The organism is Acinetobacter johnsonii CIP 64.6, from assembly GCF_000368045.1.
GTDB lineage: Bacteria > Pseudomonadota > Gammaproteobacteria > Pseudomonadales > Moraxellaceae > Acinetobacter > Acinetobacter johnsonii.
On sequence record NZ_KB849238.1, the window covers coordinates 1 to 57,671 of the forward strand.

General features: G+C 42.9%; 55 protein-coding genes and 2 rRNA genes. 32 read left to right on the top strand and 25 right to left on the bottom strand.

The features are described 5' to 3' along the window. Nucleotides 1-19 precede the first annotated feature (19 nt). A 23S ribosomal RNA gene (locus F986_RS16975) occupies nucleotides 20-2,913 on the top strand. A 218-nt stretch (nucleotides 2,914-3,131) separates the two neighbouring features. After that, nucleotides 3,132-3,246 (top strand): 5S ribosomal RNA (gene rrf / locus F986_RS16980). Between the two features lie 628 nt (nucleotides 3,247-3,874). Here the strand turns inward: rrf and F986_RS16985 are convergent. From F986_RS16985 to F986_RS16995, 3 genes are all read right to left on the bottom strand, one after another. Continuing rightward, nucleotides 3,875-5,251: a dihydrolipoyl dehydrogenase gene (locus F986_RS16985; RefSeq protein ID WP_026056435.1), complete on the bottom strand. Its 1,377-nt coding sequence runs from the start codon at nucleotides 5,249-5,251 to the stop codon at nucleotides 3,875-3,877. 213 nt (nucleotides 5,252-5,464) lie between these two features. Continuing rightward, on the bottom strand, nucleotides 5,465-5,890 hold the full coding sequence (locus tag F986_RS16990; protein ID WP_004697610.1) for a protein tyrosine phosphatase family protein: 426 nt from the start codon (nucleotides 5,888-5,890) through the stop codon (nucleotides 5,465-5,467). Then, on the bottom strand, nucleotides 5,883-6,218 hold the full coding sequence (locus tag F986_RS16995; protein ID WP_004697611.1) for a protein tyrosine phosphatase family protein: 336 nt from the start codon (nucleotides 6,216-6,218) through the stop codon (nucleotides 5,883-5,885). Before F986_RS16995 ends, F986_RS16990 begins: the two co-directional genes overlap by 8 nt. A gap of 124 nt (nucleotides 6,219-6,342) precedes the next feature. Between F986_RS16995 and F986_RS17000 the strand changes: the two genes are divergently transcribed. Genes F986_RS17000 through F986_RS17010 form a run of 3 tightly spaced genes read left to right on the top strand, consistent with a single transcriptional unit; the run spans nucleotide 6,343 to nucleotide 8,111 of the window. Then, nucleotides 6,343-7,239 carry an alpha/beta hydrolase gene (locus F986_RS17000; RefSeq protein ID WP_004697613.1) on the top strand — a complete coding sequence of 299 codons (897 nt, stop codon included), beginning with the start codon at nucleotides 6,343-6,345 and terminating at the stop codon, nucleotides 7,237-7,239. Further along, complete coding sequence (gene trxC / locus F986_RS17005) at nucleotides 7,240-7,671, top strand: thioredoxin TrxC (protein WP_004697614.1); 432 nt, start codon at nucleotides 7,240-7,242, stop codon at nucleotides 7,669-7,671. A gap of 17 nt (nucleotides 7,672-7,688) precedes the next feature. Then, a complete protein-coding gene (locus F986_RS17010; protein ID WP_004697616.1) occupies nucleotides 7,689-8,111 on the top strand; it encodes an acyl-CoA thioesterase in 423 nt (140 codons plus the stop codon). 74 nt (nucleotides 8,112-8,185) lie between these two features. On the opposite strand, the gene F986_RS17015 is transcribed toward F986_RS17010, so the two are convergent. The 3 genes from F986_RS17015 to F986_RS17025 all read right to left on the bottom strand — a co-directional run bounded on the left by F986_RS17015 (nucleotide 8,186) and on the right by F986_RS17025 (nucleotide 9,838). Continuing rightward, a complete protein-coding gene (locus F986_RS17015; RefSeq protein ID WP_004697617.1) occupies nucleotides 8,186-8,683 on the bottom strand; it encodes a nuclear transport factor 2 family protein in 498 nt (165 codons plus the stop codon). Nucleotides 8,684-8,820: 137 nt separating this feature from the next. Then, complete coding sequence (locus F986_RS17020; RefSeq protein WP_004697618.1) at nucleotides 8,821-9,321, bottom strand: DUF4442 domain-containing protein; 501 nt, start codon at nucleotides 9,319-9,321, stop codon at nucleotides 8,821-8,823. Nucleotides 9,322-9,349: 28 nt separating this feature from the next. Beyond that, nucleotides 9,350-9,838: a YajQ family cyclic di-GMP-binding protein gene (locus tag F986_RS17025; protein WP_004697619.1), complete on the bottom strand. Its 489-nt coding sequence runs from the start codon at nucleotides 9,836-9,838 to the stop codon at nucleotides 9,350-9,352. Between the two features lie 91 nt (nucleotides 9,839-9,929). Between F986_RS17025 and F986_RS17030 the strand changes: the two genes are divergently transcribed. Next, on the top strand, nucleotides 9,930-10,244 hold the full coding sequence (locus F986_RS17030; RefSeq protein WP_004697620.1) for a rhodanese-like domain-containing protein: 315 nt from the start codon (nucleotides 9,930-9,932) through the stop codon (nucleotides 10,242-10,244). Between the two features lie 100 nt (nucleotides 10,245-10,344). Here the strand turns inward: F986_RS17030 and mnmC are convergent, their stop codons facing one another. From mnmC to F986_RS17050, 4 genes are read right to left on the bottom strand one after another with little or no spacing between them, the layout of a single operon-like run. Beyond that, nucleotides 10,345-12,258, bottom strand: coding sequence for a bifunctional tRNA (5-methylaminomethyl-2-thiouridine)(34)-methyltransferase MnmC2/FAD-dependent 5-carboxymethylaminomethyl-2-thiouridine(34) oxidoreductase MnmC1 (gene mnmC, locus F986_RS17035; protein ID WP_004697621.1), 1,914 nt, complete (start codon nucleotides 12,256-12,258; stop codon nucleotides 10,345-10,347). A gap of 30 nt (nucleotides 12,259-12,288) precedes the next feature. Then, nucleotides 12,289-12,792 (bottom strand): SH3 domain-containing protein, encoded by a 504-nt coding sequence (locus tag F986_RS17040; RefSeq protein WP_004697622.1) that lies wholly within the window; start codon nucleotides 12,790-12,792, stop codon nucleotides 12,289-12,291. A 4-nt stretch (nucleotides 12,793-12,796) separates the two neighbouring features. Continuing rightward, on the bottom strand, nucleotides 12,797-13,099 hold the full coding sequence (locus F986_RS17045) for a YciI family protein (RefSeq protein WP_004697623.1): 303 nt from the start codon (nucleotides 13,097-13,099) through the stop codon (nucleotides 12,797-12,799). Between the two features lie 29 nt (nucleotides 13,100-13,128). After that, nucleotides 13,129-13,743: a septation protein IspZ gene (locus F986_RS17050; RefSeq protein ID WP_004697624.1), complete on the bottom strand. Its 615-nt coding sequence runs from the start codon at nucleotides 13,741-13,743 to the stop codon at nucleotides 13,129-13,131. A 44-nt stretch (nucleotides 13,744-13,787) separates the two neighbouring features. Between F986_RS17050 and F986_RS17055 the strand changes: the two genes are divergently transcribed. Then, a complete protein-coding gene (locus F986_RS17055) occupies nucleotides 13,788-14,639 on the top strand; it encodes a PHP domain-containing protein (protein ID WP_004697626.1) in 852 nt (283 codons plus the stop codon). Nucleotides 14,640-14,706: 67 nt separating this feature from the next. On the opposite strand, the gene F986_RS17060 is transcribed toward F986_RS17055, so the two are convergent. Both F986_RS17060 and radC read right to left on the bottom strand, forming a co-directional pair. Next, on the bottom strand, nucleotides 14,707-15,618 hold the full coding sequence (locus F986_RS17060) for a bestrophin family protein (RefSeq protein ID WP_004697627.1): 912 nt from the start codon (nucleotides 15,616-15,618) through the stop codon (nucleotides 14,707-14,709). A gap of 75 nt (nucleotides 15,619-15,693) precedes the next feature. Further along, nucleotides 15,694-16,386 (bottom strand): RadC family protein, encoded by a 693-nt coding sequence (gene radC, locus F986_RS17065; protein WP_004697628.1) that lies wholly within the window; start codon nucleotides 16,384-16,386, stop codon nucleotides 15,694-15,696. A 111-nt stretch (nucleotides 16,387-16,497) separates the two neighbouring features. Here radC and coaBC point away from each other — a divergent pair, with 111 nt between their 5' ends. Together coaBC and F986_RS17075 are read left to right on the top strand one after the other, a co-directional pair. Then, entirely contained in the window at nucleotides 16,498-17,772 is a 1,275-nt protein-coding gene (gene coaBC, locus F986_RS17070) for a bifunctional phosphopantothenoylcysteine decarboxylase/phosphopantothenate--cysteine ligase CoaBC (protein WP_004697629.1), read from the top strand. Nucleotides 17,773-17,849: 77 nt separating this feature from the next. Further along, nucleotides 17,850-18,239, top strand: a complete 390-nt coding sequence (locus tag F986_RS17075) for a cytochrome b562 (protein ID WP_004697630.1) — start codon at nucleotides 17,850-17,852, stop codon at nucleotides 18,237-18,239. Nucleotides 18,240-18,299: 60 nt separating this feature from the next. Here the strand turns inward: F986_RS17075 and secB are convergent, their stop codons facing one another. From secB to rsgA, 4 genes are all read right to left on the bottom strand, one after another. After that, nucleotides 18,300-18,749 (bottom strand): protein-export chaperone SecB, encoded by a 450-nt coding sequence (gene secB, locus F986_RS17080; RefSeq protein ID WP_004697631.1) that lies wholly within the window; start codon nucleotides 18,747-18,749, stop codon nucleotides 18,300-18,302. Between the two features lie 27 nt (nucleotides 18,750-18,776). Continuing rightward, complete coding sequence (grxC, locus tag F986_RS17085; RefSeq protein WP_004697632.1) at nucleotides 18,777-19,031, bottom strand: glutaredoxin 3; 255 nt, start codon at nucleotides 19,029-19,031, stop codon at nucleotides 18,777-18,779. 19 nt (nucleotides 19,032-19,050) lie between these two features. Then, a complete protein-coding gene (locus tag F986_RS17090) occupies nucleotides 19,051-19,458 on the bottom strand; it encodes a rhodanese-like domain-containing protein (RefSeq protein WP_004697633.1) in 408 nt (135 codons plus the stop codon). A 97-nt stretch (nucleotides 19,459-19,555) separates the two neighbouring features. After that, nucleotides 19,556-20,614, bottom strand: coding sequence for a ribosome small subunit-dependent GTPase A (gene rsgA, locus F986_RS17095; RefSeq protein ID WP_004697634.1), 1,059 nt, complete (start codon nucleotides 20,612-20,614; stop codon nucleotides 19,556-19,558). Between the two features lie 124 nt (nucleotides 20,615-20,738). Here rsgA and orn point away from each other — a divergent pair, with 124 nt between their 5' ends. The 3 genes from orn (at nucleotide 20,739) to F986_RS17110 (ending at nucleotide 23,134) form a co-directional block, all read left to right on the top strand. Continuing rightward, nucleotides 20,739-21,293, top strand: a complete 555-nt coding sequence (gene orn / locus F986_RS17100; protein ID WP_004697635.1) for an oligoribonuclease — start codon at nucleotides 20,739-20,741, stop codon at nucleotides 21,291-21,293. Nucleotides 21,294-21,451: 158 nt separating this feature from the next. Continuing rightward, the gene (locus tag F986_RS17105; protein ID WP_004697636.1) at nucleotides 21,452-22,186 is read left to right on the top strand and encodes a Bax inhibitor-1/YccA family protein; all 735 of its coding nucleotides are present in this window, start codon (nucleotides 21,452-21,454) and stop codon (nucleotides 22,184-22,186) included. Nucleotides 22,187-22,330: 144 nt separating this feature from the next. Beyond that, nucleotides 22,331-23,134, top strand: coding sequence for an enoyl-ACP reductase FabI (locus F986_RS17110; protein WP_004697637.1), 804 nt, complete (start codon nucleotides 22,331-22,333; stop codon nucleotides 23,132-23,134). A 58-nt stretch (nucleotides 23,135-23,192) separates the two neighbouring features. Here the strand turns inward: F986_RS17110 and F986_RS17115 are convergent, their stop codons facing one another. The 7 genes from F986_RS17115 to F986_RS17145 form a co-directional block, all read right to left on the bottom strand. Next, the gene (locus F986_RS17115; RefSeq protein WP_162182428.1) at nucleotides 23,193-24,593 is read right to left on the bottom strand and encodes an efflux transporter outer membrane subunit; all 1,401 of its coding nucleotides are present in this window, start codon (nucleotides 24,591-24,593) and stop codon (nucleotides 23,193-23,195) included. A gap of 21 nt (nucleotides 24,594-24,614) precedes the next feature. Beyond that, the gene (locus F986_RS17120) at nucleotides 24,615-26,606 is read right to left on the bottom strand and encodes a MacB family efflux pump subunit (RefSeq protein WP_004697639.1); all 1,992 of its coding nucleotides are present in this window, start codon (nucleotides 26,604-26,606) and stop codon (nucleotides 24,615-24,617) included. A gap of 2 nt (nucleotides 26,607-26,608) precedes the next feature. Beyond that, nucleotides 26,609-27,943, bottom strand: coding sequence for a MacA family efflux pump subunit (locus F986_RS17125; RefSeq protein ID WP_004697640.1), 1,335 nt, complete (start codon nucleotides 27,941-27,943; stop codon nucleotides 26,609-26,611). Nucleotides 27,944-28,058: 115 nt separating this feature from the next. Further along, the gene (holA, locus tag F986_RS17130; protein ID WP_004697641.1) at nucleotides 28,059-29,048 is read right to left on the bottom strand and encodes a DNA polymerase III subunit delta; all 990 of its coding nucleotides are present in this window, start codon (nucleotides 29,046-29,048) and stop codon (nucleotides 28,059-28,061) included. A gap of 12 nt (nucleotides 29,049-29,060) precedes the next feature. Further along, on the bottom strand, nucleotides 29,061-29,570 hold the full coding sequence (locus F986_RS17135; protein WP_004697644.1) for an LPS-assembly lipoprotein LptE: 510 nt from the start codon (nucleotides 29,568-29,570) through the stop codon (nucleotides 29,061-29,063). 170 nt (nucleotides 29,571-29,740) lie between these two features. Continuing rightward, a complete protein-coding gene (gene leuS, locus F986_RS17140; protein ID WP_004697645.1) occupies nucleotides 29,741-32,362 on the bottom strand; it encodes a leucine--tRNA ligase in 2,622 nt (873 codons plus the stop codon). A 134-nt stretch (nucleotides 32,363-32,496) separates the two neighbouring features. Then, nucleotides 32,497-32,841, bottom strand: a complete 345-nt coding sequence (locus tag F986_RS17145) for a DUF4124 domain-containing protein (protein WP_406935412.1) — start codon at nucleotides 32,839-32,841, stop codon at nucleotides 32,497-32,499. Between the two features lie 790 nt (nucleotides 32,842-33,631). On the opposite strand from F986_RS17145, the gene F986_RS17150 reads away from it, so the two are divergent. The 20 genes from F986_RS17150 (at nucleotide 33,632) to F986_RS17245 (ending at nucleotide 54,750) form a co-directional block, all read left to right on the top strand. Beyond that, nucleotides 33,632-35,359, top strand: coding sequence for an acetolactate synthase 3 large subunit (locus F986_RS17150; protein ID WP_004697652.1), 1,728 nt, complete (start codon nucleotides 33,632-33,634; stop codon nucleotides 35,357-35,359). Then, nucleotides 35,356-35,847 carry an acetolactate synthase small subunit gene (ilvN, locus tag F986_RS17155; protein ID WP_004697653.1) on the top strand — a complete coding sequence of 164 codons (492 nt, stop codon included), beginning with the start codon at nucleotides 35,356-35,358 and terminating at the stop codon, nucleotides 35,845-35,847. Before F986_RS17150 ends, ilvN begins: the two co-directional genes overlap by 4 nt. Before the next feature lie 105 nt (nucleotides 35,848-35,952). Beyond that, nucleotides 35,953-36,969, top strand: a complete 1,017-nt coding sequence (ilvC, locus tag F986_RS17160; RefSeq protein ID WP_004697656.1) for a ketol-acid reductoisomerase — start codon at nucleotides 35,953-35,955, stop codon at nucleotides 36,967-36,969. 1,177 nt (nucleotides 36,970-38,146) lie between these two features. Next, on the top strand, nucleotides 38,147-38,638 hold the full coding sequence (locus F986_RS17165; protein ID WP_004697657.1) for a hypothetical protein: 492 nt from the start codon (nucleotides 38,147-38,149) through the stop codon (nucleotides 38,636-38,638). 89 nt (nucleotides 38,639-38,727) lie between these two features. Further along, nucleotides 38,728-39,456 carry a fimbrial biogenesis chaperone gene (locus tag F986_RS17170; RefSeq protein WP_004697659.1) on the top strand — a complete coding sequence of 243 codons (729 nt, stop codon included), beginning with the start codon at nucleotides 38,728-38,730 and terminating at the stop codon, nucleotides 39,454-39,456. A 5-nt stretch (nucleotides 39,457-39,461) separates the two neighbouring features. Then, the gene (locus tag F986_RS17175) at nucleotides 39,462-41,771 is read left to right on the top strand and encodes a fimbria/pilus outer membrane usher protein (protein WP_004697662.1); all 2,310 of its coding nucleotides are present in this window, start codon (nucleotides 39,462-39,464) and stop codon (nucleotides 41,769-41,771) included. A gap of 14 nt (nucleotides 41,772-41,785) precedes the next feature. Continuing rightward, nucleotides 41,786-42,196, top strand: coding sequence for a hypothetical protein (locus F986_RS17180; RefSeq protein WP_004697663.1), 411 nt, complete (start codon nucleotides 41,786-41,788; stop codon nucleotides 42,194-42,196). A 118-nt stretch (nucleotides 42,197-42,314) separates the two neighbouring features. Next, on the top strand, nucleotides 42,315-43,595 hold the full coding sequence (locus F986_RS17185) for a glycosyltransferase family 4 protein (RefSeq protein ID WP_004697665.1): 1,281 nt from the start codon (nucleotides 42,315-42,317) through the stop codon (nucleotides 43,593-43,595). A gap of 192 nt (nucleotides 43,596-43,787) precedes the next feature. Beyond that, on the top strand, nucleotides 43,788-44,339 hold the full coding sequence (locus F986_RS17190; RefSeq protein ID WP_004697666.1) for a phosphatase PAP2 family protein: 552 nt from the start codon (nucleotides 43,788-43,790) through the stop codon (nucleotides 44,337-44,339). A 90-nt stretch (nucleotides 44,340-44,429) separates the two neighbouring features. Next, a complete protein-coding gene (gene iscX / locus F986_RS17195) occupies nucleotides 44,430-44,630 on the top strand; it encodes a Fe-S cluster assembly protein IscX (RefSeq protein WP_004697668.1) in 201 nt (66 codons plus the stop codon). Between the two features lie 110 nt (nucleotides 44,631-44,740). Beyond that, nucleotides 44,741-45,172, top strand: a complete 432-nt coding sequence (gene ndk / locus F986_RS17200; protein ID WP_004697669.1) for a nucleoside-diphosphate kinase — start codon at nucleotides 44,741-44,743, stop codon at nucleotides 45,170-45,172. Nucleotides 45,173-45,294: 122 nt separating this feature from the next. After that, nucleotides 45,295-46,530, top strand: coding sequence for a dual-specificity RNA methyltransferase RlmN (gene rlmN / locus F986_RS17205; protein ID WP_004697671.1), 1,236 nt, complete (start codon nucleotides 45,295-45,297; stop codon nucleotides 46,528-46,530). 16 nt (nucleotides 46,531-46,546) lie between these two features. Further along, the gene (gene pilW / locus F986_RS17210) at nucleotides 46,547-47,347 is read left to right on the top strand and encodes a type IV pilus biogenesis/stability protein PilW (protein WP_004697674.1); all 801 of its coding nucleotides are present in this window, start codon (nucleotides 46,547-46,549) and stop codon (nucleotides 47,345-47,347) included. After that, nucleotides 47,338-48,114 carry a helix-turn-helix domain-containing protein gene (locus F986_RS17215; protein ID WP_004697676.1) on the top strand — a complete coding sequence of 259 codons (777 nt, stop codon included), beginning with the start codon at nucleotides 47,338-47,340 and terminating at the stop codon, nucleotides 48,112-48,114. The genes pilW and F986_RS17215 overlap by 10 nt, the downstream gene beginning before the upstream one ends. Nucleotides 48,115-48,132: 18 nt before the next feature. Further along, a complete protein-coding gene (ispG, locus tag F986_RS17220) occupies nucleotides 48,133-49,248 on the top strand; it encodes a flavodoxin-dependent (E)-4-hydroxy-3-methylbut-2-enyl-diphosphate synthase (protein WP_004697677.1) in 1,116 nt (371 codons plus the stop codon). Next, nucleotides 49,245-50,540 carry a histidine--tRNA ligase gene (hisS, locus tag F986_RS17225; protein ID WP_004697679.1) on the top strand — a complete coding sequence of 432 codons (1,296 nt, stop codon included), beginning with the start codon at nucleotides 49,245-49,247 and terminating at the stop codon, nucleotides 50,538-50,540. Before ispG ends, hisS begins: the two co-directional genes overlap by 4 nt. A gap of 27 nt (nucleotides 50,541-50,567) precedes the next feature. After that, nucleotides 50,568-51,266: a YfgM family protein gene (locus F986_RS17230; protein ID WP_004697681.1), complete on the top strand. Its 699-nt coding sequence runs from the start codon at nucleotides 50,568-50,570 to the stop codon at nucleotides 51,264-51,266. Continuing rightward, the gene (bamB, locus tag F986_RS17235) at nucleotides 51,263-52,408 is read left to right on the top strand and encodes an outer membrane protein assembly factor BamB (protein ID WP_004697682.1); all 1,146 of its coding nucleotides are present in this window, start codon (nucleotides 51,263-51,265) and stop codon (nucleotides 52,406-52,408) included. Before F986_RS17230 ends, bamB begins: the two co-directional genes overlap by 4 nt. A 167-nt stretch (nucleotides 52,409-52,575) precedes the next feature. Further along, the gene (der, locus tag F986_RS17240; protein WP_004697684.1) at nucleotides 52,576-53,985 is read left to right on the top strand and encodes a ribosome biogenesis GTPase Der; all 1,410 of its coding nucleotides are present in this window, start codon (nucleotides 52,576-52,578) and stop codon (nucleotides 53,983-53,985) included. 90 nt (nucleotides 53,986-54,075) lie between these two features. Then, nucleotides 54,076-54,750: a 4'-phosphopantetheinyl transferase family protein gene (locus F986_RS17245; RefSeq protein WP_026056436.1), complete on the top strand. Its 675-nt coding sequence runs from the start codon at nucleotides 54,076-54,078 to the stop codon at nucleotides 54,748-54,750. A gap of 31 nt (nucleotides 54,751-54,781) precedes the next feature. Here F986_RS17245 and secF read toward each other — a convergent pair whose 3' ends face one another. Further along, nucleotides 54,782-55,756: a protein translocase subunit SecF gene (secF, locus tag F986_RS17250; protein WP_005401700.1), complete on the bottom strand. Its 975-nt coding sequence runs from the start codon at nucleotides 55,754-55,756 to the stop codon at nucleotides 54,782-54,784. Nucleotides 55,757-55,764: 8 nt separating this feature from the next. Next, complete coding sequence (secD, locus tag F986_RS17255) at nucleotides 55,765-57,666, bottom strand: protein translocase subunit SecD (RefSeq protein ID WP_004697691.1); 1,902 nt, start codon at nucleotides 57,664-57,666, stop codon at nucleotides 55,765-55,767. Nucleotides 57,667-57,671 lie beyond the last annotated feature (5 nt).

The window sequence follows — 57,671 nt, forward strand, 5'->3', positions numbered from 1 at the left end:
CGACTGTTTGGGGTTGTATAGTCAAGTAATTAAGTGCATGTGGTGGATGCCTTGGCAGTCAGAGGCGATGAAAGACGTAATAGCCTGCGATAAGCTCCGGGGAGGCGGCAAATATCCTGTGATCCGGAGATTTCTGAATGGGGAAACCCACCTGTCATAAGGCAGGTATCGTATGATGAATACATAGTCATACGAGGCGAACGAGGGGAAGTGAAACATCTCAGTACCCTTAGGAAAAGAAATCAATTGAGATTCCCTCAGTAGCGGCGAGCGAACGGGGAAAAGCCCATTAAGTCATATAAGTTCTAGTGGAATGCTCTGGGAAGTGCAACCATAGTGGGTGATAGTCCTGTACACGAAAGGGCTTATATGATGATGTCGAGTAGGGCGGGGCACGTGAAACCTTGTCTGAATATGGGGGGACCATCCTCCAAGGCTAAATACTCCTGACTGACCGATAGTGAACCAGTACCGTGAGGGAAAGGCGAAAAGAACCCCTGTGAGGGGAGTGAAATAGATCCTGAAACCGCATGCATACAAGCAGTGGGAGCCGACTTGTTCGGTGACTGCGTACCTTTTGTATAATGGGTCAGCGACTTACATTCAGTAGCAAGGTTAACCGCATAGGGGAGCCGTAGAGAAATCGAGTCTTAATAGGGCGTTTAGTTGCTGGGTGTAGACCCGAAACCGGGTGATCTATCCATGAGCAGGTTGAAGGTTGGGTAACACTAACTGGAGGACCGAACCCACTGTCGTTGAAAAGCCAGGGGATGACTTGTGGATAGGGGTGAAAGGCTAATCAAACTCGGTGATAGCTGGTTCTCCCCGAAAGCTATTTAGGTAGCGCCTCGGACGAATACCATTGGGGGTAGAGCACTGTTTCGGCTAGGGGGTCATCCCGACTTACCAAACCGATGCAAACTCCGAATACCAATGAGTACTATCCGGGAGACAGACTGCGGGTGCTAACGTCCGTAGTCAAGAGGAAAACAATCCAGACCGCCAGCTAAGGCCCCAAAATTATAGTTAAGTGGGAAACGATGTGGGAAGGCATAGACAGCTAGGAGGTTGGCTTAGAAGCAGCCACCCTTTAAAGAAAGCGTAATAGCTCACTAGTCGAGTCGGCCTGCGCGGAAGATGTAACGGGGCTAAAACTATATGCCGAAGCTGCGGATTTGCAATTTATTGCAAGTGGTAGGGGAGCGTTCTGTAAGCCGATGAAGGTGTATTGAGAAGTATGCTGGAGGTATCAGAAGTGCGAATGCTGACGTGAGTAACGACAATGCGAGTGAAAAACTCGCACGCTGAAAGACCAAGGGTTCCAGTCCAACGTTAATCGGGGCTGGGTGAGTCGACCCCTAAGGCGAGGCCGAGAGGCGTAGTCGATGGGAAATTGGTTAATATTCCAATACTTCTATGTAATGCGATGAGAGGACGGAGAAGGTTAAGTCAGCCTGGCGTTGGTTGTCCAGGTGGAAGGTTGTAGGCATGTATCTTAGGCAAATCCGGGGTACTCTATGCTGAGAACTGATAGCAAGCTGTACTTGTACAGTGAAGTGGCTGATACCATGCTTCCAGGAAAAGTCTCTAAGCTTCAGTTACATAGGAATCGTACCCGAAACCGACACAGGTGGTCAGGTCGAGTAGACCAAAGCGCTTGAGAGAACTCTGCTGAAGGAACTAGGCAAAATGGTACCGTAACTTCGGGAGAAGGTACGCTGCCGACGGTGATAGGATTTACTCCTTGAGCTATTGGCAGCCACAGAAACCAGGCCCCTGCAACTGTTTATTAAAAACATAGCACTCTGCAAACACGAAAGTGGACGTATAGGGTGTGATGCCTGCCCGGTGCTGGAAGGTTAATTGATGGGGTTAGCGTAAGCGAAGCTCTTGATCGAAGCCCCAGTAAACGGCGGCCGTAACTATAACGGTCCTAAGGTAGCGAAATTCCTTGTCGGGTAAGTTCCGACCTGCACGAATGGCATAATGATGGGGGCGCTGTCTCCAGCAGAGACTCAGTGAAATCGAATTCGCCGTGAAGATGCGGTGTACCCGCGGCTAGACGGAAAGACCCCGTGAACCTTTACTGCAGCTTGACATTGAACTTTGATCTTACTTGTGTAGGATAGGTGGGAGGCTTTGAAGCCGAGACGCTAGTTTCGGTGGAGCCAATCTTGAAATACCACCCTGGTAATATTGAGGTTCTAACTCTGTCCCGTTATCCGGGACGAGGACCATGTCTGGTGGGTAGTTTGACTGGGGCGGTCTCCTCCTAAAGAGTAACGGAGGAGTACGAAGGTGCGCTCAGCGTGGTCGGAAATCACGCGTAGAGTATAAAGGCAAAAGCGCGCTTAACTGCGAGACCCACAAGTCGAGCAGGTACGAAAGTAGGTCTTAGTGATCCGGTGGTTCTGTATGGAAGGGCCATCGCTCAACGGATAAAAGGTACTCTGGGGATAACAGGCTGATACCGCCCAAGAGTTCATATCGACGGCGGTGTTTGGCACCTCGATGTCGGCTCATCTCATCCTGGGGCTGAAGCAGGTCCCAAGGGTATGGCTGTTCGCCATTTAAAGAGGTACGCGAGCTGGGTTTAGAACGTCGTGAGACAGTTCGGTCCCTATCTACCGTGGGCGTTGGAAATTTGAGAGGATCTGCTCCTAGTACGAGAGGACCAGAGTGGACGAACCTCTGGTGTACCGGTTGTGACGCCAGTCGCATCGCCGGGTAGCTATGTTCGGAAGGGATAACCGCTGAAAGCATCTAAGCGGGAAGCCTACCTCAAGATAAGATTTCCCTAGGACTTTATGTCCTCTAAAGAGCCGTTGAAGACTACGACGTTGATAGGTTGGATGTGGAAGCATAGTGATATGTGAAGCTGACCAATACTAATTGCTCGTGAGGCTTGACTATACAACACCCAAACAGTTGGTGTTGTGGTTCAAATCACTGCAAACAACTTGATTTAGTTATAAAGCTAAGTACAATGCGCAATGAGATAAGATAAAGCACTGCTTTAGATTATCGCAAGAAACTCAGATATACCTGTTAATGTATTCTATTTGGAACGAAGTAAGGCATAGACTGTAAGTACAGTTGAAATAAGACCCGAACAAGTCCATAACAGTTGTGCTGGCGACAATAGCAAGAGTGAACCACCTGATCCCTTCCCGAACTCAGAAGTGAAACCTCTTAGCGCTGATGGTAGTGTGGAGTTATCCATGTGAGAGTAAGTCATCGCCAGCTCATTAATTCAAATCCCCCTCCGCTTAAGGCTGAGGGGGATTTTTTTATGCTGAAATACTAGGGAAGAATAAGAAGACGCGGCTAAAACATAGCCTTTAAAATTTAATAGGGAAAAATAAGAAGAAGTAAACAGATGAAAAGAGCCGAAAATAAGCTATCTATAAGGGTCTAAATGCTAAAAAGCCAGTATTTGCTGGCTTTTATGTCTTATTTACAAGAGATTATAGAGCATCTTTTAAGTTTTCTTGATGTGCTTTAACTTGTTTTGTTGGCATGCTTTCTATAATCTTAATAAATTTATTCTCTAAACAAAAGCAAGAATATGGTGGAATTATTTGCCAAGTAAACAATTATTTGAAGAGAATAGCCATTTATGAACCAAAATGGATCAGGAATGACTGACTTATGTATTACAACACATGGTTTATTACGGTTATTAATGTGTTTTAGATCAGTTAAGTTACGCACTAAAATAAGAACTTTACCGCTAATCTAATAAGGTGTGTGTCTTGTAATTAAATCAACGTATGCCGCGAATGATTTATAGTTCACTGCACAGTGTTGATGAAATCGTTTAATTGCACACAGCAAACCTTATTAAAAGAATATGAATCATAAATTTCGCTGTTTAGGTATCTAGCTGTCGACGTGCATGTTTTAATGCCGTTCTTAAACCTTCTTCAAGAGTTGGGTGATAAAATGGTTTTTCCAAAATTTCATCGACGGTCAGTTGTTCTGAAATCATCCACGCCAGTAAATGGGCCAAATGTTCAGTAGACTCTGTCAGTAATTCAGCACCTAGTATCTTACGGCTGCTTTTATCCACATAAACCTCGATGGCCCCATGGTTTTTACCTAAAACTAATGCACGTCCTTGTTTGACATAAGATACTTCGCCGATGACAAAATCGATAGGTGCACTTTGTAGTTGCTTAAAATTTTGTCCAACCATTGCCATTTCTGGGCTACTAAACACGATGCCTAAAGGCGTTAGAGTTTTGCAAGGTTCTATAGTAGGGAAGTTCAATGCATTTTTGACCGAAACTTTACCTTCGTGTGCTGCTTCATGTTGCAGAGGGGTGTCGGTATATGCATCGCCAATGATAAAAATTGGGTAATCGGCGAGTTGTTTGGTCTCAGAATCAACAGGTAAATGTTTTAAGTCTGTGAATGAGGTATCGATATTTTCAAGTTGAAGGGTATTTAAAAGGCTGCTGCGTCCAGTAGCGGCCAGTAAATAATCGACCTTGAGTGTTTTAGGCTGAGCATTTTCAATAAATCTAAGTTCGACTTGATCGTTTATATACTTAACGTCTGTAGGTAAAACTTCGAATTTGATCTCAAGTTCGGTGCTAATTTCTGTTTGTGCCAACTGCTGCAATTTAGGACTGGTCAAAACGCCGACTTTACGGCTACGAGCAAAGACCGTGGTATTGACGCCAAGTCGTTGCATGGCTTGCGCAAGTTCAATCGCGATGACGCCGCTCCCGATAACCGCTAAAGATTTGGGTAAAGCATTGAGTTCAAAGATTTGATCGGAGGTGATGAGTCGATCACCGAGCTCATTCTTCCATGCTGGGTCAAAGCTAGGTGCGGAGCCTACAGCTAAAATAAAGCTTTTGGCTTGGTAGTGTTGCCCATTAACTTCGACCGTTTTTGAATCGACAAAGCGAGCACGGCCCTCAATTTTATGAGACTCAGGCCAGCTCTCTACGGTTTTAAGGGTGCTATGAGTAAAGCGATCACGGAGTTTTTGTACGTGTTGCATGACCTGACTATTGTCTATTTTTGACTCTACTTGCAATCCGACACGATCCGCATGTTGAATATCATGCATACGATTTGCTGTAGAAATTAGGACTTTTGAGGGCATACAACCCACACGTGCACAAGTGGTGTCCCATGGCCCATCATTAATGATTAATAGATTTTGTGTGGACTTCACGGCTTGTTGGTAGGCTGCGATACCCGCAGTTCCAGCCCCAATAATAATCAGATCATACATAAGCAAACGTTTATCTAAGCGAGACATACTCTATAGTTAACATATTCAGGGCTGTAGATGATTATATTTTGTAAAAAACGGCACTAGATGCCGTCTTTACTTTACTTTCATTTGACTTATAAGCCAGTACCAACGCTTACCCCAACGGTAGGACGTACATTCATTGAACTACATGCTGTCATTAAGGTACAGCAGAGTAAAAGCAGCAACAGTCTATTCATGGAGTAATCCTCGTTGTTTTGCCTGATTGAACAGCAGACTAGAGCGAGTACCACTCTTACAGACCATTAAAATAGGCTTGGGCAATTCATTATAATATTTAGCAAATTCGACCACGTCTGTTTCAGAAATTTTACTGCTGGTAACCGGTTGGTAAATTACGCTGACTTTGGACTGTTCCGCAATATTACGCAGTTGATCAACGCGAACGGTATTACCTTGTTCTTGATCTGGTCGGTTGACAATGACCGATTTAAAACCTTGTTTTATCAACTGTTGAAACTTGTCTTGGGTCATTTCCCCTGAAACGCTGAGCTGCGAGCTGAGTGCTTGACTCAGATTATTCGTTGCCGCCCACAATGCACTGCTCGTTAAAATCAGAGCAGTGCAGATGACACTTTTAAACAACCGTTTAGTCATCTAACAGGTCCATTTGTTTGGCCAGTTGGTATAAGTTGTTTGAGCGATTGCCTGTACGGCAGAACATTAAAATAGGTTTTGGTAGCTCATTGAAATGATTGGCAAAAGTGCGTACATCCATTTCTGTGATTTGCCCTGCAACGACAGGTTGGTAGACGTAATCTAGGCCTGCAACACGTGCTGCTTCTTCAATTTGAGCGCTGGTTGGTTGTTCTGGGCCACCTTCCATATCTGGGCGGTTATTGATCACAGATTTAAACCCTTTTTCAACCACTTGAACCAAATGTTCTGGGCCAATTTGACCTGCAAAGCCTACATTTTCGCTCATGCTGTCACTCCAAAATTAAACTAATCGAGATATGCTTTATGATAGCATTAAGCTGAAAGTTCAGCCTATGCTGTTGAAATATTTATAAGCGATTACAACCATAAAATAACGCAATGGAGCAGGTATGCACGCCTATACCGTTGAACCGCTATATGTCAAAAGTGGCCAAGAGGTCATTGCTGCGGATTTCTATCGTCCGAAAACCGAAGAGAAACCAGCAGTGATTGTGATGGCCCATGGTTTGGCTGGGCTTCGCCAATTCAAACTGATCCAATTTGCACAACGTTTTGCACAAGCGGGTTATGCAGTCGTGTTATTTGACTACCGTTATTGGGGCGGTAGTACCGGACGTCCACGAGAGTTGGTCTCGATTAAGAAGCAGCTTGAAGACTGGCGGACCATGATTAACCACCTCAAAGAACGTAAGTCGATCGATAGTCGACGGATCGTGCTGTGGGGGACCGCGCTCAGTGGTGGTTATGTGCTCGATATTGCAGCAGAATTCAAGAATGTACAGGCCGTGATGGCGCAAGTGCCTTTTGTGGATGGGGCAGCCAGTGCTAAGTTATATCCTTTGCAACAGCTCCCTAAAGCCTTAAAACTATCCAGCCAAGATTATATGGGTGGAAAAGTGGGCATGTCCCCGACCACTTTACCTGTGGTTGATCCACGAGAGTTATGTTTTTTACCGACGCAAGATGCCTATTTGGGTTATCGTTCGATTATTAATCCTGATTATTATTGGAGTGGTGAAATACCTGCTCGATTATTTTTTAATTTAATTCGTTATCGTCCCATTCAGAATGTCAGACAAATTAATATTCCTGTACTTTTCATTGCGGCCAAGCATGATAGTTTAATTCCGATTGAATCCAGTCGTGAAGCCGCGACCAATATTGCCCCTTTTGTTCAATATCATGAATGGGAGATGCAGCATTTTGATATTTATCATGCCAGTTGGTTTGAAAAAGCCATTTCGACCCAATTAGAATTCTTACATCAACATATTGGAGTCAACTAAATGATTATCGTCTGTCCTACTTGTTTGGCCAAAAATCGTGTGCCTGAAGAGAAATTGAGTGCCAATCCGAGCTGTGGTCAATGCCACGCAGCGCTTTTACCTGCGGCACCGATTGAATTGAATGAGCAGAATTTTAGCCAGTTCATTAGCCATAGCGATTTGCCTGTGTTTATTGATTTATGGGCAGAGTGGTGTGGTCCATGTAAAATGATGGCTCCGCACTTTGCTGAAGTGGCCAAGCAAAATCCGCAGGTTATTTTTGCTAAAATTAATACCGAAGAGTCTCCGCGCTTGAGCAGTGCGTTTAACGTACGCAGCATTCCGACCCTAGTTTTAATGAATAAAACCACCGAAATTGCTAGAATAAGCGGTGCGCTTCGTGCGCCACAATTGCAACAATGGTTAGATCAACAGTTGCAAGCCCAGTCATAACGAAAATTGGAGTCAACGTGTCAGAGATTCATGTGAAACCAGAAGGGATGTTGTCTCTTCAGACAATTGCAATGCCAGCCGATACCAACTGGAGTGGAGATGTTTTTGGTGGTTGGATTGTGTCACAAATGGATTTGGCGGGTGCAATTCACGCAGAGCGTTTTAGTAAGGGACGCTGTGCAACGATTTCAATTAATCAGATGACGTTCTTAGTCCCAGTGAAAGTTGGTGATGTCATCAGTTGTTATACCAAACTGTTAAAAGTGGGCAATACGTCTATTCAGATGGAAATTGAAGTGTGGGATAGTCATGACAGTTCACGTCCACCTGTACGTGTGACTGAAGGTGTATTTACCTTTGTTGCGGTTGATGTCAAAGGCAATAAACGTCAGATTCCAGCGGATGTTAAAGAAAAGTTTTTGGCGAGCCAATCCAACTAAAGCTTGAGTTGGTCTGCAAAAAAAAGCCAGTGTAATCACTGGTTTTTTTTTGCTATTCCATGCAGTCCGATGGATTAAAACATAGTATTGCGGTTGGCGGACTCCGCGGGAATGCTTTGTATCACATCCCAATGTTCTACAATTTTGCCTTGTTCGACGCGGAAAATATCGACAACGGCCTCACCACGATCTTGTGCATTTTGAGTGGAATGTACATGGAGCACCACCAAATCACCTTCGGCTACGACACGCTTGATGGTGTTTCTTGCATCAGGATGTTCTTTAAAGTACTGGGTGAAGTAGTTTACAAAAGGCGCTTTGCCGTCTGCAACATAGGGATTATGTTGAATGTATTGTGTACCAATATAGCGGTCTGAATAGGTTTGAACCTGATGTTTGCTAAAAACGCCTTCATAAAAGTCCACTATAATTTTTTTATTTTGTTCAGTCAGGGCAGAGGCAGAATGGTGACTCGGCGTTGTTGAAACCGATGAGTTGGCTGGGTTGTGCTGTTGGCAGGCCACCAGCCCCAAAGAAAATAAGGCAGTCGCTAAAATTAGTCTTTTTTTCATCAAGTCAGCTCAAATATTCATGTTATGTAGCATGATTTTGAGCTGAGTCGAAACAAAGATATAGTAAGTTTTAGTCGCAGCTTTAGCGTATTGTTGTAAATTTTATACTTACCAAACAGTAAGTTATATTTACACTTTTACTTTTTCAATGATGCTTTGTCGAGCCATGCCCATAACATTTCACATTGAACAGGTGCTTCACCCGATTCATCCATCACTATCACAGAAACTAAAGTTTCACCCTTGGCGGTGGTTTGCATCAGTTGCTGTTGTTCTGGTGTTAAGGTGGCTGTCGCTGTCATGGCACCTTTACTCGGACGTTTAAAGTCAACGTGCATGCTTTTAATCAGAACGATGCAATGGTCAGGTACATTCATCCCTGTTACAAAACCCGTTGCCGTTTCAGCAATTAAGGCCATGGCACAGGCATGCAGTTGACCAATATGGTTTTGCATGGCACGGTGATTTTCGATTTTGACTACGACTTCGCTGTGACTGACTTGCAAATAACGAATATTGGCACTGCCGACCATGGGAACTATGCGACCAAAAGCTTGACTCCATAATCGCGTACGCAACGCTTTCGGCAAGCGTGACGTGGTTTTTACAAGTTTTGATAAGCGATTGGCCTTTGGCATAGTTACCTCAAATGATCAAACAAGAGTATTAGTCTTTAAAGTTATTGAATTGTAAAGGCAGACCAAATTGTTGTTCTTTTAAAAACGTCATTACTTGCTGTAATGTATCGCGCTTTTTATCAGTCACACGAATTTTGTCGCCTTGAATTGAAGATTGCACTTTAATGCCGCTTTCTTTAATGGCCTTGTTAATTTTTTTTGCGGTATCTGAGTCAAGTCCGTCTTTTAATTTCACCACTTGAAGTACATTTTTACCTGAAGCAGTCATTTTTTGTGGATCAAGCGCTTGAATATCGACTTTACGCTTAAAGAAATGGTTCTCTAACATGGTATACACTTGTTCACACTGGAAATCACTTTCAGTTGAGATTTTGATTTCTTTGTTTTTTTCATTGAGTTCAATTGAAACGTCCTGACCACGGAAGTCGAAACGGGTTGCGATTTCCTTTTGGGTGTTCTGAACCGCATGATTTACTTCAAAAATTTCTAATTCTGAAACAATATCAAAAGATGGCATGGATTAAACCTTTACAAATGGAAAGAATATCTGAGATGCTAGGGATGTTTTCTTCATTTGCCAAGTGTTGTTTACATCAAAGGAGTGCGCAATGATCCGTAAACAAGAAATTACAACATTTGAGTTCCCAGAGGATGCGATCATCTGGGATGTACGCGATTCAAGTGCTTATGCTGAAGCACACGTGAAAGGGGCGATTAATCAGCCAATCACAGAACTTTCAGCACAGAGCCTTACTCAAGTGTCGACGGATCAACCGATTTACATTTTATGTGGTGGCGGTAGTAAAGCGCCACGTGCTGCAGAGTTACTCGAAGGTTTTGACAGTGAGCGTGAGTATGTGATTTTAATGGGTGGTACCCGTGCTGCTCGTGATGCTGGTTTAGCTTTAGAACAAAGTAATTAAGCAGAAGCAAAAAAGCGCCGTAAGGCGCTTTTTTAATGTCTTGGAAATGTGATTTTTTCTCTATAACGCCATGCGCGCTGCACTTGAGTCATAGGCGGAACTAAGACTGTGCTTTAAAATAAGGCTTTTTGGCTTTGAGCTTTTTATGGAATCGGGTCGGACTGAGCTTTTGTAGCAATGACTCAGGAACGGGACAGGCCTCTTTCAGTATCTGCGCCGTTAAAATTTCACTACATAAAGGGGCAAACAAAAAGCCTTTAGAGCCCAAGCCCGCAAAGCTATAAATTTCAGCCTGTTCAGACATTTTTCCAAGGACTGGAAAATAGTCCAAACTTTGCGCGCGAACAGATGCACGGCCTTGCCAAGTCTTCACATCAGGAAGTGATTGTGCATAATGTGGAAAGACACTGTGGATAAGCTTGTAGTTATGCACATGGTCTTCAAGCAAAACATCGCTGTCGTCCCGATTTGGATAGAAGGATGCACCTAAAATGAACTGTTGAGCATCAAGCTGCATACAATAGCCGCCATAGCTATAGGCTTGATTGAGGGCTAAAGGTTGCGCAGTATTTTCCACCCAACTGACTTGTCCGCGAATGGGCTTCAGCACAGGGTAGTGCTCAAAGAAAGCAGCCGTGTGGCGCGCACAACAGACAATCACGTGATCAAATTGACCGAGAGATTGGGCTTGTTCATTGAAAAGTTCATTGTGCTCTGGATGGATTTGAGTAATGTTGGCTTGTACGAATCGAATCAGCGGATGCGCTAAGATTTGATCTTTGAGTTGATGTGGTGAGACAGCGCCGGCTTCAGTTAGATTCAGACTTGGATATTCAGTGATTAACGCAGAATCAGCAGCGGTTTCGGCTATCAAAAGATCCGCAGGGTATTGTTGTTCGAGATCGAGTAAGTCTTCGGCTTTTTTCAGCGCCAGTTGATGTACTTGAATGGGGCGAAAAGCCTGAAACTTGGGATAGTGCTGTAAAGCATGTTGCCAAGCCAAGGTCATTAAATGTTCATGACTTTGTTCAATCGGACAAAGTTTGGGGTTGAGTAAGGCCAGAGGATTGCCTGAACCTCCTGCAAGTGGCTCAGATTGGTCGTAGAGCGTGACTTGGTGCCCGCGCTTAGCAAAGGCCCATGCACTACTTAAACCTGCAATCCCTGCGCCAATGATAGCAATCTGGCGTTGTTTAAAAGTGTATGCTACTTGATCAGGTCGATTTTGATTCAAAATTGATTTGGTATCGACAGCGTTTGATATGTTTTCAGGCTCAGCAGCTAACCAGATGGCTTTGAGCATTTCGCGTTTATGCTTATAGCCACGCGGACGTGAAATAGAAATACCATGCTGTGTTAAACCACGTTTGAGCACGCCTGCGACACTAAATGAAGAAAATGTCGTTCCAATACCAGATAGGCGAACGATGTGATTCAGTACTTGCTCTTCCCATATGTCTGGGTTACAGGCAGGCGCGAAACCATCGAGGAACCATGCGTTAACGCTACTGGTTTTTGCCATACTGGGGAAAACATCGTGAGCATCGCCTAACCAAAGGTCAAGGCTGAAACGTTCCTCAGGGAAGCTCAGGCGATGACAACCTGCAATCGGGTGCGGGTACTGTGCGATCAGTTGATCGGCGATCGGTTTGAGTTCAGGCCAGACATTGAGTGCGCGTATTAGATCCGTTTTAGACAGCGGAAATTTTTCAACTGAAATGGCATGAAGATGGCTGTGGTTATTTGGGCGCACTTGTTGCCAAAGTTGCCAAAGTGCCAAGATGTTGAGCCCTGTACCAAAGCCTGTTTCACCAACACTAAAATATTCAAAAGGCTGAAGATTGGACAGACGCTCAGGTAAATCATTGCCATTTAAAAACACATGGCGAGTTTCGAGTAGACCATTGTCCTTGGAAAAATAGACATCGCCAAATTGTTTTGAGACTGGCACATCTATGCCATCAATCTGTTGCCACTCTAAATCGGCAGTTTGAATTGCACGCGACACAACCACAGCACCCTATTGTTTTCAATAGGGCTTAGCTTACCACTGACGACGACGTTTGGTATAAACGTAACTGGCAATTAAGAAGCCCAGTAATACACCAACAGCGATGGTTGCCGCACCGTAGAGGAACATTTGCGCACTACGTTCGCTTTGTAAGACCTGAACTTGTACACCGAGGCTATCATTTTTGAGTTGTAGCTCTTGGTTTTGCGCCAAAGCATCGAGATTGGCTTTTTCCAATTGTGCAAGACGTGAAGCTTGGTCTTTGACCAGTGCTTTGACTTTGGCATCTTGCAATGCTTTGTTTTTGGCAAGTTGTTCAGCGGTGAGTGGTTTGGCTTCTTGCGGTTGACCTGTTGGGCTAACTGTGGCCACCGCTGGAATGATTTTCGGTTGAGTCGTACTGCCTTGCACCAGAACAGGTGCGGCAGTCGTTGCTGGTACAGGAGAGGCTACACTCGGGGCAGGAGCGGTTTCAACGGCCCACGCCATAGAAGAAAGAAGAGATAAGCCCAATAAGCTTGTGACAACAACGCGCATGACCTTATCCTTGAGGGAATGCTTTATTAAATGGTTTAACATCAATCTGACGATAAACCCCTGCTTTTAAGAATGGCTCTTCCTGTAACCAGACATCGAGTGCTTCACGTGAGTCAAAGTCAACAATGATCGTACTGCCATAAAAGCCTGCTTGCGGATTGCTTGGATCTTTTGGCATCGCTCCTGCAACAATTAAACGACCTTCATCATTGAGCTTTTGCAAACGAGCAAGATGTTCTGGACGTGTAGCAAGACGTTTTTCGACTGTACCTTCTTGATCGGTACATGTGACGACGAATAGCGGCATAAGAGTTCTCGATGTATGTTCTGGCTAAATTACTCTTCAGAAGATTTAAAGTATTTACGCAATACAATAAACTGAATAATGATAAAGGAAAACATCACGATCATGTCACCAAAAGCCGTGAATTCTCCCCAATATTTTCCGTCCATAAATAAAAATGCGAAAAATACGTGTAAAAAAGACATGAGGGCAAACATAGCAGCCCATGCAAAGTTTAAATTTATCCAACCCGAGTCGGTTAAATTGAAGATTGGGCCGAACAAGCGTTTGATCAGCGGTTTGCGTTCTTTGCCAAAATAAGGAGAAAGTAAGAAAGCGCCTGAGAAAATAATATTCAGTAAGGCTGCTTTGAGTTTGATGTAAAAGTCATCCGACAGCATTAAGGTGACACCGCCGAAAATAACCGTCATAAACAACACAATCCACTGTTGTTTGTCTAAACGGAACTTTTGCATGAAGAACAGTGCGCCGTAAACTACTAGCATCGAAATAATCAAACCTGTGGTAGCTACAAGAATATTATTATTATCGACACCTCCAGCAGAACCAATCAATTGGAGCAATGGGTGATCAGTATTTTTAGGATCTACAGTTTTATATAAATAAAAGAAAATTATCAGCGGCACAAAGTCTAAAAGTGCTTTCATGTTAGAGTATCTAAATCTGTTCAAATAAATAGCTAGTATAAGTGATGGAAGGCTTAGATTTACATACTCACAGCAATATTTCTGATGGTACTTTCACACCGAAGCAATTGGTTGATGCTGCTGCGGAAAAAGGCATCCACACCTTGGCTTTGACAGACCATGACACCATGGATGGTCTTGCGTTGGCAGAGTTGGCTGCAAAGTCACATGCGATGCGTATTATTTCGGGGGTAGAAATTTCGAGTCAGTGGTCGAGACCCTCAACCCAGAAAAACTATGGTGTGCATGTGGTTGCATTGAATATGCAAGACTTAGAACCACTGCAAAAATGCCTTGAACAGCAAAAACAAATCCGTGCGCGACGTGCTAAGCAAATCTGTGATTTGTTGATTCCATTGATTGGTGAAGATATTTATCTCGATGTTTTAGCGAAAGTTGAACAGATGCCTGACCGTGTGACTCGAACGCATATTGCCAAGACCTTGGTTGAAAAAAAGTATGTGAGTCGTGCGCAACAAGCGTTTGATAAATATATTAAGGAAGGTAAGAAAGCCTACGTGAAATTTGATGGGCTGGGTTTAGAAGAAACCATTCAAGTGATTCATGCCAGTGGTGGTTTTGCCGTATTGGCGCATCCGACACGGTATGACTTATCTGCTACGAACATTCGTTATCTGATTGAAATATTTGCGCAGTTTGGTGGAGATGCAGTTGAATTACCGCCCAATGTCGAACCGACATCTACCCGTCAAATGGTGGATCGGATGATTGCCGAGCATGGTTTAAAAGTATCGGTCGGGAGTGACTTTCATGGCGACAATATGCCGTGGATTAAGTTGGGCAATATTCCCAGAGTCAAAGACGGACAAGTGGGGATTTGGGAAAGTTTTGTTTAAAGAGTACTGGTCATTCCCACCTTCTCCAAGAGCTATCTAGCCTAAGAGAAGGTAAGCGTGCGCTCGATTAGAGTAGATTATTGTCTTGTGCTTGAATGGGAGGGGGAGTCGGTTTACCTAAAGTGCCAAGCAGTTCAATTTCGATGGTACGTACCATCGAGTCCAGCGGCAAGTCATTACTTTGCGTTCCGAAAGGTTCTTCAATTTCCGAGCTCAAAGCATCGAGTCCTAAGAAAGTATAGGCTAACACACCAACTAATAGTGGGGTGAAAATACCCAAAGTTGAACCCAAGCTAAACGGTAAAATGAGACAGAAAAAATACACCGTACGATTGAGTAATACCGAGTACGCAAAAGGTAGCGGCGTTGTCGCAATACGGTCACAACCAGTTTGCACCACACTCAAGTCAGCAACGTGCTGGTTCAACTGCGCATAGACAATGTCACTAATTTCACCTTCTTTTAATGCCTGCATCAACTCCCATTGAATCAAGCTGAGCGTATACTGCGGGGCATTGGCTTGTTGATACAGTTGAGTCAGCGCATTTTGACTTAAGCCACTGGTCTGCACCAATTCTGTTGGATTGGCTGTTTGATGGCGTAAACGGTCACGTAAGACATTGGCAAAGACAATCACATGTTGAATTACACGTTCACGACGACCTTGGGTCAAGATACGACAGTCACGGTCAAAGTGACGCGAGTTAGCAATTAAAATGCCCCATAACTTTCGCGCTTCCCACCAACGGTCATAGCAGGCACTATTTTTAAAGCCGAGGAAAATAGAAAGTACCACCCCAATGAGGGTGAAGCCGACCAAGGGCAGTTCAGGGAAGTGGAAATAGCCGACATAGGACAAAATGCCAATAATGGCAGAGACCAACATGACCACACCCAAAGGGGGTAAAACTTTGGGAAGAATGGTGCCACGCCATGAAAAAAGCACCTTAAAAATACTTGGCTGATCACGCACAATCATGTGATTAGAATTCTTTTAAAATTTTGCTTGATCTTCATATTTGTCGCGGTATTTGTCAATCATTTGTCTGCATATTTAAACGGATTGGATCAGGCTGTGTTCAGCAAAAGAAAAAGCACCTTCGGGCGATAAAATGAAATGATCAATCAGTTGAATATCCACGAGCTGACTGGCTTGAAGAATGCGCTCGGTCAGTTCGATGTCCGCCGTGGAGGGCTGAGCTTTCCCAAGTGGATGATTATGGGCAATCACGATAAAGGTAGCATGTTGAGCAATACAATAACGTAGCAATTGATTGATCGAAATTTCACAAGAATTTACTGCACCAAAGAACAATTTTTTAAAGTTTATTTTTCTTAAATGTGCATCCAAGCAGAGCACCGCAAAGACTTCTTGGTTTTCGCCTGAAAACTCATACTGTAAAAATTTGAGCAGTTGAGCTGAATGATTGAGTTCCAACTTGTGTTGCTTGAGCTGCTGGCTACTGTAGCGTCGCCCCAATTCTTTGACGGCCATTAATTGTGAATACTTGGTCGGGCCAATGCCGTGAAATTGGCTGAGCTCGGGCAGTTCAGCATCAAAAACCGCATTCAGACTACCAAAATGTTGCAACAAAAGACGTGCCAATTCGACTGCAGAATGTTGTGTTGAACCCGAGCGGATGAAAATAGCCAGCAGTTCTGCATCGGAGAGGCTGGCTGGTCCTTGTTGTAATAAGCGTTCACGTGGCCGCTCTTGTTCGGGCCATTTTTTTATGGATAAGTGCATTATTTAATACTTTTTTATTCTTAATCTGAGAAACAGGGCCCAATCGATGATTGGGTACGAGACTATTTAATGCTATTGTGAGCGCCACTGCAACAGAAAGGTAGCCTGTTCGTGAGCTTTGATCTCAGTGTAATTCCAAATAAAAATATCCTTTTAGCTGTTACGGGTGGTATTGCTGCCTATAAAAGTGCCATTTTGGTTCGCCGTTTAAAAGATGCGGGTTTTCAAGTCCGTGTGGTGATGACCGAAGGTGCACAGGCTTTTATTACGCCGCTAACTTTTCAAGCTTTGTCGGGCAACCCCGTCCATACAGAACTTCTCAACCCTGAAGCCGAAGCGGGCATGGGGCATATTGAGCTAGCACGTTGGGCAGACTTACTCTTGGTTGCGCCTGCCAGTTGCAACACCATTGCAAAGTTTGCTGCGGGTTTAGCCGATGACCTGCTTTCTACTTTATATTTAGCCACCAAAGCCCCTGTATGGGTCGCACCAGCCATGAACCAACAAATGTGGGCAGCAAAAGCGACGCAGCGTAATTTAGCGACTTTGGTGGAGGATGGCGTGCATGTGATCATGCCAGATGCGGGTGCGCAAGCTTGTGGTGATGTCGGTTTAGGCCGTATGCCTGAGCCTGAGGATTTGGCCCATCAAGTGACAGAATACTTCCATAAAGCGCAGCGTGCCATGGCTGAAAAATTTGGGATGTTGGCGGGTAAAAAAGTCACCATTACTGCTGGGCCAACGCGTGAAGCGATTGATCCTGTGCGTTATATTTCCAACCACAGTACCGGAAAAATGGGTTTTGCCATTGCTGCTGCATGTTATGCGGCAGGAGCCAAAGTGACTTTAATTGCAGGTCCTGTCAGCTTAGACACACCGAACGGTGTACGCCGAATCAATGTTTCATCTGCCATGAAAATGCTGGATACCAGCATGCAAATGTTAGATGAAGGCTGTGATGTGTTTATCGCGACTGCCGCTGTTGCGGACTATCGTGTTGCAGAAGTCGCAGAACATAAGATTAAGAAAGCTGGGGATGAGCTCAATGTTTCCTTAATCAAAAACCCTGATATTGTGGCGACCATTGCACAGCAAGATAAACGCCCGTTCATGGTGGGTTTCGCAGCAGAAACACGCAATGTCGAGGAATATGCCGCAGGTAAATTGGTGGCGAAAAAGCTCGATATGATTGCCTGTAATGATGTGTCACGTCCTGATATTGGTTTTGCGTCTGATGAAAATGCGATGACGGTCTTTTTTGCAGAAAGCTATAAAATGGACAAGCGCGATTTGGAAAAAGCGTCGAAACAAGAAATTGCTTTGCAGTTGGTTGAAGCGATTCACGATGCTTTACATCGAGACCCTGAAAGTGATGATGATTTTTAATTTACATCGGTCTTAATTTTTGCGATATTCAATGCAGCCTTAGGCTGCATTTTTTTTGCAAACTCATAGGAATAAGAATGAAAACATTATTAAAGGTTGTGCTGTTGAGCAGTGGTTTATGTTTGGCAGGACTTGCACAAGCGTCGGAAGTGCTAGAAGGTGCGATGAAATCTTTGGCGAAAAACTCAAAAGCTTTTGCTCAAGCCAAGACTGCCACAGAGGCGAATACCGCATTAACTGAAATGCAAAAAGCCGCGGCAACTGCCAAGCAAAACAAGCCTGATACTTTGGTGAAACAACCAAAAGACAGTGTTAAAGTGAAACAATATGAACAAAAGTTTGATGCATTAACCCAAGAAATTGAACATGCTCAACATTTGGTACAGGCAGGGAAACTTGCGGAAGCTAAACAAAGTTCAGCCAAGTTTGAGGCCATTAAGCAGCAAGGCCATAAAGCATTTAAATAATTCAGTACAATAAAAAAGACCGCAAAAGCGGTCTTTTTTATGTTTGAAGGGCTTAAAGTTTTAAGCTTGACCTTCAACAGCGGCTGCTTGAGCACGCTGCATATTTGCTTCGAACTCAGCATCAAAGTTAATTGGTGTAAGCAACAATTGTGGGAAACTGCCTTTAGTTACCATATCATTCACCGCTTCACGAAGGAACGGGAACAAGATGTTCGGGCAATATGCACCTAAGATATATGGAAGACGTTCTTCTTCAACACCATCTACAAGGAAAATACCCGCTTGAGTAACATCGACAATAAATGCCGTGTCGCCTGCATTGTTTGCTTGTACAACCACTTTAAGTGAAACTTCGTAGTGAGTTGGATCAACTTTTTCAGCAGAAGATGACAAGTTGATGTTCAACTCTGGTTGCCACTCTTTGGTAAAAACTTGCGCCCCAGGGACTTCAAAAGAAATATCTTTTGTGTAAATACGTTCTAAAGCAAGTTGTGGTTGAGCTTCACTCATTTTCTAATCCTTAATATGCTGAGCTAATTATGCCAATAGTTGGTCGAGTTTGCCTTCACGCTCTAAAGCATAAAGTTGATCAAAGCCACCAATAAATTGGTCATCAATAAAAATTTGTGGAACCGTACGGTGATTGGTGCGTTGCATCAATTCAATGCGGACTTCTGGCGCTTCTTTAGATAAATTAATTTCTTTATATTCAACGCCTTTACGCTCAAGGAGCTGCTTTGCGCGAACGCAATATGGACATACAGTCGTTGAGTAAATAGTGACTTGAGCCATGAGTTTCTCCTTGTGCAAATTATTTAGCTTTAACCAGTGGTAAGCCTTGAGCCTTCCAGTTGCTAATCCCGCCATCTAAACGATAGCTGTCAGTATGTGCAACTTGTTGTAAAGCAGTACCTGCCACTTGGCCTAAATTACAGATGAACACGAGTGGTCGATCTGCAGCTTTTAACTCTTCAGCATGTTTTGTAATTTGGCTGTAGGGAATGTTGCGACTTCCACTGATATGACCTTCACGGAAATCTTTGGCATCACGTAAGTCAATCAACATGGCATTTTTAGCTTTCACTAAAATACCTAAAGATTGTGGTGAAATTTTGCGACCATTGCGTTGTCCTTCAAGTACGAAAAACAAAACAACCAATACCGCAAGTGTTCCAAATAAGAAGGGGTGATTCCCCATAAACTCGAACCAACGTTCCACAAGTCACCTAAATTACAATTCAAAAATTGCTAGAGAGTATAGCTTATAAAATATGGTGATCAAAATCACCGCTTCAAGGGCTAAGGTTGAATAAAAATTAATTTTTTTGCTGAGCTTCAGCAATTTCATCAATCAGACGTAAATAGCTGTCTAAACGGCGCGTTAAAATTTCACCATTTGCCGCAGCTAAGCGTAAAGCGCATTGTTTTTCATGTTTATGGGTGCAGTTACGGAACTGACAGTAGCCCAACAAGTTTTCAATTTCAGGAAAGCCACGTTGCACTTTGTCGGAATCTAAGTGCCATAAACCAAACTCACGAATTCCCGGTGAGTCAATCAGCGAGGCGCCTTCGCCAAAACCAATCAAACGGGTAGAGGTCGTGGTGTGCTGACCTAAGGCTGAGTTTTCAGAAATCACATTGGTTTTTTGTGCAGCGTCAGGCACGATGGCATTAATCAGCGTACTTTTACCAACGCCAGACTGACCGACAAAGGCCACAGTTTCATTTTTTAAACGCTGGGTCAGTGCGGTTAAATCACCATCGGCTTGGGTTTGCATCACTTCATAGCCTAAGGCTTGATATTCCGCAATCAACGCTAAAATCGGATCATTGTCTTTGAGCAAATCGGTTTTGTTCAGCACCAAAAGTGCTGGAATGTTGGCATCGGCACAGGCCACCAAATAACGGTCAATTAGACCTGGTGCAGGCTCAGGCAGTGGCGCAAACACAATCACAATCAGGCTGATATTGGCCGCGACAGGTTTTACTTTATGATAACGGTCTGGACGAGTCAGTAGCGACTGACGTGGCTGTATGGCATTGATGATCCCGAGCCCCGTATTTGGGTCGGCTTGCCATTTGACACGATCACCTGTGACCAGAAGTTCGAGGTTGGTGCGTGTATGACAGCGCCAGATACTGCCGAGTTCAATCGGTTTCCAAAACGGTTCAGGTTCACCTGCTTGTACCGTCGGTTTGATGGGATGTGGATCTGGAGTCGTAAGGGCTTGCACTTCAAGCTGACGGCCATAGTGTTGTACCACCAAGCCTTCTAAATCATTTGAAGTGTCGATATCTTCTTGACGTGTTTGCTGTTGTTTCTGAATGCGACGTTGTTGCTGTTCAGTTAAACGACGTTTACGAATTAAAGCCATTCATATCCTAAAAAACCATGAATTCAAGATGGCAAAAATAGCACGAAGCAGGGTATCAGTTACAGCATCGAAGCAATTAATTTGCTACTATCATCGTTTTTAAGCCGAATAAGATTGCACATTTATGAGCAGCACCGCTGATACGCGTTTGATTTGGATTGACCTTGAAATGACAGGTCTCGATACTGATAATGACCAAATTATTGAAGTTGCTACAATTGTGACAGATGATAACTTAAATATTTTAGCTGAAGGGCCTGTGCTTGCTGTTCATCAGCCAGACCGTGTGCTAAATGCAATGGATGAGTGGAACACTCGCCAACATGGTCAATCAGGCTTAATTGAACGTGTACGTCGCAGTAAATTGACTGCGCAAGATGCTGAGCAGCAAACTTTAGAATTTCTAAAGAAATGGGTCAATCCAAAAAGCTCACCAATGTGTGGCAATTCAATCTGCCAAGACCGCCGTTTTTTACACCGTTTAATGCCTGAAATGGAACAGTATTTCCACTACCGTAATTTAGACGTGTCTTCGGTAAAAGAGTTGGCTAAACGCTGGCGTCCAGAAATTATGAGTGGCTTGAAAAAGAATGCTTCACATTTAGCGATGGATGACATTCGTGATTCGATTGCGGAACTGAAGTATTATCGTGAATACTTTTTTATTATGAATAAATAAGTAGTAAAGAAAGAGGCGCTAGCCTCTTTTTTATTGAAATCGAATAGAATAGAGCTGAGGGTGTTTGTGTGGAAAAAAGAAACACTTTTTTGCTATACAAGTTTAAAACAAGCTTTATGATAAAGTAAATTAATTAAATTATAACAAAGAGTTGAGTTATGCAAAGTAATAACCCTATTTTGAACCGCGTGGAAACACATGCGGACTATAGTCAACCAATGACTGTTCAAGGTGCTATTCAGAAATCTGTATTACTTACAGTGATTGCAGCTGTGGTCGGTATGGCACTGTTTTTATACTGTTTCATGACCTTAAATATTTCGCTGGCCTATGCTGCAACCTTAGTCGGTGCGATTGGTGGTCTAATTTTAGGCCTGATTGCAACTTTTAAACCAAATACCGCACGTACCCTTGCCATTCCATATGCCTTGTTTGAAGGTGCTTTTTTAGGTGGGGTCTCGGTTATTTTCCAATTGAAATATCCGGGTGTACCTTTACAAGCGCTCTTGGCAACTTTTGTCACCACTTTGGTGATGTTTGGTTTGTATCGTTTTCAAATTATTCGTGCCACTGAAAAATTCAAATCGGTAGTGATGTCAGCATCGATTGCCATCGCGATTGTGTTTGTGGTGCAGATGGTTATGCGTTTGGCTTTTGGTTCAAGCATTCCATTTTTATTTGAAAACAACTTATTAGGTCTAGGTTTTGCCGCTTTTGTTGCAGTGATTGCATCACTGAACTTAATTCTAGATTTTGATTTGATTGAAAGTGCTGCGGCACAACACGCTCCGAAAGCGATGGAGTGGCTGTGTGGTATTGCGCTACTAGCAACTTTGGTGTGGATGTACTATTCATTCCTACGTCTACTCAGTATGCTGCGTGGCGACGACTAATCTCGTTAGTTTTAACAAATACGCCCCTTCATTGGGGCGTATTTGTTATTGAATGTTGATGAATTGAAAAAAGGCGCATTATGCAATTTCGGTTTCAACTTAAACTTGGCATTATGCAGATAAATTATTTTGAGTGAGAGTCACATGGCACAAGGACTATTGGCTGGAAAGCGTTTTTTAGTAGCGGGTATTGCAAGTAAATTATCAATCGCATTTGGTATTGCTCAAGCACTTCACCGTGAAGGTGCGGAACTTGCGTTTACCTATCCAAATGAAAAACTGAAAAAACGTGTAGATGAATTTGCAGCACAATTTGGCTCAACGATTGTTCTACCATGTGATGTGGCTGTCGATGCTGAAATTGAACAAACTTTTGTTGAATTGGCAAAACATTGGGATGGTTTAGACGGTGTGGTGCATTCGATTGGTTTTGCGCCTGCGCATACATTGGATGGTGACTTTACCGATGTAACGGATCGTGATGGTTTTAAAGTGGCACATGACATCAGTGCATATAGCTTTATTGCTATGGCGCGTGCTGCGAAGCCATTACTTTTAGTTCGTCAAGGGTGCTTGTTGACCTTGACTTACCAAGGTTCTGAGCGTGTGATGCCAAACTACAACGTGATGGGTATGGCGAAGGCATCATTAGAAGCGGGTGTACGTTATTTGGCTTCAAGCTTAGGTGCAGAAGGGATTCGTGTGAATGCGATTTCAGCAGGCCCAATCCGTACTTTGGCGGCATCAGGTATTAAATCGTTCCGCAAAATGTTAGACGTAAACGAAAAAATTTCACCACTTAAACGTAATGTGACCATTGAAGATGTGGGTAATGCTGCATTATTCCTTTGCTCACCTTGGGCAAATGGTATTACGGGTGAAATCATGTATGTCGATGCAGGTTTCAATACTGTGGGGATGAGCCCAGACTTGATGCTCGATGACTAATTTCTCAGTTGAAATGTAAAAAACGGCACATGATGTGCCGTTTTTTTTATGCTGCTTTTTATTTAGGAAGCTGTTGAATCGGGCTACCACCGAGTGCTTGCATTAACGTCACATAGGCGTTGTATTGGCTTTGTTTGGTATTGACCAACGTTAAGCGCGCAGTGCGCGTGGTTTCTTGTTGATCCAACAAGGTTTTTAAAGCCACAGCACCATAGCGATAACGCACTTGGGTCAACCGTTCCACTTTCTCAGCAAGTTCCAAATTCCGCTGTTGCAATTGTACTTGTTGGCTCAACTCAGTTCGCGCAGACAGGGCATTTTCCACATCGGCAAAGGCTTGGTACAAGGTTTGACGATATTGTACGATGGCTTTTTCATAGTCCAATTGACTAATCGCAAGGTCACGTTTCATGTCGTTATATTGCAAGAACGGTAGACTTAAACTTGCGCCTAAGGTTAGAGCTGGGTTCTTGAGCAATTGCGTTAGTGAGGTACTGCTTGAACCAAGATTCCCAGTCAAACTGATCGAAGGATAATAGCTCGCCGTGGTGGCATCTTTGGTCGCTAAACTCTCACGTAAACGCAGCTCAGCCGCTTTTAAGTCTGGACGGCGCGACAAAATGTCGGCAGGTAAGCCCGCTGCGATACTTGGCAAAGCTAAGCGTGGTAAACGCTGAGGTTCATCAATACTCAACTGCTGTACAGGCATATGCAGTAACACGGCAATTGCGGTACGGGTCTCGACCAAACTTTGCTGAATTTGACTCAGACTGGCTTTTTGACTTTGTACTGACTGTTCAGCTTGAGTTAAGTCCAGTCCTGATACAGCACCAGCTTGATACTGAACTTTAACCAGATCGTAGAGTTTTTGTGAGGTCGCAAGGCTTTGCTCGGCAGTTGTACGACTTTCATTATAATAGGCCAACTGCCAATATAATTTCGCCGTGGTGCCAATTAAGCTTTGAGCAGTGGCTTGTAAATCTTGCTCAGTTGCCAGTGCTTCCCATCTTTTTGCTTCAGTTTGGCGGGCCAATTTACCAAATAAATCGACTTCATAACTGAGTCCTGTTTTAGCAGATAATCCGCTTGATGTATCATTTCCATCATTTAAATTAAAACTATGTCCAGTAGATAAACCTGTACTTGAACTCACCCGTGGCTTTTGCTGATTCTCAGCCAGTTCTGCTTGTAAACGCGCTTGCTTTAAAGTCATCCCTGCAACGGCCAAATCGGCATTTTTTATTAGTACGGCATCGACCAGTTGATTAAGCTGTGTATCGCCAAATAACGCCCACCATTGATCGGCATACAGGGCTTGTTGACGTTGTTGTGATGTTGCTTTGTCGTACTGAAACTGAGATGGTGTTTGTACTGCTGGTGCTTGATAAGGCGTTTTAACCACAGCTGCACAACCAACCAACGTGCTGCCAAGCAACATTGTGGTACAAAGGCGCGTTATTAAAAAAGGCATATTTTTTCCTTATTCTCTAGCAAGTGCTGCAACAGGGTCGAGTTTGGCTGCATTTTTTGCAGGCAAGAAACCAAACACCACACCAATTAAAGTCGAGCATACAAATGCGGCGATAATCGAGGTGGTTGAGTAAGCAATCCCGAAATTATCTCCAGCAAATTTTTGAATGATTTGTCCTAGACCCAGCGAGAGCAACACGCCTAACACCCCACCAATCAGGCAGACTAAAATGGCTTCAATCAGGAACTGCTGCAAAATATCACTTTGACGCGCACCCACCGCCATCCGAACCCCAATTTCTTGCGTCCGTTCGGTGACTGAAACCAACATAATATTCATTACACCAATACCGCCCACCACCAAAGAAATCACGGCAATTGCAGAAACCAACAGAGTCATGGTACTGGTGGTCTTTTCAATGGTTTGGCGAATACTGTCACTGTTCATGGTGAACACATCTTGTTGACCATGGCGCAAGGTGAGCAAGTTCACAATTGCGTTTTCAGCCGCGCTAGTGGAGTACTTATCGTTGATTTGCACCACGATATTGCGCACATTACTTTGACCGAGCATACGACTCATGACCGTGGTATAGGGCATATAGACATTCAAAGTATCATCGGAACCCATGGCACTGGTTTGTGGTTCGACTACACCAATAATTCGTGCAGGGACACTTCCTAAAAGTACGACCTGCCCAATCGGACTGCTACCATCACTAAAAAACTGTTTTTGTGTGTTGGTGTCAATGACCACGTCTTGAGTACGGTCGCGGACACTTCGCTGGTCAAAGGTTTGTCCATTTTTGAAGGTCAGGCCTTTCACTGTGAAATAATCGCCACCGACACCATTAATGGTGGCATTGGCTTCACTTTGTTGATAGCGAATGGTTTTGGATGAACTCACCATGGGACTGACCGCACTCACATACGGTTGGGTGGCGAGCGCTTCAGCATCAGCAGGAACAAGAGTTTTAAAGTTAGCCGTTTTGGAGTTGTCACCAAAACCACGACCTTGGAACACCGTAATGGTATTGGTTCCTAAACTACTGATGTTACTTAAAATCTGTTGTTGTGATCCATTTCCTAAAGCCACTACTGTCACGACAGAGGCAATCCCGATAATAATGCCGAGCATGGTCAAAAAGGTTCGCATGCGGTGTGCATTCATGGACAAAAGTGCCATACGGAAGGCTTCACCTAAACGGTCTAGCAGAGAACGCCATGCGGAAACACTTTTATTTTTTTCTTGCTGGGCAGAAATCGCAGTTTCTGCATCAGGGTCGCTGTGTAGTTCAGTGTCATGCTCAGGTTGATTGACACGGTCTGCAATGATTTGCCCATCACTGATCTCGATAATCCGTGAGGCATTTTTCGCCACTTGCATATCGTGGGTGACCAAAATAATGGTATGACCCGCGGCATTCAGCTCACGCAAAATCCGCATCACTTCCACGCCACTATGCGAGTCTAGGGCACCTGTCGGTTCGTCAGCGAGAATGACATCACCGCCATTCATCAACGCACGTGCAATCGAGACACGTTGTTGCTGCCCGCCAGATAGTTGACTTGGTCGGTTTTGAGTTTTATTGCCCAGTCCCAATTCTGTCAGTAAAGCAGTGGCACGTTGTTTACGAGCATATGGTGTTGCCCCTGCATAAACCGCAGGGACTTCAACATTACCTTCTGCGGTTAAGTCGCCTAAAAGGTGGTAACGCTGGAAAATAAAACCAAAATACTCACGACGTAATTCAGCCAACTGATCCGGTTCCAGTTTACCAGTTTCGCGACCATTGACCTGATAACTTCCTGAGGTTGGGCGGTCGAGACAACCCAAAATATTCATCAGGGTCGATTTACCTGAACCCGACTGGCCGACAATGGCAACCAATTCACCTTCGTAAATGGTCAGATCAATGCCTTTGAGAATTTGGACAGTACTTTCGCCAGCTGGAAACTCTCGCACCAAATTGCTGACTTCAAGCAAGGCTTTTTTGGTCATGCTTACATTCCCATCGGTGGACTATTACGACGGCGGTTGCTGCTATTGGCAGAAGCGGCAGAGTTCTCCGAACTGTCTGCAATCACCACTTGATCACCTTCTTTTAAGCCTGCAAGCACTTGTGCATTGACGCGGTTATTGATACCCACCAAAATTTGTTTGGGTTGAGCTGAGCCGTCCGCTTGTAAGACACGAACTACGCTCAGCGTAGCTTTACCTTCTTTGACCAATTGTTGTTGTGCTGCATTTAAATTTAGACGTTCAAGACGTGGGCCTTGAGGTCGGTCTGAGTCCGATTTGCTTTGTGTCGATGACGCAGCTTGCGTATTTGAACCACTGTTACGCTTTGCATTTGCAGGACGAGTTGAAATTGCAGAAGAAGGGACTAATAACGCATTTTTTGCAGAATCGAGCACGATGTAGACTTGTGCAGTCATATCAATACGTAGCTTGCCATCATGGTTGGGTACATCAAATAGAGCATTGTAGTAAATTGCGGTGCTGGTTGATGTGCTGGTGGTACTTTCATCGCTAATCGAGTCTGGTGCAGGCTCAACTTGACGTAGGCTGGCATAACGCTTGCTGTCATCACCTAAAGTGGTGAAATACACCTGTTGGCCTTTTTCAACTTTCATGATGTCCGCTTCGCTGACCTGCGCCTTAATGGTCATGTTTTGCAATTTTGCAATTTTAACAATGGTCGGGGCACTTTGATTGGCGTTTACCGTTTGACCTTCTTCAGTCACGATCGCTACCACAGTACCATCAGTCGGTGCCACAATGCGGGTATAACCGATATTGGTTTGTGCGGTCGACTTAGTCACCTTTGCAGATTCAATCTGTGCATCAATCGCTTTAATCTGTGCTTGCGCTGTTTTATAGCTGGCCTCAGCCGATTCTAATTCTGCTTTTGATGTAGCATCTTGTGCATACATTTGTTGTTGACGTTTATATGCCAGTTGCGCCTCATTAAGACTGGCTTCTTGTTGTAGACGCTGTGCTTGCAAATTTTTAATATTGGCTTCTGCTGTTTTGAAGCTGTTTTCTTGGGTGGTTGAATCAATCTGCGCAATCAATTGGCCTTGTTTAACTTCATCACCCAGTTGCACATACATTTTCTGTACTTGACCTGAGACCTGTGCGCCAACACTCACTAGTTTGGTTGCATCTAAAGTACCTGTCGCCAATACCGTATTTTCAAGATCACCACGAGTGACCGATTCGCTAATATACTGTGGTTGTTCTTGTTTTGGTTTGAAATATTTCCACGCGACATAAGCAAGTACGGCAACACACAGTACCGCGATAACCATTTTGACAGCTTTTATTTTTTGCATTGGAATCAGGGAGTAAACAGAATTGCAGATAGTATAAAAGCGAAATACGGATAAATCGTGAATTTTTTGAACAAATAGGAATGATTATTATTTTTAAAAGACCTGTGGCGGTAATTTAAGCCGGAAAGAGTGACTTTCCACACAGCGTTGCAATGGCTTGCATCACGACATGTTCAGCATTTTCATGCCCCAAACCTTTAATCGAAGCATCAATGCGAAGCAGGAGATTGGGCCACGTTAAAAAGCACTGTGGGTTCAGTCGACGTAAGGCGTCTTGATAGACGCTGACTTTATTCTTCCAAATCCCCAGTTGTAGTGCATTTTGCGGTTGCTCAAACAGTTGCATGAGTAAACGCATTTCTTTACTGATACTCCACAAAATCAGACTGAGGGGTTCACCTGAGGCAATCAGGTATTGGTAAATTTTAATCGATTGCGCCAGATTGCCTTCGAGTAGAGCGTCACTCAAATCGAAAGTACTATAGCGGGACTGGTCTTGTAAGCAGGCATGTAAATGATCAATCTGAATCAGCTCAATCTCGGCAAAGGTGTCGCTGACACGCATTAAGCTATTTTTAGCTGCGAGTAAGTTGTGTTCATGGTGTTGTTCTAACCACTGCCATGCATCCTGACTCAGTTTAACCCCAAGCTTATCTGCTTCAATGCTTAAAATCTGCTGACGGTCACGCGGATAATTCGCGGTCAGGGCAACATGCACTCCATTGGCCTCAACCGTTTGGAAAAAGCCCGTTTTTAGGCTGGCGCTGTCCTGTTTTGGCATCACCACCAAAAGCAAGTTCTGTTCATTGCTTTGGATATAGCTTTTTAGCAACTTTAAAGCGTTAGCATCGGGCTTAATATTGCCATGAACTTCAATGGCAAGCTGACTTGAAAATAAGGACAAGCTGTTGAGTGCATTAAAGACATTTTTCCAGTCATTGACATTGTTGATGTCATGCCGTTGTCGTTCAATTTCTTGCTTTTGCCAACTTGCTCGAAAGGCATCCAGTAAATTTTGCTCAAGCAATGGTTCTTGACCTTGCATAATCCACGCGCCGCGAGCTTCATCGACACGTTTTAAGGCTTGCAAATAGTCAAGTTTCATTGTTAATAAACCTTACTGCTGTGCAGGTGGTAGACGGTTCGATGAAATCTGACGCACAATTTGCTGCGCGACATCATCCACGATGACTTGATTCAAATAGTTTTTCTCTTGGTCATCGGTATTGACGGTTTCAACGTTGTATTGATAACTACGTGATGCAACTACGGTGCGTGGTTCGGTCAGTGGACGGCCTTGCGCATCTTCGATACGGAAGGTGACATTGAGGCGTAGTAATACTTCAATCAGTTTACCGTTCAACTCTAAACGCTGCGGTTTATAATCTAGCACGCGAAGCACATAGGCATCTGAACCATTGCTCAGCTGTACACCCGACGCACCCAAATAAATTGCCAATTTTTCATGCAGTTCATCGGTGTTTTTCGGAAGCACCAAATTCATTTTTGAATAAGCAATCGGTGTTGCGCTTGGATTGGTGCCTTTTAAATGAAAGCCACACCCGACCAAGCCAGCACTTAGGCCACAAGTTAAAACAATAGCTGCCAAACGTTTGCCTAAATGCATGTGTTGTCCTCTGTTTGCTCTTTTTGATAAAAGAAAAATAATATGTCGTGATTGTATGTGCAAAGCCCGTTGACTAGCAACGGGCTTTGTTTGGGTTTTGTTTAGAAATCCCTCCCTTTGAAAAGGGAGGAGTTCCCCTCTTTAATAAAGAGGGGTTAGGGGAGATTGAATTAAACCACCAAATTCACTAATTTATTTGGCACAACAATTTCTTTCTTGGTTGGACCTGTCAAGAATTGTTGAACTTCTGGCAATGCTTTAGCCAGTGCAAGCAATTCATCTTTCGATGTATCTACAGACACTTCTAGTTTGCCACGTAGTTTACCATTCACTTGAACCACAATCGTTTGCGTATTACGTGTGAGTGCAGATTCGTCTACAGTCGGGAACAACACGCTGGTTAAGTCCAGTCCAAATTCAGCCAATAAAGTTTGGCTTAAATGTGGTGCAAATGGCGCAAGTAAAGTTAAAAGCGTCGTAATCGATTCACGAGCAACCGCAATATCGTTATCATTTTTCGCTTCAAACTTGTTGTTCGCATTTAACAGTTCCATCATCGCTGCAATAGCCGTGTTAAAGGCATGGCGGCGTTCGATGTCATCACCCACTTTTTGAATGGTTTCATGCGTTTTACGACGTAAGTCTTGTGCTTCTGTAGACAGTTGAGCAGTATCAATTGCAGAGGCTGCATTACCTTTTTCAAGGAAACTTGCAACCAAACGCCATACACGTTTCAAGAAACGGTTTGCGCCTTCCACACCTGCATCAGACCATTCAAGAGATTGATCTGGTGGAGCAGCAAACATCATGAATACACGTGCTGTATCTGCACCGTACTGATCAATAATAGCTTGCGGGTCGATACCGTTATTTTTCGATTTCGACATTTTCTCTTGTCCGCCCACAATCACGTCCTGACCATCACCTTGGTATTTCGCAGACAGAATACGACCTTTTTCATCACGTTCGAGGTCGATATCCGCGGGGTTAAACCAAGTTTTCTTGCCTGATTCAGCTTCACGGTAATAAGTGTCTGCCAAAACCATACCCTGAGTTAACAGGTTGGTAAATGGTTCATTGCCTTGTACTACACCTTCATCACGCATCAATTTGTGGAAGAAGCGTGCATAAAGTAAGTGCAGAATCGCGTGTTCAACACCACCGATGTATTGGTTTACAGGAAGCCATGTTTGAGCAGCTTCAGGCTTAACTAAACCATCAGTAAAATCAGGAGATGCATAACGTGCATAGTACCAAGATGACTCTACAAAGGTATCTAAAGTATCAGTTTCACGACGCGCATCACCACCACAGCTTGGGCAAGTGGTTTGATAAAACTCAGGCATCTTGTTCAATGGGTTACCCGAGCCATCAGGTACGACATCAGTCGGTAAGACCACTGGAAGTTGCTCTTCAGGTACAGGAACCTGACCACATTTTTCACAGTTGATCATTGGAATTGGACAACCCCAATAACGCTGACGCGATACACCCCAGTCACGTAAACGGAACTGAACTTTGGTGCTTGCAAGAGTTGTTGGTTCTAATTTCGCAAGGAACGCATCATAAGCTGCTTGAAAGTCTAAACCGTCAAATTCAGCAGAATTGACCAATTTACCCTCTTTAGAGCCGTACCATTCTTGCCATTGTGCAGCATCAAAGTCTGCATCGTCTGCACCTTGAGCATCAATCACTTGTTTAATGGTTAAGCCATATTTATTGGCAAATTCAAAATCACGTTCGTCGTGTGCAGGTACAGCCATCACTGCGCCAGAGCCATAAGACATCAACACGTAGTTGGCAATCCAAACAGGAACTGCTTCGCCAGTGACAGGATGCTTTACAGACAGACCTGTTGCCATGCCTTTCTTTTCAGCAGTGGCAAGGTCAGCTTCAGCCACAGAACCCATACGGCATTCTTCAATAAATGCTTTAAGTTCAGCATTATTTTCCGCAGCTTTCAGCGCCATTGGATGTTCTGCTGCAACAGCAACATAAGTCACACCCATTAAGGTGTCAGCACGTGTTGTAAATACTGTTAAGCCATCTGCATATACGTCAGGATTTGCAGAAGGGAAGGTAATATCCATCCCTTGTGAACGACCAATCCAGTTGCGTTGCATGGTCAAGACTTGCTGTGGCCAACCGTCTTTTAAGGTATCTAAATCGTCTAATAATTCTTGTGCATAGTCGGTGATGCGGAAGTAGTACATTGGAATATCACGTTTTTCAACCAATGCACCTGAGCGCCAGCCACGACCATTTTCAACTTGTTCATTGGCCAGTACCGTCTGATCCACAGGATCCCAGTTTACTGTTGAAAGTTTACGGTAAATAAGGCCTTTTTTATAAAGTTGCACGAACAACCACTGTTCCCAGCGGTAGTACTCAGGGGTACACGTTGCAAATTCACGATCCCAATCGACTGATAGACCTAATTTTTTTAATTGGTCACGCATATATGCGATGTTTTCAAAGGTCCATTTCGCAGGTGCAACTTGGTGTGCAATCGCAGCGTTTTCAGCAGGTAAACCAAAAGCATCCCAACCCATAGGTTGCAGGACAGTTTCCCCTTTGAGACGGTGGAAACGGCTGATGACATCACCAATAGTGTAGTTACGCACATGACCCATATGCAGTTTGCCACTTGGATAAGGGAACATCGAGAGGATATAACGACGTGGACCTTCTACAGAGTCGGCAACTTTAAAGGCTTTACGAGCTTCCCAGTCGTGTTGGACGGTAGGTTCAATCGCGCTCGCTTGATATTCAGGGTCAATGTGAGTAGTCATATACGTATGTAGAACAATGGTTAAAAAGTTTGTTGCACAGCATAGCGCAAAATGCACCTAAAAGTGAATTTTGCGCTATGTTTTGTGCAGGAAATTAAACAAGCTGAAAATAAATCTGGAACCGTACGGAATGATTAAACCGCAGGGCGGACTTGTTGGCCTTGTTGAAGTGCTTCATTCGCTTCACGTCGTTGATTTTCTAAATCAACCGCTGGTGCTGGGGCAGCACTTGGTACAGCATTGGGGGGAGCTGGTACGGTATTTGGCATATTGGCAGGTGGAGGTGCTTCCGGTGAAGCAGCTGGTGGCGAATTTTTCCAACCATAGGTATCGACTTTGCCTTTTTTCTTTGCTGTTTTGGGTGGAGGTGTCGTGGTGTAATGTGTCGAGCCTTGGCTATCAACCCACTTATAATACGTCTTGGCAAAGCTTTGTGTACTGCCCATTGCAATCCCCATCCCCACCAAACATGCTGCCATTTTTGCAAACTGAATACTCATCTACCATTGTCCTTTTTATATCCGTAATCATTGGATTTTATCGGGTTTATCGTGGTCGTTATTTTATGCCAATTTTAGAGCAATAAGCAGTGTTTGATGTGTTTTTCATCTGAGTTTTTTGAAATATTTTGCAGGTCAAATCCTCAGTCTAACGCGTGAAATATGTGTTATGACAAAGTATCAAAATAAGAAAGTTGTGTTAAAACCTGATGAGCAAATGCTGATCTATATTTAAAACTGAAAAAATCTGAGATAGATGTTGGATTTAAATTTAAGTGAATATCTTATTAAACTTATTTATAGGTTTTATTATGTTTTTTTATTAATAAATTCAGTGAAATAGAAATCTATTTGTTTTTGCACTAAAAAACCGAGAAAAAGCGACTCAGTTTTCTTTGTTCGCGATGAATAAAAAACAAACGCTCTGTAAATAAACAAAAAAAAGCTAATTTTTAAACTTGACTTTAGTCAGGAAACTCCTAAAAATGCTGTCTTTAGTTTTATATGCCTTTACTCGATCACCCTTCGATAAAGTGTCATTTCATGCAATGGACACGCTTTCTAGCCGAGACCGTGAACAAAGTAAAAAAATGTGTTTATCCCAACACGTTTTAGATCTCATATTGCTCAAACAGCATACAGATCAGAATTTTTTCCTATTGCTATGAAAACTAAGAAATATGTGTGCTATAACAGTGCAGACAATCAATGAATGAAACACTGCTGGTGCCTTCCACCATTGCAGTGATAAAGATTAGGGTGAATCACGTTGGAACTTTTATCTGGTGGTGAAATGCTCGTTCGCGCATTGGCGGACGAAGGCGTTGAACATGTATTTGGATATCCAGGCGGCGCAGTTTTACATATCTACGACGCGTTCTTTCAACAAGACAAAATCAATCATTACCTCGTGCGCCATGAACAAGCTGCTGGTCATATGGCAGATGCTTACTCACGCGTAACAGGTAAGACGGGTGTGGTCCTCGTGACTTCAGGTCCGGGTGCAACCAATACTGTGACTCCAATTGCAACGGCTTATATGGACTCAATCCCAATGGTGATTTTGTCAGGTCAGGTTGCGTCACATTTAATTGGTGAAGATGCATTTCAAGAAACAGATATGGTCGGTATTTCTCGTCCGATCGTAAAACATAGTTTCCAAGTGCGCCATGCCAGCGAAATTCCTTCGATTATTAAGAAGGCATTTTATATTGCTGCTTCTGGTCGTCCAGGTCCAGTTGTGGTCGATATTCCAAAAGATGCAACCAATCCTGCTGAGAAATTTGCTTACGAATACCCAGAAAAAGTGAAGATGCGTTCGTATCAACCGCCGCATCGTGGTCACTCAGGTCAAATTCGTAAAGCGATTGAAGAGCTGATTCATGCTAAACGTCCTGTGATTTATTCAGGCGGTGGCGTGGTTCAAGGTAATGCTTCTACACAGTTAACTGAACTGGCGCACATTTTGGGCTTCCCAGTCACCAATACCTTGATGGGGCTTGGTGCATTTCCAGGCAATGATCCGCAGTTTATTGGCATGTTGGGTATGCATGGTACCTATGAAGCCAATATGACCATGCACAATGCTGATGTGATTTTGTGTATCGGTGCGCGTTTCGATGACCGTGTGACCAATAATCCAGCAAAATTCTGTCCAAATGCCAAAGTGATTCATATTGATATCGACCCTGCGACGATTTCAAAAACCATCATGGCGCATATCCCGATCGTGGGTGCGGTAGAACCTGTCCTTCAAGAAATGCTGACACAGTTGAAACAAATGAATGTGTCTAAACCAAATCCTGAAGACATGGCTGCTTGGTGGGCGCAAATTAATGAATGGCGTAAAGTTCATGGTATGCGTTATGAGTCTGGTGCAAACGGCGTAATGAAACCACAACAAGTGGTGGAAGCGTTGGATAAAATCACCAATGGTGATGCGATCATTACTTCTGACGTAGGTCAGCATCAAATGTTTGGTGCGAACTATTATAAGTATAAACGTCCACGCCAATGGATTAACTCGGGTGGCTTAGGCACCATGGGTGTAGGTTTACCCTATGCGATGGCGGCGAAATTGGCTTTCCCTGACCAACAAGTGGTGTGTATCACAGGTGAAGCATCGATTCAGATGTGTATCCAAGAGCTTTCGACGTGTAAGCAATATGGCCTAAACGTAAAAATCCTCTGCTTGAATAACCAAGCTCTAGGGATGGTGAAGCAGTGGCAAGATATGAACTATGAAGGACGTCACTCAAGTTCTTATATCGATTCATTGCCTGACTTCCCTAAATTGATGGAAGCATATGGTCATGTTGGTATTCAAATTGACCATGCGGATGAGCTAGAGTCGAAGCTTGCTGAAGCAATGGCGATCAATGATAAATGTGTATTTATTAATGTGATGGTTGACCGTACAGAGCATGTTTATCCAATGCTTATTGCAGGTCAGTCAATGCAAGATATGTGGTTAGGTAAAGGGGAGCGCACGTCATGAGACACATTATCTCTGTACTTGTAGAAAACGAAGCTGGTGCGCTTTCTCGTTTGGTGGGTTTATTTTCTCAACGTGGTTATAACATTGAAACCTTAAACGTTGCACCAACCGAAGATCCGACCTTATCTCGTTTGACATTAACGACTTATGGCGATGACCATAAAATTGAACAAATCACCAAACAGCTCAACAAATTGGTTGAAGTGGTGAAAGTGGTTGACCTGTCTGAAGGTGCGCACATTGAGCGTGAGTTGATGTTGATTAAAGTCAAATCACTTGGCTCGGCACGTGCTGAAATTAAACGAACTGCGGACATTTTCCGTGCGCAAATTGTTGATGTCACCCCAACGACGTATACCATTCAAATCGCGGGTACGACTGAAAAAATTGATGGTTTTATTGATGCGTTAGCAGAAAACACCATCCTGGAAGTTGTACGCTCAGGTGTTTCAGGCATCGCGCGTGGCGAAAAAGTTTTAACCATTTAATTAATTAACACGATTCAACCTCCTTTTGAGAAAGAGGAGGATTTCATCAAACAATAAACCCCTTGATGGAATTACAGAATACCAAGCATTTTAGCGGAGACAGCAATGCAAATTTTTTACGATAAAGACTGCGACTTATCTATCATCCAATCTAAGAAAGTAGCGATCATTGGTTACGGTTCACAAGGCCACGCACACGCGCTTAACCTTAAAGATTCTGGTGTAGACGTAACTGTTGGCTTACGCGCTGGTTCTACTTCTTGGAAAAAAGCTGAAAATTCAGGTCTTAAAGTTGCTGAAGTTCCTGCTGCAGTTGCTCAAGCTGACGTTGTCATGATCTTGACTCCAGATGAGTTCCAATCACAACTTTATCGTGACGTGATCGAGCCAAATATCAAAGAAGGTGCAACGTTAGCATTTGCTCACGGTTTCTCTGTTCTTTATAACCAAGTTGTTCCACGTGCTGATCTTGATGTAATCATGGTTGCACCAAAAGCACCAGGTCATACAGTACGTTCTGAATACCAACGTGGTTCAGGTGTTCCTGACTTAATCGCGATTCATCAAGATGCGTCTGGTAATGCACGCAACGTAGCACTTTCTTATGCTTCTGGTGTAGGTGGTGGCCGTACAGGTATTATCGAGACTTCATTCCGTGAAGAAACTGAAACTGACTTGTTCGGTGAGCAAGCAGTTCTTTGTGGTGGTGCGGTAGAACTTGTGAAAATGGGCTTCGAAACTTTGGTAGAAGCAGGTTATGCACCTGAAATGGCTTACTTCGAATGCTTACACGAACTTAAGTTAATCGTTGACTTGATGTTTGAAGGTGGTATCGCGGACATGAACTATTCAGTGTCTAACAACGCTGAATATGGTGAATACGTAACTGGAGTTGAAGTCATCAACGAACAGTCTCGTGAAGCGATGCGCAATGCACTTAAACGTATCCAATCTGGTGAATACGCGAAGATGTTTATTAACGAAGGTGCGTTGAACTACCCATCAATGACTGCTCGTCGTCGTCAAAACGCAGCGCATGGCATTGAAGTAACAGGTAATAAACTTCGTGCAATGATGCCGTGGATTCAAGCGAACAAAATCGTTGATAAAGAGAAGAATTAATTTCTCGAATCAATTGATTTGAATGCGAAAACCCACTCTATTTGAGTAGGTTTTTTCTATTTTTATTGTTACGTGCCTCAAAAAGATGAAAGCAGTGCTTTCATCTTTTTCGTACTTTGGATTCAAGCAAACAAGATCGTCGATAAAGAAAAGAACTAAGGTTACGTTACGTGCCTTTTAAAAAGGGAAAGCAATGCTTTCCCTTTTTTTTTCGTACCTTAGATTCAAGCGAACAAGATTGTAGATAAAGAAAAGAACTAAGTTTCTGATCTAGCTTATTTTAAGTAATAAAACCCTGCTTCGGTAGGGTTTTTTATTAATCTACTACTAATTTGTTATGTAGGGAAAAGTTATTGACTAAAAAGCTGTGAGTATAAATGGGATGCTGATATGGATATTGCTACACAGCTATAAGTTGATCTTACCCGTGTTCAAAATCGTTATATGGAGTCAGCGAGAATTCCATTTCAGTGCTAGATATATGAGCAGCATATATTGTCAAAAAACTATTGGATTAATAACGTATCCATGGGCTTTATTGCAATAAATGCAACTCTCAAAAAGTGTACTTATGCTTACGTTTGAGTTTTTAGTGTGAGATTTAGATTTCTAAAATAGTGTGTCGTGTAAATTTAAGGCTTGATTGTGTGATTTTAGTCATATTGTTCAATCCCTAAAACTGGGTAAATAGCATGTGAATAAACTTTGGATTTTAGCAAGATGATCGACCTGAATTGAAAGATTGGTAGAAATATAAAGTAAAAAAAAGATGAAAAATGGATTTTTTAGCGGGTTAAGAAATTATTCACTCAAATATGTAATTAAATGTAAATTTGAAATATTGAAAATTTCTAAGATAAAACAGAGATTTATTTAAAATATAAAAAAGCACTAAAATTGTGTATCACTGAAAGTAGTGTAACTATTTTTAGGGATTTACAAAGTTAATGAATAAATAAAATATAAATAAAAACATTATTTTAATTTTACTTTTTTGAGGTTTTAAAGTTGGGTCTCTATTTGAGTGAAAAAGGCTGCATAGATGGTTTTTTATACAGAACAACTAGAATAAAAACACACTTAAGAAAAGCTTGGTAGTCCATAAAGGCCCAGTTTTGTTTAAGCGTAATCATAACAACTAATCTAGTTTTAATAATAAACATCTCGGAGAATGGCTATGAATAAGTTAATTCAAGCATCATTGATTGCAGTTGTATTTGGTGTGAGTTCAACAGCAATTTATGCAGCACCAAAAAAGGAATCTAAACAATGTGGCGGTGCACCATGTGAAGGTGAAATCGATATTGAGTTAGAGATTCTTAAAGCGTGCGAGTTGAAAGTGGGTAAAGATATTAAACTGGTTGAAGAAAGTTATACTGGGTCAAGTGGTTTCACTGTGGTGACAAACACGCCATATAATTTGAATTTGTCTACGCTTAATGCTGGTACAAGCGCAGATACTTTTGTTAAACATGCGACCACTACAGACAAAGTCTATACAACAGTTAAAACGACGAAAGGGGGTACAAGCTACCCAATCGGTTCAACACCTGTAACAGGTATGAATACGGATAACTTTGTTGTTAATGTTTCGCCAAAAACAGCCATTTCTGGTACTCAACGTGCTGGTACTTATAAAGATACGCTATTTATTAAAGTAACTTACTAATTGTATACTCAGAAGTTGATTCTACGTAGATAGGGTCAACTTCTTCTTGTTCGAAGAATTATAAAAAAATATAAATATTAGGGGGTGGTATGAAACTGTCTATTAAAGCATTATCACTAAGTTTAGTTGCTTTCCTTTTCAATACTCAACTATATGCTGGTATTTCGATTAGCCCAGTGCAGTTGTATTTAACTGATAAATCGAAGCAACGGAGTTCAACTTTTACACTAGAGTCTAAGGGGGGTGATGAGTCTCCGCGTATATTTGAAGCACAAGCTGTTAAGTGGACACAGGGTGAGAATGGAGAAGATATATACTCTCCCGTATCCAATATCATCATTAACCCGAAGAACTTTATTTTAAAACCAAATTCAAAACAAATGGTCCGGGTCGGTTTTACACAATCAGTAGAAAGTATGAATTTAAGCCAAGAAGAAACTTGGCGTATTATCTTTACAGAACTACCGCAGGTTACAAATGATGAATCTAAAATTGCACTATTGCTTAGCTTGAATGTCCCTTTTTTTGTTGGTAAACAAGAACCTGCTTACTTAAAATTTATTGCTAGAAAGCAAAATGGTCGTACCATTATAAATGTTGAAAATCTAGCAAAATCGCATATTCAAATCCAAAAACTTTATGTTATGGATAAAAATAAAAAGGTGGTTGCGGAATCAGCAGATATGAAGTACCTCTTGGCTCTGGGAAAAAATCATTACGATTTAGGAAATGCACCAATACTCGGTGCGAATAATTATAAAATTGTAGTAGAGACTGATAAGGGAGATACCCCCTTGGAGTTTAATTTAGTTGAGTAGCGGCTATGAACAGAATCACGTTGCTTGTATATTGTATTTTATGTGCAAATTCTGTTCGTGCAGAGCCAGCGACTTTACCTGATGATTTGTTTCCAACAAATATTTGGGTGAATGGAGTGGATCGCAAAAGTGAAGTGTTATTGCTGACAGAAAACAATCTCTATTATGTAGAGTGCCAAGACCTTGAAAAATTGCAACTTAATATGGGGTTGTTTAAGCACCATTCAGTAAAAAATAGTTTTTGCTTAGTCAGTGATAATGATATCCAAACAGAGTTTGATTCAGGTTTACAAGCCATAAAATTGACACTTCCTGCTAAGTTTTTCGCTGGCTCTGCCGATGAAGACAGTATTGCGCAGCCGATGAAAGCAAACTTCGGCGCATTTTTAAATTACGACCTAAATTATGAAAAAAACAAACAGGATGAAAATTTTGGAGTATTACCTGAACTGGGTATTTTTAAAGATAATTGGATTTTAAGAAATAATGCAGTCTATCGAAATAATAAAGGCTTTGATTTTGAAGAAGAGGAGTTTGTTCGTTTAAATAGCAGCCTTGAAATTGATTTTGCTAAAAGTGCGACAAAACTAATTATAGGGGATACAACCTCTCCTTATAGTGCACTTATTAATGGGGTGCGTTTTGGAGGAATCAGCTTTGGGACGGATTATGTATCGCGTCCTGATTATGTTTATTGGAACATTCCGAGCCTAAGAGGTAGTGCGGTTCTTCCATCAACGGTTGATTTATATATTGATGGCGTAAATATTTATCAGAAAAAAATCTCGCCTGGGGATTTTAATTTACAAACAGGTGCAAGTATTGAAAGTGCAGGTACGGCACAAATGGTTGTGCAAGATGTGCTTGGAAATACGACAGTACGTAGTTTTCCTGTACTTATTAGTAATAAATTGCTTAGAGAGGGGTTGAATGACTACAACATCTCATTGGGGAAGTTGCGTTTTAATTATGATGAGAGTAATGGTGATTATCGTGATTTTTTTACTTCAGTCTATTTTCGTCGAGGCATGACAAGCAGAACAACACTAGGTGCAAGTGCAACATATAGTGATGATATTCGAAGTGCGGGCTTGCTTTGGACGCAAGCTGTAAACAGGTGGTTTGTATTGGATAGTATTTTATTGGGTAGTCAAACAGATGTTGAAGATGGCTACTCCGCGGGCATAGCCATTAATCGGAATTTTGGTAAATTAAATTTTGGTGCAAGTTCTAAATATGCAACCAAAGATTATCGCGCTTTAGGTTATGAAGATAATCATGTTTTCCCAAAATTTGAAAATATGGCTTATTTTAGCATACCGAATTTCCCAATTTTTAAAAATCTGAATGTAAATTATATCGAGCAAATTCAATACGAATCAGATAACGTGTTATTTAATGTTGAAGATCGAAAAATGCTGACTGTTGGTGTAAGCCAAGAAATTACACCGAGACTAATGTATACCGCAAACTACTTTCAAGAATTTGGTGATTCTGATAACTCAGGTGCTTTTATCTCATTTTCCTATAATTTTGGTGCTGGTCGGCGTGTTCAAGCAGATGCAGGTACAAATAAATCTGGAGGTATCCGCTATATTCAGAATTCATTTGGAGAGTATGGTGCAAATTATGCAGTTGGTGTTGACTATCGTAATGATGAAGCGGTGTTTAACACTTATGGTGGCTTATCGACTGAAGTTGGGGATTTGACGATCAACTACTTGAAGAGCGATACGGATTACTCTGGACAAGTTAATTTTAGGGGGGCTGTAGTTTTGTTAGGTGGTCAATATGCAATGACTAGTGCCGTGGACAATGCATTTGCTTTAGTTAAAGTGGGAGATCGCAAGGATATTGATGTTTTACGTTCGATGTCACCTGTTGGAAAAACCAATGAGGAAGGGTATGCATTTGTACACGATATCGTTCCTTATATTAACTACGACATTTCGTTTGATGCAAATCAGTTGCCGATTGAAAGCAAAGTACCGAATGCTGCATATCGTTTAGTTGCATTGGGACAGCGTGGCTACACGATTAATTTCCAAGTGTTCGATACGCAACAGATATTGGTGAAAATTTTAGATGAACAAGGGAATACATTTGTCGCAGGGAGTGAGGTTGAGATTGATACCCCAGAAGCGGATATTTACCCAATTGGTACGGATGGTACCGTGATGTTATATGGTTTGGTTGAAGGTAATTATAAGTTAACAGTACGAACCAGTGGTGGTCGTTCATGTCAAACAGCACTTACAGTGTCTAAGACAGTTGAAAATCAATCACCAGAGTTAATTTCATTGCAGTGCAAATAATAGGAGTATTCGAGATGAAAACATTATTATTACTCTCGACAGCATTGTTTTCTACAGTCATTTTCGCAAATCCTAGTCGTTGCGAGATGGGAAGAATTAGTGAACCGAATATGCGTTTGGCAAGTTACTACAATAGTCAGGCAGCAAGCTCATTTAGTGTGAACTGCACAGGAAAATATCGGATCCGTTTTAATAGTCGGAATTTACAAGATGCTTCAGGAAATAGTTTTTTGAACAATGGACCAGTTAAATTAAGGACTCGTATGACGGTTTCGGGTGCTATGGATAATATTTGGAATATCCCAACAGAGCAGGGGGCAGGTAAAAACAATTATGTTGTAGCAGTACGCCTTACAGAGCGTATAACCGCGACCACACCAGCTGGTAAATATAGAGATACCGTATTTGTAAATATGGTGTTTTGATGATGCATTTAATACACCATGGGTGATTGCAGAAATAAGGTTGAGTTTTTGTAATCATCATCAAACTGTCAAAAAGTTTAACTAAACTTGGACCAAAATAAGAAAAGTTTGGAATAGCATGATCGGTTCAATGACAACAAAATTATTCAAACAGCACAATTTCCCAGAACCTCAGCGGTTTTATCTCAAGCAACAACATCAGCATAATATTCAGCAAGAACTCTCTATCCTTCAAGAAACACTAAAACCCAAGTTAAAAATAACCATCGTGACGGAAACATGGTCACCAGAAATCAATGGTGTTGCGAACTCTTTATTACAACTGTGTAAAGGTTTGCAGACACTGGGACATCGTATTCAGCTCATCCGCCCAATACAAAAAAACATATGTGCCGACTTTCAGGCAGAACAGGAGTGTTTGGTCTGGGCGAAAAGCATTCCTAAATATGCCGATATGCAATTTGGTATGCCACAGTATGTCAAAGTCAGCAAAGCGATTGAGCGCTTCGCGCCAGATGTGGTCCATATTGTGACGGAAGGACCGTTGGGGTTGACGGCACTGTATGCTGCTCAAGCACATCAAATTCCAGTGTCTAGTGGCTTTCATTCAACTTTTCATGACTTTAGTCGCTTCTTTGATTTGGCTTTGCTGGTCAAACCGATTGAAAGTTATCTTCGCTGGTTTCATAACCATACGGTACTCACCTGTGTGCCGAGTCAAACCACGTTAAATCAACTCCAGACCTTTGGTGTGACTTGCCCCTTGGTTGAGGTTGGGCGAGGGGTGGATACAACTCGCTTCCATCCAGAGCATCGCTCAGAACAATTGCGTCAGTGCTGGCAAGCAGATGCAAATACTTCTGTATTGCTATATGTGGGACGTTTATCTCCAGAAAAAGAAGTCGACGTGCTCATTCAGAGTTATTTGAATATCAAGAAGCAGCAATCGCGCAAGTTGAAAATGGTGATTGTGGGGGATGGGCCAGATCGTAAGCGCTTAACCGAGATAGCAAATGGCTCAGATGTTATTTTTACGGGAAGCTTAACAGGGCAGTCACTCGCCCAAGTTTACGCCAGTGCAGATGCTTTTGTTTTTGCAAGTCAAATAGAGACTTTTGGTAATGTGGTACTTGAAGCCATGGCCAGCGGCTTGCCTGTGGTGGCCTATAACTATGCCAGTCCGCAGCGTTATATCAAGCAAGGTATAACAGGGTGGTTGAGTCCTTTTGGACAAGTGGCACACTTTATGCAAACTATTATTCAGTTGCCAGAGCAAAAGGTACTTAGATGTATGGGAACTCAAGCGCGTCAAGATATTGAAAGTGTAGGCTGGCAGTATCCTGTAAAACAGTTTGAGCAGGCCTTATATCACGCGGCAAAGATTAAGGTAGCACTTTAACCAATAGCTGTATTAAAAGCGTCAGTGATAAAGATGAGTTGGGTAATTTTGATGAGTTTTAACTTAAATCATCAAACTGTCAAAAACACCCTTTAATATGAGCCTAAAGAGAAGCGATTTTGATGAATTAAATCGTCATATAACAATGATTTTCCAGCTGAACTTTCAACATTGTTGTTAAGGAGAAGTGGTATGAATCTTAAAACTGCAAAAATAAGAATATTAGATTTAGATTTAAAAGGTTGTGTCTATCTCAATCATTTCTCCCATTCGCATGCTGTAGCTAATTTTTTTAAGCGGATCAGTCGATTGGGGGATGGCATCTTTTGGTACACGATGTTGGCTTTAACTTGGTTGTTGCAAGGATTGGTCTACAGTTTGCAAATCGTGTATTTGGTTCTTGGTTCATTGTGCGGGACTTTAATTTATAAAGTCTTAAAAATCAAAACTATTCGCCCAAGACCTTATCAAGTGCATCAGGTGATTCGAATGGGTGAGCGACCGCTTGACCATTTTAGTTTTCCTTCAGGTCATACTTTACATGCAGTGATGGTCAGTACTTTATTGGGCTTTGTACAGCCAATTTTATTGGTGCTCATGTTGCCTTTTACTGTTTTGGTTGCTGCGTCACGCATGATTTTAGGGCTGCATTATCCAAGTGATGTGTTGGTCGGAGCGGCGATAGGTGCAGTCGTAGCCGTCGCTTTAATTTGTAGTGCACCATTTTTAAATATTGTGTTGTAAAAAAGCCCAATTTTATCTCAAACAAACTAGCGCTTAAATTTCAGAGTTTGCTACAGTACAGCATCTTCTACATTGTGATGAGACTCCACCATGGGCTTACGTTGGTCAGACACTATTGATATTGCTATTGAGTTGTATGAAGCTCATCCAGATGTCGATCCGCAGTGGATTCGCTTTACAGACTTACATGCTTGGGTGTGTGCCTTACCAGACTTTAGTGATGATCCGACCAAGTCGACTGAAGGTTTGCTTGAAGCAATTCAAATGGCATGGATTGACGAAGCGCGATAATCCTTGTATCGAAAAAAGCAACTTTTTACAGAGTAAAAGCAGAAAATTGTGCATTATGTCGGTATAATGCGCCAAAATTTTCATGTCTACATTGACTTAAGGAGCCAATCATGGCTATTGAACGTACTTTATCTATCGTAAAACCAGACGCAGTTGCTAAAAACCACATCGGTGACATTTTTGCTCGTTTTGAAAAAGCTGGTCTTCAAATCGTTGCAACTAAAATGAAACACTTGACTCAAGCTGAAGCTGAAGGTTTCTACGCAGAGCACAAAGAACGTGGTTTCTTTGCTGACCTAGTTGCGTTCATGACTTCTGGTCCAGTTGTTGTTTCAGTTCTTGAAGGCGAAAACGCAGTTCTTGCTCACCGCGAAATCCTTGGCGCAACTAACCCTAAAGAAGCTGCTCCAGGTACTATCCGCGCTGACTTCGCTGTAAGCATCGACGAAAATGCTGCTCACGGTTCTGACTCTGTAGCATCTGCTGATCGTGAAGTTAACTACTTCTTCGCTCAAACTGAGATTGCTCCACGTACTCGTTAATTCGAAGTATTCAAACCAGATAAGTGTTATTATACTTATCTGGTTTTTTTATTCCCTGAATAAATTTCTGCTCGTTTATTGAGCTTCTCCTTTCATCGTTAGACATGGTTTAGGTAATACACATGAGTACTGAAGTGGTCGCTGTCTCTACAGTTTCGGCTGAACAGCAACAATCTCCATCCGCTCCTGCACAGCAAAACTCTGTTGCGAAAGTGAACTTACTTGGCATGTCACGTCCGCAGCTTGAAAAATTCTTCGAAGATATGGGAGAAAAAAAGTTTCGCGCAGGACAGGTGATGAAATGGATTCATCAGTTTTTTGTGACTGATTTTGCTGAGATGACCAATATCTCAGGCAAGTTACGTGAAAAACTTGAAAAACTTTGTGAAATTAAAGCGCCAGAAGTGGTGCATAAAAATTATTCTAAAGATGGTACGCGTAAGTGGGTCTTTCGCGTCGGTGAGGGCGAAGGCTCTTTGGTTGAAACCGTATTGATCCCTGCTGAGCATCGCAGTGGTTTGCGCCGTACTTTATGTATTTCATCTCAAGTGGGCTGTGCACTGGATTGTTCATTCTGTTCAACCGGTAAACAAGGTTTTCAGCGCGACTTAAACCCAGATGAAATTATTGGTCAGCTATGGGTCGCAAACTATTCTTATATGGAAGATGTGCCTGTAGCTGAGCGTGAGCGCTCGGTGACCAACGTCGTAATGATGGGGATGGGCGAGCCATTACTCAACTATGATGCCGTATTGAGCTCAATGCGTATTATGCTAGACGATTTTGCTTATGGTATGTCTAAGCGCCGTGTGACCTTGTCGACTTCAGGTGTAGTGCCGAAAATTGATCAATTGGCACAAGATATTGATGTTGCATTGGCAATCTCCCTACACGCGCCAAATGATGAATTGCGGAATGAATTGGTTCCAATCAATAAAAAATATCCATTGGCACAATTGATTGCAGCATGTCAGCGTTATATCGCTAAAGACGGTAATGAAAGTGCGCGTAAGCATGTCACGATTGAATATGTGATGTTGGATGGGGTGAATGATCATCCTGAGCATGCACAGCAGATGATTAAACTGTTGAAGAATTTACCAAGTAAAATTAATTTAATTCCGTTTAATCCATTTCCACATGCGCCTTATGGTCGTTCAAGTCGCAACCGCATTATTTCTTTCCAAAAAACTTTGTCTGACGCCGGATTTGTGTGTACGATTCGTCAAACGCGTGGTGATGATATTGATGCTGCCTGCGGACAATTGGTTGGTCAAGTGGCCGATCGAACACGTCGTGCTGAGCAGTGGAAAAAGAAAGTAGCAGAGAAAAACGAGATTCTACGTTCACAAGGATAATATAAGGGGATGCCAATTGAAAAAACCCGTTTCTAAACTTTACCTTGCGCTGACACTGGGTGTGTCAGTGTGGTACTTGGTGGGTTGCCAAACCGTGAATACGAAAGGTGACCCAAGTAAAGCAGTACAAGTTAGAACGCAATTGGCGGCTGAATATATTAAGTCGAATGATTACGATGCTGCGAAACGCACATTGGATCAAGCATTAGACATCGACTCTCGTGATGCATCTGCAAATATGATGATGGGCGTTTTGTTACAGCGTGAAGGCAGTCCACAAAATGTGGAAAAGGCAGAGCGTTATTTTAAGCATGCAATTGCGGCTGAGCCAAAAAATGCACAGGCTCGTAACAACTACGGTACGTATTTATATCAAATTGGGCGTTATAATGACGCGATTGATCAACTTCAAGTTGCAGGTTCAACTTTAGGGTATGATCAACGTTATCGAGCATTGGAGAATTTAGGTCGTGCGTATCTACAAGTAGGTCGAGTGGCGGAAGCAGAAGCTGCTTTTAAACAAGCTCTACAGGTAAACTCAGGTGCCTATCTAGCCATGATCGAAATGGCGGAAATTTCATATTTACGTCAGCAAAATGCTGAAGCTACGCAGTACTATGAACAGTTTGTGCGAGCGGTTGGCGAGAAAAACTTAGATGCACGTGCGCTTTGGATTGGGATCCGAATTGCGCGAGCAAATCATGACACGATGGGTTCGCAAGTACTGGTCAACCAGTTACGTGCATTGTATCCAGACAGTCAAGAATACAAACGTTATTTGCAATTACAGTACACTACTGAGGCCGTATGGAAGTAAATCCTAATTCACCACAATCGAATGGTTCTAGCAATGCTTTAGGAAATATCCAACGTCCGGGTGATTATCTTCGTCAAATTCGTATTACACAAAAACGTGAATTAAGCGACGTTGCCAAAGAGTTGAATATTCCACTCAAGACCTTAACTGCGCTTGAGCAGGACGAATATACAGCGCTTCCAGAAGCAACCTTCATTAAGGGTTACTATCGTACTTATGCGAAGTTCCTAAAAGTGGATGCTACTACGATTATTCAGCGTTTTGATGACATCTATGCCAATGATACGGGGCTATTGCCGAATCATGCATTGAATAATTCACCGATTAAAATCATGGGTAAATTACCCGGTTCTAACCGTGACCGTAACCGTAAATGGTTGAAACGTGGACTGATTGCGATTGTTGTAATTGCGATTTTGGCAGCGTTGTTCGGCATGATCCAGAATTGGTCAGGTAGTACAGATGAGGCTGCGACTCCACAGACAGAATCTGATGTACAAATCATCAATATGAATGGGGCTGCTGCAACTACAGGGGATCAGTTGAAACTTGAGTTCAATCGTCCTACGTCTGTACATATTGTCGATTCAACTGGCAAAGTACTGGCAACAGGGCGTCAAGCCTCTACACTTGAGCTTGCGGGTGAGACTCCTTTCCAAATTCGTATTGATGATGCCGCTGCTGTGTCACTCAGCTTAAATAATGAAAGTATTTCATTGTCACCATATACCGTCGGTGGAAAAGCAGATTTCCGCTTGTCACGTTAATGGGATCAAGGAAAAGCAATGATTGTAAATCCAATTAAACGCAAGCCTACTCGTAAGATTCGTGTAGGTTCAGTCTATGTCGGTGGCGATGCGCCCATCAGCATTCAAAGTATGACCAATACTGAAACTTGTGATGTGGAAGCAACGCTAGCGCAAATTCAGCGCTGTGCAGATGTAGGTGCGGACATCATGCGTGTTTCTGTACCGACGATGGAAGCTGCAGAGGCTTTTGGTGAAATTCGTAAGCGTTCATCGGTGCCGTTGGTTGCAGATATTCATTTTGATTACAAGATTGCACTGCGTGTTGCAGACTTGGGTGCGGACTGTTTAAGGATTAACCCCGGAAATATTGGCTCTGAAGCAAAAATTCGCGAAGTGGTGGCCGCAGCGCGCCATAACGATATTTCTATGCGTATTGGAGTGAATGCAGGTTCACTGGAAAAAGATATTCAAAAGAAATATGGTGAGCCAACAGGTCAGGCTTTGCTTGAGTCGGCGATGCGTCATATTGATATTCTAGACCGTTTAGATTTTCATGAATTCAAAGTCTCAGTGAAAGCATCCAATGTGTTTTTAACCATGGATGCTTACCGTCTATTGTCACAGCAAATTGATAATCCGTTACATCTGGGTGTGACAGAAGCTGGGATTTACCGTACAGGTTCAGTGAAGTCTGCGATTGCATTGGGCGGTTTGTTGTTGGATGGCATTGGTGACACCATGCGTATTTCCTTGGCAGCGGAACCTGAAGAAGAGATTAAGATTGGTTTTGATATTTTAAAATCACTCAGTCTTCGTTCAAATGGCATTAACTTCATTGCTTGTCCAAGTTGTTCACGTCAAGAATTCAACGTGATTTCAGTGATGCAAGCCTTAGAAGAGCGTTTAGAAGATATTCGTACCCCAATGGATGTGTCGGTGATTGGGTGTAAAGTGAATGGTCCGGGTGAAGCCAAAGAAGCCGATATTGGTGTAGTTGGTGCAAGTCCACGTTCACTGGTGTATCGTAATGGTGAAAAGAGCCATTTAATTGACACAAATCAGTTGGTTGACGAAATCGAAACGATGGTTCGTCAGCGTGTTTCAGAGCTTGAAGAAGCTAAATCTAAAGAGATCATCCGTAGTTCATCATGAGTTCAATTGTCGCAATCAAAGGTTTTAATGACATTCTTCCTACGCAAACACCAGCGTGGAGACGTCTTGAACAGCATCTCGCATCATTGATGGATGCGTATGGCTACCAGCAAATTCGTTTGCCTATTGTTGAACAAACCAATTTGTTCAAACGTTCAATTGGTGATGCAACGGATATCGTTGAAAAAGAAATGTACACCTTCTTGGACAAAGGTAATCCGCCTGAGTCTTTGACTTTGCGTCCTGAAGGAACAGCAGGCTGTGTACGTGCCATGCTGGAGCATAACTTGCTTCGCGGTGCAACGCCTCGTGTCTGGTATATCGGGCCGATGTTCCGTTATGAAAAGCCGCAAAAGGGTCGTTACCGTCAGTTCCACCAATTTGGCGTGGAAACCTTTGGTGTTGCAACCCCAGATATGGATGCTGAGCTGATTTTGATGACGGCACGTCTGTGGAAACGCATGGGTGTGGCAGATAAAGTTCAACTTGAGTTGAATACTTTAGGTGAGTCTGATGAACGTGCAGCTTATCGTGCGGCATTGGTGGAGTTCTTAGAATCACATAAAAATGATTTAGATGAAGATTCACAGCGTCGTTTAACCACCAACCCACTACGTATCCTTGACTCTAAAGATGCAAAAACCCAAGCCATTTTAGTAAATGCGCCGAAGTTGCATGACTTTATGGGAGAGGAGACACTACAGCACTTTACCACTTTGCAGCATTATTTAACCGATGCAGGTGTGAGCTTCGTGATTAACCAAAAACTGGTGCGTGGCTTAGATTATTACAATAAAACTGTATTTGAATGGACCACCACGCATTTGGGTTCACAAGGCACAGTCTGTGCGGGCGGTCGTTATGATGGCTTAGTGGGTCAGCTTAAAGGCAAGGCCGATCAGTCTGTACCTGCAGTTGGCTTTGCGATGGGTATGGAGCGTCTGTTGTTGTTGCTTGAGCAAGTCGAAGACGCTACACCTATACGTGACTGCGAAATGTTTTTATTGGCAGATCCTGCTTCTCAAGGCAAAGCTTTGGTGCTTGCAGAACAAATTCGTAACCAGTTAGATGCTGCATCAAGCACGCTTCGTTTGAAAGTTGGTTCACATGGTTCAATGAAGTCGCAAATGAAAAAAGCGGATCAGTCTGGCGCATTGTTTGCCCTCATTTTGGGTGAGCGCGAGGTAGAAGCTGCACAGTTTGCCGTAAAAGAGTTGGCAACAGCTGAACAAACTTTGGTTGCGGTGGATGACATCGTGCCATTTATGATTGAAAAATTTTCTTCAAAATAAGCCAAAATATAAGGAAAGGGTAGTCACATGAGCGCATTAAGTGATGAAGAACAACTTGATAGTTTAAAGTCTTTCACTAAGAAATATGGTTCAGCCATTATTAGTGGGATTTTAATTGCGCTGATTGCCTTTTTTGGATGGCAATACTGGCAGAAGAAGACTTTGGCCCAGAACCAAATGAACACGGCTAAAGTTCAACAATTGATGGATGAAGCACGTGCAACGCAAGGTGATGCATTTACAGCCTTGTCTGCAACTGCCGACAAAATTGTGAAAGAAGCACCAGATTCGGCGCAGGCCATTCAAACGCAATTGTTGATGGCAAAATTGGCCTATGACAAAGCGGATTATGCTAGTGCTGAAAAAGCGTTGAAGAAAGTTGAAAACTCGAAAGTGGATGACGACGGCTTAGTGCAAATTGTGAAATTGCGTTTAGCTTATGCACAATTGGCGCAAAAGAAGTTTGATGATGCGATTAAAAACCTCGCATTGGTAAAAGATCCTGCTTTTAAAGCGACAGCCGATGAAGCTTTGGGTGATGTCTATGTGGCTAAAAATGACATCGAAAATGCGAAAAAAGCGTACCAAAGTGCATGGGATCAGTTGGTTGAACGTAAACAAGAACGCCAAATTTTACAAATTAAACTCGAAAGTGTTGGTATTTTAGTTGATGATCCTGAAATCGAACGTCCACTTATAGAAACAGCAGCGGAAGAAACTGAATGAATAGAAAATACAAAATTTCGTGCGCATTAACAGTATTAACTTTAGCGCTTGCGGGTTGTGCAAGTAGCGGAAAAGTAAAAGAAGTTAAGCCGAATCCACTTCCAAAACTGACTCAGGCGAAAACCCTGACTCCTGTATTTTCTCAAAGTGTGTCTTCAACTTCGACTGCTGATCCTTTACGTTTACGCCTAGATGCAGACAACGGTGTAGTTTTTGCGCTTGACCCTAAAGGTGTAGTGACGGCATATCAAGGTAAACAAAAACTATGGCAGAAAGAAGTATCTAAAGCCGGCTTGAGTTCAGGTGTTGAGGCTGCCGATGGTCATGTCATTGTAGGTAACGCCAAAGGGCAATTGTTTGCTTTAGATCAGGCAACTGGCGAGCAAAAATGGACAGCACAATTAACGGGTGCACTTCTTGCGCCATCGTTGATTCAAGCTGGTCGTGTAATTTCTGTCAGTAATGATGGCACTGTTTTTGCGCATGATTTGGCAACAGGTCAGCAAGTGTGGACCTATAACTTACCGAATGTACAACTTAGTTTGCGCGGCAATGCTGCGCCTGTTCCTGTCGATGCGCGTACAGTGCTAATTTCTTCAGCTAATGCCTATGTTTATGCTTTAGATGTGCTTACTGGCGTGCCACGTATGCAGCGCCGTGTAGCTGTGTCGGATGGTCGTTCGGATATTCAACGTTTGAATGATGTTGATGGTGATCCTGTAGTGGCAGGTCAGTACTTGATTACGACCAGCTATCAAGGTCAAGTGACCATGACAGATTTGGCTTCACAGCAAGTAGTGTGGAGTGAAGACTCAAGCAGTACGCAGCGCCCTGAAGTAGTGGGTAATGGTGTATTCGTGGCGCAAACTGACGGTAAGTTAGTGGCTTATGAAATTAGCACGGGTCAAAAGCTTTGGGAGAATGACAGCCTGCTGAACCGCCAATTGAGTAATCCAGTGATGTTAGGCCAAGACCTAATCGTCGGTGATCTAGATGGTGTATTGCACATGCTGAACCCTGCGACAGGTGAGTTGATCGGTCGTGCTAAGACGTCTGGCGAAGTGCGTACTTTACGTGTGATTGATGATCAGCTCTATGTTGCGACACGAAAGGGTGCATTAAGCATTTGGCAGAATCGTTAATTCTGTTCGACTTATGTTAAACTAGTCGAAATTCGTATTTTTTAAATTCCTCGGGGTGTTTGCTTAGTCAAAACCCCGAGTTTTTATTCAGGTTTTTCACCTAATTTTCTTCCAGTTTCTGATGTTCAGACCAGTCTCACTGGCTGATCTTGAATAAAGGTTAATCTATGAAACCCGTAATTGCGCTCATTGGTCGTCCGAACGTCGGAAAATCAACGCTATTTAACCAGATCACCAAAAGCCGAGACGCGCTTGTTGCTGACTTTGCCGGTCTGACTCGTGACCGTAAATATGGTGATGCTGTATTTCAAAATAAGTCTTTCATTGTGGTTGATACTGGTGGTATTGGCGAAAATGAAGGCGGTATCGACTCTTACATGGCAGAACAGTCTAAAACTGCCATCAATGAAGCCGATATTATTGTATTCGTAGTTGATGCACGCGCAGGCCTGCTCGCATCGGATGAGCAAATTGCGCGTGAGCTACGTACACTCGGTAAGAAAGTTTACCTTGTGGCGAATAAAGTTGATGGTGTACATGCCGAAGCTGCACTTGTTGAATTTTACAAGTTAGGTATGGGCGAACCTATGCAAGTGGCTGCGAGCCATGGTCGCGGTGTACAGCAAATGCTTGAAGACGTGCTTTCAAGTGTGCCCGAAGATGAAGATGCAGATGAGCACGACAAGAACACAGGCTTACGTTTAGCGATTATTGGTCGTCCAAACGTCGGTAAATCTACGCTAGTGAACCGTTTATTGGGTGAAGAGCGTGTAGTTGCATTTGACCAACCGGGGACAACCCGCGACTCGATCTATATCCCGTATGAACGTGATGGCCGTCAGTACACCTTAATCGATACTGCAGGTGTGCGCCGTAAAGGTAAAGTCGATGAAATGATTGAGAAGTTCTCAATTGTGAAAACACTCCAGGCCATTAAAGATGCCCATGTCATTGTGGTTGTACTTGATGCACGTGAAGGTGTGGTTGAGCAAGATCTACATTTGATTGGTTACGCGCTTGAAGCGGGCCGTGCGATGGTGATTGCGATTAACAAATGGGACAACATGTCTGAGTATGATCGTAAACAATGTAAGTTGGATGTCGATCGTCGCTTTGACTTTATTCCTTGGGCGAAAGTGCATTTAATTTCTGCATTGCATGGTACGGGTGTGGGGGATCTATATCCATCGATTCACCGTGCTTATGATTCGTCACATTTGAAAGTTTCACCTGCAAAAATCACACAAATTTTAAGTGATGCTACGGATGCGCACCAACCGCCAATGGTCGGTGGTCGCCGTATTAAAATGCGTTATGCACATATGGGTGGTCAAAATCCACCAACGATTGTAGTGCATGGTAACAAAGTCGATAAAACCCCTGCGGATTATCGCCGTTATTTAGAAAACGTATTCCGTAAAGTGTACAAACTTGAAGGTACGCCAGTACGTATTGAGTTTAAAACCTCTGAAAACCCATTTGAAGGACGTAAGTCACAGGTGGATGAACGTACGGCAGCACGTAAGCGTCGTTATGTTCAGAAGTTTAAGAAAGCTGAGAAGAAATTCAAACGCTAATCAGGCATTTAGGTTTTGATGCTGAAAAGCCCAAAGTGATCTTTGGGCTTTTTTATTTTATGATGCATGAAACCATGATAGGAAGACAAAGTGGCAAGGATAATACGTGTTGAGCTGAAAAAGATTGAGGACATTGTGCAGATGAATCACAGCCTGTCACGTGTTGAGCAAATTGCACAGCGAAAACAAGCCATTTATCAATATCGCAATCAATGCTTATCCGAACAACGGCAGATGGTTGTGGATGATCACTCCATTGCACAGAGTGAGACAGGTAAACCTTATTTGCTTGATCAGCCTTCTTTTCATTTCAATCATAGTCACAGCCAAAACTACTACGCTTTAGCTACCAGTGAGCGGATGCAAGATCTAGGCGTGGACGTGGAAGAATTAAGCCGAAAAGTACGCTTTGAGGCTTTGGCTAAACATGCTTTTCATGTAGAGGAACTTCGCGTGTGGTACGAGTTTGATCAGGACAAAGCATACTGGTTTAAGGTCTGGACCACCAAAGAAGCGGTACTTAAAGCCTCGGGTTTAGGCATTCGTTTAAACTTAAATGAACTGAACACTCAAGCACATCCAACGCATAATGGCGGCATGTGTAGTCATCCGCTGATTGGGAGTTTTGCCTATCAAAATTTTGAGTTGGGAGATGTGATGTTGACCGTGGCTTGGCGGGCAGAACAGTCCTGCCGTGGCTATGGATTGCCTCAGATTGAGCTGGTACAACACCTTCTCACCGACATAAAAAAGCCTCTCGATTGAGAGGCTTTCTTTTTCACACTATGGTGTGTATTTATGGAATTTCATTTTCTTCTTCAAACTCAGGCTTCACTTGAACAATGAAGTCTTGACGGTTTAAGCCACGCCATAAAGCAAAAGCTGTACCGATATAGATTGAAGAGTAGGTACCCACAAAGACGCCCACAAACATTGCAACAGAGAACCATTTAAGGCCATCACCACCGAGGATCATCATCGAGATCACCACCAACAATAAAGTCATTGAGGTGTGAATGGTACGACGTAGGGTCTCAGTTAAAGCGATGTTAACGATCTCTAAAGGCGAAGCGCCACGAATCTTACGGAAGTTTTCACGAATACGATCCGAAACGACAATGTTGTCATTCAGTGAGAAACCAATCAGAGCCAGAATTGCAGCCAATACAGTTAAGTCAAATGGCCACTGCATCATGGCAAAAATACCAATGGTGACCACCACGTCATGGAACAAAGACAGTACCGCACCCATCGCCAGTTTGAATTCAAAGCGAATCGTTACGTAGACCAACATCAGCAGTAACGCTAAAGCCACAGCACCCGCTGAACGAATGTAGAGTTCATTGCCAACTTGTCCACCCACCACATCAACCTTGTTGACCGAAGCTGAGTTACCTGGTAGCTGTACAGCTTGGGTAATGGTTTTGGTTAAGTCTTCTGCCGCTGTGTCTTCTTGTACAGGCATACGCACAATCAAATCACGATCTGAACCAATGGTTTGTACTACAGGGTCATGAAAGCCAGCTTTGGTCAGTGCAGCAGAGACATCGGCTGACTTCACTGGTTTGCTATAGTTCAATTCGGCAGAAATACCACCAGTAAAGTCCAAACCTAAGTTGAGACCCTTGGTGAAAATAAAGAATAGGCTGCCGATGGTTAAGACAATAGAAAGAATGGCTGCAGGCAGCGCAATCTTCATAAAATCAATCACGCGTTCATCATCTGGACGGCCGTATTTTTTTGAATCTTGTTGAGTCACATCAGTCATCATCGATCTCCTTATATGCTCAACTTTTTCAAGTTACGTTTTTTGCCATAAATGAGCTGTACAATCGCACGTGTTACTGTAATAGCAGTAAACATAGAGCAGATAATACCGATCATTAAGGTCACAGCGAAGCCTTTAATTGGGCCTGTACCGATAGCAAATAGGATAAACGCAACCAAGAATGTGGTTAAGTTTGAGTCGAAAATGGTGTTATAAGCACGGTCATAACCCGCCACAATGGCTTGTTTGGGTGATGCTCCCCACTTCATTTCTTCACGTATTCGCTCACAGATCAAGACGTTGGCATCGACCGCCATACCAATGGTAATCACAATACCCGCAATACCCGGCAGGGTGAGGGAAGCACCAATCCAAGACATGACGGTTAGAATCATGGCTAAGTTGAAGACCAAGGCAAAGTTAGCAATTAAACCAAATAGATGGAAGAAGACTACCATCCAGATTGCTACCAGTAAGAAACCGATTTGCGTTGATAAAACACCTTTATCAATGTTTTCTTGACCGAGGCTAGGACCAACGACACGTTCTTCAACAAAGTACATTGGCGCAGCAAGTGCACCAGCACGTAGCATTAGTGCAAGTTCAGACGCTTCTTGAGGTGAATCTAGACCCGTGATGCGGAATTGAGAGCCGAGTACCGCTTGAATGGTTGCAGCGTTAATCACGACAGACTCTGCATAAGGTGTACGGACTTCGGTTTGAGCACCAGTCGCAGGATCGGTGATATAGCTAATACGTTGTTTATTTTCAATAAACAACACAGCCATACGCTTGCCCACAGCATTACGGGTTGCATCGGCCATCAGTTTGCCACCTGCTGTGTCTAAGGTAATGTTTACCTCAGCACCGCCAGTGTCTTGGCTAAAGCCACTTGATGCGTTTTGAACACGTTCACCCGTTAAAATACGGTTACGGTTTAAAAGTAATTCACGTCCGCTGTCTAAAGACTGATATGCAAAAAGTTCGGTTCCTGGTGGAAGCGGTTGACCATTGCTCTTGCCCGTATAAGGGTCAATCACTTGGTCATTTTGGTCAGAGACCAAACGAAACTCTAGGTTTGCTGTACGACCCAAGACACGTTTTGCCTCAGCAGTGTCTTGAACACCTGGGAGCTCAACCACGATGCGGTTACTACCTTGTGTTTGTACCAAGGCTTCTGCCACACCTAACTCGTTAATACGGTTACGTAAAGTGGTTAAGTTTTGGTTCACGGCATAAGATTGAATTTCTTGGCGGCGAACATCGGTATAGGTTAAACGTAAGGTTGAACCTGTCGCGGTTGCGAACGCTTGCTGATTAAACTCATTACCATTGCTACGTAAGTAGTCTTGAGCCGCAGTGCGATCATCGTTGTTGGCGAACTGAACGGTAATGGTGTTGTTGTTTAATGCAAGGCTGTTAAATTTAATTTTGTTGTCACGGAACTGACGACGTAAATCAGTCGCAGAGGTTTCCATGCGCTGAGCAATCGCTTTATCCATATCCACTTCTAATAAGAAGTGAACACCACCACGTAAGTCCAGACCGAGCTTCATTGGTTTTGCACCAATTTTTTGTAGCCACTCTGGCGTGGTTGGTGCCAAGTTCAACGCGACAACATAGTCATCACCAAGGCCACGACGTAACGCTTCTTTGGCTTTTAATTGTGCTTCGCTAGAGTCAAGACGTAACAGTGCAGCATTATTGCTAAAACTGTTGTCATGGCTTGAGATACTTTCAGATTTTAAAATCTGCTCTGCTTTTTGTACGATGCTTTGGTCAATTTGGGTACCAGCTTTGGCACCAGAAATTTGAACCGCAGGCTCATCTGGATACAAACTAGGCAGGGCATATAATGTACTGATCACCAAAACCACGAGAATCAGTAGATATTTCCATGCTGGGTAACGCATTTGTT

Coding starts and splice junctions, on each gene's coding strand:
- rsgA (WP_004697634.1), bottom strand. CDS start 20,614: ATGGCTTTAATTCGTAAACGTCGTTTAACTGAACAGCAACAACGTCGC.
- F986_RS17190 (WP_004697666.1), top strand. CDS start 43,788: ATGAATCTTAAAACTGCAAAAATAAGAATATTAGATTTAGATTTAAAA.
- leuS (WP_004697645.1), bottom strand. CDS start 32,362: ATGACTACTCACATTGACCCTGAATATCAAGCGAGCGCGATTGAACCT.
- F986_RS17040 (WP_004697622.1), bottom strand. CDS start 12,792: ATGCGCGTTGTTGTCACAAGCTTATTGGGCTTATCTCTTCTTTCTTCT.
- F986_RS17015 (WP_004697617.1), bottom strand. CDS start 8,683: ATGAAAAAAAGACTAATTTTAGCGACTGCCTTATTTTCTTTGGGGCTG.
- F986_RS17230 (WP_004697681.1), top strand. CDS start 50,568: ATGAGCGCATTAAGTGATGAAGAACAACTTGATAGTTTAAAGTCTTTC.
- F986_RS16995 (WP_004697611.1), bottom strand. CDS start 6,218: ATGAGCGAAAATGTAGGCTTTGCAGGTCAAATTGGCCCAGAACATTTG.
- der (WP_004697684.1), top strand. CDS start 52,576: ATGAAACCCGTAATTGCGCTCATTGGTCGTCCGAACGTCGGAAAATCA.
- secF (WP_005401700.1), bottom strand. CDS start 55,756: ATGATGACTGATGTGACTCAACAAGATTCAAAAAAATACGGCCGTCCA.
- F986_RS17075 (WP_004697630.1), top strand. CDS start 17,850: ATGAAAACATTATTAAAGGTTGTGCTGTTGAGCAGTGGTTTATGTTTG.
- secB (WP_004697631.1), bottom strand. CDS start 18,749: ATGAGTGAAGCTCAACCACAACTTGCTTTAGAACGTATTTACACAAAA.
- F986_RS17215 (WP_004697676.1), top strand. CDS start 47,338: ATGGAAGTAAATCCTAATTCACCACAATCGAATGGTTCTAGCAATGCT.
- iscX (WP_004697668.1), top strand. CDS start 44,430: ATGGGCTTACGTTGGTCAGACACTATTGATATTGCTATTGAGTTGTAT.
- F986_RS17050 (WP_004697624.1), bottom strand. CDS start 13,743: ATGAAAGCACTTTTAGACTTTGTGCCGCTGATAATTTTCTTTTATTTA.
- bamB (WP_004697682.1), top strand. CDS start 51,263: ATGAATAGAAAATACAAAATTTCGTGCGCATTAACAGTATTAACTTTA.
- F986_RS17000 (WP_004697613.1), top strand. CDS start 6,343: ATGCACGCCTATACCGTTGAACCGCTATATGTCAAAAGTGGCCAAGAG.
- grxC (WP_004697632.1), bottom strand. CDS start 19,031: ATGGCTCAAGTCACTATTTACTCAACGACTGTATGTCCATATTGCGTT.
- F986_RS17175 (WP_004697662.1), top strand. CDS start 39,462: ATGAACAGAATCACGTTGCTTGTATATTGTATTTTATGTGCAAATTCT.
- radC (WP_004697628.1), bottom strand. CDS start 16,386: ATGCACTTATCCATAAAAAAATGGCCCGAACAAGAGCGGCCACGTGAA.
- F986_RS16990 (WP_004697610.1), bottom strand. CDS start 5,890: ATGACTAAACGGTTGTTTAAAAGTGTCATCTGCACTGCTCTGATTTTA.
- F986_RS17145 (WP_406935412.1), bottom strand. CDS start 32,841: ATGGCAGCATGTTTGGTGGGGATGGGGATTGCAATGGGCAGTACACAA.
- F986_RS17055 (WP_004697626.1), top strand. CDS start 13,788: ATGGAAGGCTTAGATTTACATACTCACAGCAATATTTCTGATGGTACT.
- trxC (WP_004697614.1), top strand. CDS start 7,240: ATGATTATCGTCTGTCCTACTTGTTTGGCCAAAAATCGTGTGCCTGAA.
- F986_RS17185 (WP_004697665.1), top strand. CDS start 42,315: ATGATCGGTTCAATGACAACAAAATTATTCAAACAGCACAATTTCCCA.
- ilvN (WP_004697653.1), top strand. CDS start 35,356: ATGAGACACATTATCTCTGTACTTGTAGAAAACGAAGCTGGTGCGCTT.
- F986_RS17180 (WP_004697663.1), top strand. CDS start 41,786: ATGAAAACATTATTATTACTCTCGACAGCATTGTTTTCTACAGTCATT.
- F986_RS17110 (WP_004697637.1), top strand. CDS start 22,331: ATGGCACAAGGACTATTGGCTGGAAAGCGTTTTTTAGTAGCGGGTATT.
- F986_RS17125 (WP_004697640.1), bottom strand. CDS start 27,943: ATGCAAAAAATAAAAGCTGTCAAAATGGTTATCGCGGTACTGTGTGTT.
- F986_RS17135 (WP_004697644.1), bottom strand. CDS start 29,570: ATGCATTTAGGCAAACGTTTGGCAGCTATTGTTTTAACTTGTGGCCTA.
- F986_RS17120 (WP_004697639.1), bottom strand. CDS start 26,606: ATGACCAAAAAAGCCTTGCTTGAAGTCAGCAATTTGGTGCGAGAGTTT.
- F986_RS17060 (WP_004697627.1), bottom strand. CDS start 15,618: ATGATTGTGCGTGATCAGCCAAGTATTTTTAAGGTGCTTTTTTCATGG.
- F986_RS17170 (WP_004697659.1), top strand. CDS start 38,728: ATGAAACTGTCTATTAAAGCATTATCACTAAGTTTAGTTGCTTTCCTT.
- F986_RS16985 (WP_026056435.1), bottom strand. CDS start 5,251: ATGTATGATCTGATTATTATTGGGGCTGGAACTGCGGGTATCGCAGCC.
- F986_RS17165 (WP_004697657.1), top strand. CDS start 38,147: ATGAATAAGTTAATTCAAGCATCATTGATTGCAGTTGTATTTGGTGTG.
- F986_RS17105 (WP_004697636.1), top strand. CDS start 21,452: ATGCAAAGTAATAACCCTATTTTGAACCGCGTGGAAACACATGCGGAC.
- ispG (WP_004697677.1), top strand. CDS start 48,133: ATGATTGTAAATCCAATTAAACGCAAGCCTACTCGTAAGATTCGTGTA.
- F986_RS17030 (WP_004697620.1), top strand. CDS start 9,930: ATGATCCGTAAACAAGAAATTACAACATTTGAGTTCCCAGAGGATGCG.
- F986_RS17025 (WP_004697619.1), bottom strand. CDS start 9,838: ATGCCATCTTTTGATATTGTTTCAGAATTAGAAATTTTTGAAGTAAAT.
- ilvC (WP_004697656.1), top strand. CDS start 35,953: ATGCAAATTTTTTACGATAAAGACTGCGACTTATCTATCATCCAATCT.
- rlmN (WP_004697671.1), top strand. CDS start 45,295: ATGAGTACTGAAGTGGTCGCTGTCTCTACAGTTTCGGCTGAACAGCAA.
- hisS (WP_004697679.1), top strand. CDS start 49,245: ATGAGTTCAATTGTCGCAATCAAAGGTTTTAATGACATTCTTCCTACG.
- F986_RS17045 (WP_004697623.1), bottom strand. CDS start 13,099: ATGCCGCTATTCGTCGTCACATGTACCGATCAAGAAGGTACAGTCGAA.
- ndk (WP_004697669.1), top strand. CDS start 44,741: ATGGCTATTGAACGTACTTTATCTATCGTAAAACCAGACGCAGTTGCT.
- F986_RS17020 (WP_004697618.1), bottom strand. CDS start 9,321: ATGCCAAAGGCCAATCGCTTATCAAAACTTGTAAAAACCACGTCACGC.
- secD (WP_004697691.1), bottom strand. CDS start 57,666: ATGCGTTACCCAGCATGGAAATATCTACTGATTCTCGTGGTTTTGGTG.
- holA (WP_004697641.1), bottom strand. CDS start 29,048: ATGAAACTTGACTATTTGCAAGCCTTAAAACGTGTCGATGAAGCTCGC.
- orn (WP_004697635.1), top strand. CDS start 20,739: ATGAGCAGCACCGCTGATACGCGTTTGATTTGGATTGACCTTGAAATG.